Below are 57,671 nucleotides of genomic sequence, written 5' to 3' on the forward strand. Positions count from 1 at the left end.
CCGGGCTGTCAGGGTAAACTTACTCATGGCGTATCTCTCTTCTGTTGATTGCGATCTGGCGAGATCAATCAACAGGATACGCCACCCTCTCTATCTTTCTCCATACACCAGAAATCACCATATCTCTTAATTTAATGATGATAAGGTGATTCGTAATTGATTTCGAGTTATTGTGCTTTAGGTGTCTGAGTTGCTGGGTAGATTGTTTTTTGTGCATTGCTGTCTAACGCTCGGCTTAAAAAGTAAAAGCTAAAAGTACAGCGTCATCTTTTAGAAGCGGCAGAGAGTATCTGGTATTTTATTTGATGCCAGTAGTTATAATTCTTTCAGCCGCTTTTTTGTTTTCTATACAAGCATGGGTCGGTTTGACGGTTATATTAGGTCATTTATTTCTAGTTTGCAGTTTGAGAGGAATTTCGAAACTTCTGCTTTGTTATATTCTTTATTCGAATTATCTATAACTCCTTGTTGGCTATCCTTGGACATGATTTCTTTTATTGCAGCTAGATCTTCTGGCTTTGAAGAAATAAGAGTGGGATCTTTTATTAGTTTGTCGTAGTTAATTATTTGTAAGTTTTTGATTGAATTTTTTAATTTTTTCAGGCAGTTGTATCCTGTAGTGTAAGTGTAGGTTAATTCGCCTTCCTTCCAATTAAACTTACCGCTATAGCTTTTTGCCCAGTCTGATTTATTTCTGTACAGGAATATATAATTGGCATCTTTAAAGTTTGATATATAATCATCAATAAACTTATTTGTCTGACTTCTGAATTTGAATGATATCTTGCTATTTTTCGTAGGGTTGAAATTCTGGAATATATAAATTGATGTTTTGATGATATCTTTGTCGCCAGTTTGTGTAAAAACATCACATTCTGAAATCTCGAAAAATCCAGTTGAAGATAATAATTTTGAAACTAAGGTTGATCCACATCGTCCTATTGAAAATATAAAAGTAATCTTCTCTTGGTTGATTTCTCCTGATACGTGATGAGAAGGAATATCGCAAAGAATTATTGCATTATCTCTTTGCTCTGAATACAAAAAAGGAGCTTTGTACGCGGACTCATCGGTGTTTACCAGGTAAAGCCTACTATCTTCATAGCTGAAAGGTTTAAAAAGATTAAAGTTGATATCTTGCAGTTTTGCAAGGCTTCTTACTCCAAGATTAAAGTCTCTATAAGATGCTGATTTTGTTGATTTTTGTTTAATTTTTTTTGAGAGTATTGGTGTTAAGCCTACGGAGCTAGTCTGGCCGAGCTTGGCTCTAAGTTCATCAGATCTCCGAATAAGCATTTGACCTCCAGGCCGGAAGTTTTTTGCTAATTCAAAGGCAGCTAATGAAAAATCTAAGCTTTCCATCATGTTGGTGTTTGCTAAGTCTCTTAGTTTGTCTATCTTGTTTCCGTCGAATAGTTTTCCTACTATTTTCTCATATAGGCTCTCATTAAAGTTATTTCTCTGTAATATTTTGTAAGAGACCTCCGCAAAACTTCCATTGGATACAGCAGCCGTCAATTTTAAAGACTCTTTTTCAAATATACTGTTATAGTCGCTGAAGACTGGATGATATATTCCACCTCTTTTTATATGTGAAATATGCTTTCTTGTGAGATTGAAATCACCGTTTTTTGTTATTTTTATATCACTGCATTTGTAGCCATTATTTGCAAGGAATGAGCAAACAAAGGACTCATCGTTAGGCATGTTTCTACTGTCTATATTTCCATTGGCTATTAATTCTGATCGCTCTCTATATAAGTCTTTTATGGCGCTTCCTGTCAATCGGACGAGAGGAAATAATCCACCATAAATTTTATGTTTTGGATAGTGTTCTTTATAAATGCTGTGCCAATCCCACTTTTCAGCCCTAGGCCCGAAATTATGTATCATTAGGTCTGAATTGTTGTCGTCGGATTCGGTTATTAATTTACTTAGGGACTCATCGTCTATATAAACATCAGACTCTATAAGCCAGTAATAGTCGTAATCTGGGTGCTCATCATAAACGCGGTAGAAACAATAGTCCCCGCATTTCCATCCTAGTCTTCTGTCATCTGTTTGGAGTTTTCTTTCTCTTCTGAATTTAGGAAGAGATAGGCGGTTCTGAAAATCGTCTTGATCCTGGTCTATTAAATAGAAGATGTTTTTTTCTGGTATTTTTGTTTTTAATGTGTTGAATATGTTGACTTCGGCTTCCCCGATATCAATACATCTTATTATAAAGCAGTAATTCTTCATATAATGCTCTGTTGGGAATTTTGGGTTTTATGGGGATGGATTCTATAAGTGAGAGAAAACTTGGGCTATATGTATAACATGGCGTATTTTCGTGCTGCGTAATTGCATATGTGATTCCAATAATTTTAACAATTGTTAGTCTATGCTTTTCTGTTGTCTTTAGTGATGTACATATAGCTTGGAATCCATTCTTGATATAATTGTAGCGACTGTCAATATCTCTAAGAGAAAGCCCGTTTTGTCTGCGGATGCAGATGTTGTGAGCTGTTGTAACGTAGCTGCTCTGAGACATGTAAGTTAGCTTGATTATATTGTATGATCTTGGCCTGTAAATTTTGTTATGGATAGCAGATCGATGAAGCTGAATACCGCCCGAATAGTTAACTCTGCAGTTGTCTTGCTTTTAGTGACTTTTTTATCTGCATGTACCCCCCAGGCAATGCAGAAGCCCGATTCAGGGTATTCTTTTCAGACCTCTGTCGACAATAATGTTCTACCACAGGAGGTAGGTCAGGTCCTCACGGATAATTCTCAGGATCTATCCCTTGCCATTCCATCGGGGATGTTCCAGGGGAAAAACCTTATGGCGAATGCCACCTATTTTGCAGCCAGTGGGCGTTCCTGCCGGAAGGTGGTGATCAGTGACAATCTGTCGCAGCGGCACTACCTTGCCTGTACTGTTAAGGACAGCCGGTGGGAACTGATCCCGGTAACACTCTGATAACAGACTTCATGACCTCTCAGGTAATCCTTAGTGACAATGTTAAATGGAATTCATCTATGAATTTGTACAGCATCAATAAGAGTAGAAACATTATTTGTAAAAGTTTGATAGCCGGGGTTGCGCTGTTGTTATCTGGTTTTGCCAACGCGGCTATCGAAAGTGCCGGTGATCTTGATCCTGCGGTGCAGCAGTTGATGAGTGGCGGAGGGGGCATTGACGCTCAACAGGTGCAACAAAATATCGATTGGAAATCCGGAACCTATGGTCAGTTGGGCTCAAAAGATTCTGCTGATGCAGAGGTTATCCGCCCCTTTGGCAGTCAGTTGTTTGATGGCGGCTTCAGTGGTTTAAGGTCAGATGGACTTAATTCAGACTACAAAGTCACGCCGGGTGATCAGGTTGTTCTGCGTATCTGGGGTGCGATCGAGATGGAACGGGTGTTGCCGGTGGACGCCCGGGGAAATGTCTTTATTCCGACCATTGGCCCGGTCAGGGTTCAGGGACTGAGCCATAAAGATCTTGATACCCGCATTCGTGGAGCTGTCCGGGCGATCTATCCTGAAAATGTTAATGTGTATACCCAGGTTCAGGGCGTCCAGCCGGTGGGTGTATTTGTCACTGGTTTTGTCTCCCGTCCGGGCCGTTATGCAGGCACCCCAAATGATTCAGCTATCTACTTTCTAAACCAGGCGGGTGGCATTGATGATCTGATGGGGACATACCGTGCGATTAAGGTGATCCGTAACGGTAAAACAATTGAAACTATTGATCTGTATGATTTCTTATTAAATGGCCAGATGGTACGACCTCAGTTTCGCGACGGTGACACTCTGGTGGTAGGCGAGCGCCAGGCCTCGGTGGTGGTTACCGGTGATGTCGAGCGGTCATATCGCTATGAGCTGACAAAGAACGAGATGACAGGAGCGGCACTCACTAAACTCACGCATATGAAAGCAGGGGTCTCCCATGCGCTGCTGCGGGGTGATCGCAGCGGCGGGCCGCTAACCGGTTACCTGTCACTGGCTGACTTCAGACAGCAGCCACTGCAAAATGGCGACGAAGTCATTTTAAGTATCGATAAGCGTTATGACACCATTGTGGTTGAGCTTGAGGGCAGTTTTTATGGCCCGTCCCGTTACTCCCTGCCCCGGGATATAATGTTGCAGGACTTTCTTGATTCGATAGCGGTGCCAAAGGGTATTACTGACACGACCAGCATCTCTATGCGCCGGGAAAGTGTTGCTCAGCGGCAGAAAGAGTCTTTAGATGAAAGCCTGAGACGTCTAGAAGCCACCTATCTTGGGGCATCTTCCGCCACCTCACAGGAGGCCAGCATCCGTGTGCAGGAAGCCGAACTGATCACCAGGTTTATTGCCCGGGCTTCGAAAGCTGAACCCAGCGGTCGCCTGGTTGTGGCTTCTAATGACCATATAGCCAATATCCGCTTACAGGATGGCGATGTCATTACTATTCCGGAAAAGTCTGACTCGCTGCTAATCAGTGGTGAGGTGCTGGTGCCCCAGTCGGTGGTTTTTGAGTCTGGAAAAACGGTTGCTGATTATATCGATGGTGCGGGAGGCTTTAGCTCCCATGCCGATAAGTCAAAGATCCTGATCGTACGACAGAATGGAGAAGTACGTGATGCTGGAGATGTATCTTTGAAAGCCGGTGATGAGATTCTGGTATTGCCTGAAGTGCCAACCAAAAATCTGCAGCTGGCGACCAGTATTTCGCAGATCGTCTATCAGATTGCGGTGGCCACCAAAGTGGTGACGGGGCTGTAAGATGCAGATGTTGAAACTATCTGTCGGCCTGAGGCGAGGCTGTTGACCCCATGGAAAAAGGCTTTTTAGATGCTTAGCCCACGAACATCCTGGCAGGTAACCAAAGCGGTTTGGTACGCTTTGTTTATGCGGGAAGCCCTGTCCCGCACTACCGGTGACCGCTTTGCCTGGTTCTGGATGCTGGTTGAACCGGTCGCTATGGTCGTGGTGATGGTTTATTTACGGGGTGTCATAGCTGGTGGGCGGCATATAGCTGGGGCCGAGTTTATCCCCTGGATGTTGATTGGCCTGATGGGCTTTTACCTGTTCCGGGAGAATCTGCAGCGTTCTTTAGGAGCGATGCAGGGCTATAAGGGGTTGTTTGCTTACCGTCAGGTAAAATCCATTGATCCGGTTTTTGTGCGCTGCTTTATGGAGGGGATGCTGAAAACCTTTATCCTGGTTCTGTTTATTTTTGCCGGGGTTTTGCTGGATATTGATCTGATTGCAGATGATCCACTGTTTGCGCTGTTCTGCTGGTTTTCGTTGTGGTGTTTAGGGGTAGGAGCCGCGTTAACGTTTTCTGCTGTTTCGGAGTTGGTTCCGGAAGCTGGTAAAATTGTACGAATTACCTCGATGCCGCTTTTGATTATTTCAGGTGTGATCTTTCCCCTTAACTACCTGCCATACTGGATTCAGGAGTATCTGCTTCTTAACCCCATTGTTCACGGATTAGAGCTGCTGCGTATGGCTTTTTTCGAAAACTATCGTCATGTTGCGGGGATTGATATGGGATATCTTTGGTTCTGGAACCTTGGCCTTATCGCCTTTGGACTGATGTTGCATATCCGTTTTGAACCGAGACTAAAAGCACAATGATCAGCATCAGAGGGCTCTACAAGCGGTACCATAAACATCATGGAGGTGACTGGGTTCTTAAAGATGTCAATCTGGATATTCCTGAGGGCGTGAGTGTTGGCCTGATCGGGAGGAATGGTGCGGGTAAATCAACACTGCTCCGGTTGATTGGCGGGATGGATACTGCAGACAAAGGTGAAATTATTCGCGATTGCAGTGTTTCCTGGCCCATCGGTTTAACCGGAGGCTTTCAGGGGTCGATGACCGGCCGGCAAAATGTCAAGTTTGTCGCCCGTATTCATGGTGGTGAAACCCATTTGGCCGAAATTCTGCATAAAGTGGAAAGCTTTGCGGAGATCGGCAAGGCGTTTGACGAGCCGGTTAAAACCTATTCATCAGGAATGAGAGCGCGTTTGGCATTCGGGCTGTCATTGGCGTTTGACTTCGATGTTTACCTTTCTGATGAAGCGACCTCTGTGGGTGATCAGGTTTTCCGCCAGAAGGCAACTAAGGCGTTTAAAGACAAAGTGGGTAAAGCCAGTCTGATAATCGTTTCTCATGGCGAAGGGATCCTGAAACAGCTGTGTCAGGCGGGCATACTGATCGATAAAGGTAATGTTACCTGGTTTGATGATATTAATGATGCACTGGACGAGTATCACGCCAAAAATAGTCCGCCGAAGCCTCCGCCCGACAAGGGCAAATAATTTTATTGTTATAGCAAACGCAACGTTTATGTTTGGGATGAAAGGTTAATGAAACAACTTTTAATGAAAAACCCGGTCTGGGTGGTGTGTGGGGTTTTCATTGCACTGTCTGCTTTTTATTGGGGGGTGCTGGCCAGTGACCGGTATGTTTCTGAAGCCAATGTGGTGCTTGAGAGTCCACAGATTACCATTCCCACAATGGATGTGTCTTCATTATTGGGAGGCCCGACGGGAGAGAGTGGTGACATGCTGCTGCTCAGGGATTATCTGTTGTCCGTCGATATGTTGCGCGATATTGATCGCTTAGTGGGGTTTCGTGAACACTATTCCGCTGCTGGAATCGATTTTATTTCAGGGCTTAGCAGCGCCGATGTCCCTATTGAAGATCTGCATGAATACTACCTCAAGCGGGTTTCTGTTGAATTGGACGATTATGCTAATGTCCTGCGAATTAAAGTAGAAGCGTTCAGCCCTGAGATGGCCAATAAAATTGCCAGCTTGTTGCTTGAAGAGGGTGAAAAACATATGAACCTGTTAGGCAAGCGTCTTGCTGAAGAGCAGGTGCGGTTTTTGGAAGACCAGGTGGCGATGCTCAACGACAACTTTAATATTGCCCGTAACGAACTGCTGGATTACCAGAATAAAAATGGGCTGATCTCACCAACCGGTACGGTTGAAAGCATTAGCGCCGTAGTGGCAACCCTGGAGGGGAAGCTTTCTAACCTGCAGGCGGAAAAAACCATGCTGAAAAGTTATCAGAGCAGCAGCTCTCCCGCCATGGTTAAAATAGACAATGAGATAAAGGCGGTGCGGCACCAAATTGAGCAGGAAAAAAACAGAATGGCGCAGCAGTCGGGTAACGCACTGAATACCGTTACGGCTGAATACCAGACGCTTGAACTGAAGGTGAAGTTTGCACTGGATAGTTATTCCGGGGCGTTGGCCGCACTGCAAAGCACCCGTATCGAAGCTGCCCGCAAACTCAAGCAGGTGTCTGTGCTGCAAAGCCCGACATACCCGGAATACCCGCTGGAACCGCAAAGGCTGCACAATATTGCGATGTATGCCATTGTTGCACTGTTTCTGGGGTTAATTATGCAGATGTTGTTGCTGATTATTAAAGATCATCGGGATTAACCAGCTGTTTATAGAATCTTCGTTAAGATAAATACTACGAAGCGGTATGTGAGAATTAAAGGTATAGCTATGAGTAAGACGTTTTTAGTGACCGGAGGGGCGGGATTTATTGGCTCAGCTGTCGTCAGGGAGTTAATTCTCAACACAGAACACAGGGTCGTCAATGTCGATAAACTGACCTATGCAGGGAATACTCAGTCTCTTGCAACGGTATCGGACAGTGAGCGTTATTTTTTTGTGCATCAGGATATCTGTAACCGTGAAGCGATGGAAAAGGTGTTTGACGATTTTCAGCCAGATATAGTGATGCATCTGGCTGCAGAAAGCCATGTAGACCGCTCAATTGATGGTCCCGGTGAATTTATACAGACCAATGTTGTCGGCACCTACACACTGCTGGAAGCTGCTCGCAAGTATTTTCAGCAACAGAAAGCGCAGAATGCCGAAAAAGCGTTGGAGTTTCGTTTTCATCATATATCAACGGATGAAGTCTATGGTGATCTGCACGGTGCAGATGATCTGTTCACGGAAACGACGCCCTATGCGCCAAGTTCACCCTATTCCGCCAGCAAAGCCAGTTCTGACCATCTGGTCAGGGCGTGGCAGCGGACTTATGGATTGCCGACTCTGGTAACTAACTGTTCCAATAACTACGGACCTTATCACTTTCCTGAAAAACTGATCCCTCTGATGATTCTGAATGCCCTGGCTGGAAAAGCGTTACCGGTGTATGGCGATGGTAAGCAGGTGCGTGACTGGTTGTATGTTGAGGACCACGCCCGGGCCCTGATTCAGGTTGCTCAGCAGGGGCTTATCGGTGAAACCTACAATATCGGTGGGCATAACGAGAAGCAGAATATCGATGTTGTCTATACTTTGTGTGATCTGCTCGATGAACTAAGGCCGTCACAGAGCAATACAGAGGTTACAGTTAACAGCTATCGGGAACTGATCACCTTTGTATCAGATCGCCCGGGGCATGATCTGCGTTATGCCATTGATGCCAGCAAAATTGAACAGGATTTAGGCTGGGTGCCTCAGGAAACCTTTGAAACAGGGATGAGGAAAACGGTGGAGTGGTATCTCAGTAACCAGGACTGGTGGCAATCGGTACTGGATGGCAGTTATCAGGGCGAACGTCTGGGGTCACTATGAACATACTGGTTACGGGTGGTAGCGGTCAGGTTGGCTTTGAACTGCAGCGTAGCCTGGCTATCTTTGGTTGTGTCGATGCACCGGACCGGCAGCACCTGAACCTTGAAGATCTGGATCAGGTGGCCGCCTACCTTGAGGCGACAAAACCGGGGCTAATCGTCAATGCTGCAGCCTGGACCGCAGTAGACAGAGCGGAATCGGAGCAGGATAGCGCCCGTATCGTCAATGCAGACCTGCCAGCGGTGCTGGCGAGTTATGCGGCCAGGAACAATATCTGGTTGTTTCACTACTCATCCGACTATGTTTATCCCGGCAACGGAACAACACCCTGGACTGAAACTGATCAGACCGCCCCGTTATCTGTCTATGGTAAAACCAAATTGCTGGGCGATGACAATATCGCTGCATCTGGCTGTCACTATATGATTTTCAGAACCAGCTGGGTTTACAGCGCCCGGGGTAACAACTTTATGAAAACGATGCTCAGGCTTGGCGCAGAACGGGAGCAACTGAGTATCGTCAATGACCAGTGGGGCGTGCCTACCCCTGCGCGACTGATAGCAGAGATCACCGCGCTGGCTGTGAGTCGCTCACCGCAGCTGGCTTCACAAGATTCCGGTATTTATCATCTGGCGCCATCCGGCGAAACCAATTGGTGCAGGTTTGCTGAATCTATCTTCGCATTAGCACGGGAGGAGGGCGTTAAACTCAAAGTGGCGCAAGTGACAGGGATTCCCACATCAGACTATCCAACGCCTGCCCGCAGGCCATTGAACTCACGTTTGTCACTGAAAAAAATTGAACACGAGCTCGGAATCATCATGCCGGACTGGTATAGCCAGTTGCAGATGACATTAGAAGAATATCTGAGCCTGAAAAATAGAGAGGAATAAGTTATGGCGCGTAAAGGAATTATCCTGGCGGGGGGCTCAGGCACCCGTCTGCACCCCATTACCCTGGGCGTATCGAAACAGCTGCTGCCGATTTACGATAAGCCGATGATCTATTATCCGATCTCTGTGCTTATGCTATCAGGCATCCGCGAGATACTGATTATCTCAACACCTGAAGACCTGCCTCAGTATAAGAAGTTGCTGGGTTGCGGCAAACAGTTTGGTGTTCACTTTCAATATAAGGAGCAACCATCACCAGACGGTCTGGCGCAGGCATTTATTATCGGTGAGGAGTTTATTGGGCAGGATCCGGTGTGTCTCGTCCTGGGCGATAATATTTTTCATGGCCAGCACTTCTCTGATCAGTTACAACGGGCTGGCCTGCAGCAGCAGGGAGCCACTATTTTTGGTTATCTGGTCAGTGATCCTGAAAGGTTTGGTGTTGTCGAGTTTGATGCAGAGGGAAAGGCGATCTCTATTGAAGAGAAGCCTCTGAAGCCCAAGTCTGATTATGCTGTAACGGGGCTATATTTCTACGACAACGATGTGGTTGAGATCGCTAAACAGGTTAAACCCTCCTCAAGGGGTGAGCTGGAAATCACCAGTGTGAATAATGCGTACCTTGAGCGGGGCGATCTTAAGGTCGAAAAGCTGGGGCGCGGCTTTGCATGGCTGGACACCGGTACCCATGACAGTTTGCTTGAAGCTGGGCACTATGTGCAGACAGTCGAACATCGGCAGGGTCTCAAAATTGCCTGCCTTGAGGAGATTGCCTGGCGCAATGGCTGGCTGAGCCGTGAAGAGCTGTGTATGTATGGGGAAAATCTCTCAAAAACGAATTATGGTCGATACATAATCAGTTTGTTGGATGAGAAATAAAGCGCCCATTGTTATTTACTGAATACTGGGCAGATATCTATCTGCATGAAGTCCGGTATTGAACAGATTTTTTATCGAGATATGTTTGCTGACTAACCTTGATGTTTAAAGTGATAGCGACAACTGAACAGGGAGCTGCCAGTGTTAAAGATTTTTGAGAAAAGTAACAAACTAACTGAAGAGAAGATCAGAAGCATTATTGCTAAAGATTTTGATGCAGGCTTTTATCGTCAGGAGTATGAGCTGGTTCTCAATGGTCAGGACCCGCTGGAACATTTCCTCAAGGTTGGCTCAAATGAGGGGTTTGATCCCTGCGGCTGGTTCTCCATAGACGACTATCTCCTTGATTTCCCTGATGTCAGTGAAACCGGGGTCAACCCTTTCTTTCACTATCTCTATTATGGAAGAAAAGAGGGGCGGGATATCAAACCCAGCAAGAGGAACAAAGCGACGCTGTCCGATAACCCTCTGGTGGATCTCGCTAGCCATACAATCGACGATGATGCCGACACTTTTTATCATAGTCTCTATTACAAAGAGGCCAGAAACTTACTGGATAACGAGAGCTTTACTGTCGAACGATGGAAAAAATGGATAAAAAAAGTTAAACAGGAATCCGCACCGCATCCAAATGTAAAAGCCTATATAGAATCAGCCGTTGTCTCTGAACGGGGTTCATCCGGACTGTTAGTTGGGTGGGTTGTCAGTAGTCCCGATTCAATCGTCTGGATTGAAGATGAAGAGGGCACGCCAACATTTTTAACTCAGGCCCATCGAATTTTCAGGGAGGATGTGTATAAGGCTTTCCTGACAAGCTTTGATAAGGCTGAGATCAACAGCGGCTGTTTAGTGCCAGTCAAAAATATCAGTCCTAAAGAGACTCTCACAATATACGCTTTGTCATCTAAAGGTGTGCATAGATTATCATCGGCCGAGGCAGGCTATCTTGATTCTCAACCGGCTGAGATGGCTAAGTGGCTGTTCACGATCGAATCGAAACCTTCCGATCAGGTGGATATTTTCAGACATATTTTCTGGCCTATGCTCAGCGAGCAGATCGCCCGGAACAACCGTGTGATCGCCAGAATGCCTGTCTCTGTGGAACAGTATGGCGAGGTTCAGGACCCTTTGATCAGTATCATCATACCGCTTTACGGCCGTATCGATTTTATTGAAGGGCAGATGGTCTCTTTTGTTTCAGATGAGTTTATTAAAAGCCAGACAGAGATTATCTACGTCGTTGATGACCCAACATTGGTTGAGAAGTTAAGAACACTGGCGAAGGAGATCTATGATCTTTATAAAGTCTCTTTCAAGGTTGTGTTTGGTGGGGTCAACAGAGGGTTCTCCGGAGCCAACAACCTTGGTGCAGAACACGCCAGCGGCGCCTACCTTCTGTTCATGAACAGTGATGTCTTTCCTAAGTCTGCGGGATGGTTGGAGCCGATGTTAGAGGCATTAAAAACAAATCCTGAACTGGGGGTTATTGCGCCGCGGCTGTTATTCGCAGATGGCTCAATTCAACATGCGGGAATGGTATTTCAGTATCGGTCAGATATCGGTATCTGGATCAATCACCACCCCCATATGGGGCTTGATCCGATTCTGGATCCTCATCAGGCGTTGACAAAAATGCCTGCGGTTACAGGCGCCTGTATGCTGATCTCCAGAGAAGACTTTGACGCCGTTGAAGGATGGGATACAGGCTATCTGATAGGTGATTTTGAGGATTCTGACCTCTGCTTAAAACTGCTGGAAAAAGGAAAGGGCTGTGGTTATCTGCCGTCTGTTGAACTGACACATCTGGAGCGACAGTCATTTGGCTTAACAGGCACTCCGGATTTTCGAACCAAGGTTGTGATTCTTAACGCTTCCCGGCATATGACCCGTTGGTCTGATTTGATTGAAAAGTTAGCGGCGAAACCTGAGGCGGCGTATTAAATTATGAAAAATCGAATTCTTGTAATCTCCCATGGGCATCCCGATTTTAGTTTAGGTGGCGCCGAGATCGCGGCTTATAACCTGTTTAATGCCTATCAACAGCACCCCGATGTTGAAGATAGCTGGTTTCTGGCACGTGCGGACCGTGGACGCGGCGCAACGGGGCAGATTCGGAAACGTCGTGAAAATGAATATCTGTGGGAACAGGGCATCGGTGATTGGCATCTGCTAAAAGCAGAACAGCAACAGTCGCTGACTACATGGTTTACCGATCTGATTCAGGCGTTGAAACCCACCATTGTTCATATGCATCATTATGCACATATGGGGATTGAGTTCATCAGGGTTATTAAACAGATAAACCCTGAGATCCGTATCTTCTTCACCATCCATGAGTATATGGCTATCTGTAAGCATAACGGCCAGATGGTGAAAACAGGGGAAGGTCATAAGCTGTGTAGTAGCGAGTCCTATGATGAGTGCCATCAGTGTTATCCGCAACATACGGCGGAAGACTTTTGGTTAAGAAAACACTACATAAAAAGTCATTTTGATCTGATCGAAGGTTTTATCTCGCCGTCTGAGTTTCTGCGACAGCGGTATATCCAGTGGGGGATAGATGAAAGTAAGATCATTGTAATCGAAAATGGTCAGCAGGATATTGAGACGCTCCCTCCCAGAGAGCTCGCGGATGGAGAAACACGTAACCGGTTTGCGTATTTCGGCCAGGTGAACCCCTATAAAGGGATCGATGTATTATTGCAGGCATTGTTAAGTCTCAAGAAAAAACAACGGAAAAAACTGGTAGTTGAGATACACGGAGCCAATCTGGAGCAGCAAACCGGTGAGTTTCAGGAGAAAGTGAAGGAGATGGCCTCTAAGCTTATCGAGGAAGGCTGTCTTCGCTGGGTAGGGCCCTACCGTCCTGATGAGCAGATGAAGCGGATGCAGAGTATTGACTGGGTGATTGTCCCCTCCATCTGGTGGGAAAACTCCCCCATGGTGATACAGGAAGCGTTTGTCGCTGGCCGTCCTCTGATTGTTTCCGATATAGGCGGGATGGCAGAGAAGGTCAGAGATGGCGTGGATGGTGTCCACTTTAGTGCTGGAAACCCGGTTGACCTGGGGATCAAGCTGTTGAATCTTTCTGGCAACAGTGAAGTTTGGGATAACTTGAGAAGCGGTATTGAGAAGCCTATTAATTACCAAGAGTGTGCACTAAAACACTTGTTTTTTTGGGGTTTGAAGCGGTATGAATGTTGAAAATGAAATTACTCTTTATGTACACATTGGGTATGGTAAAACAGGTAGCTCATCTATTCAGAAAACGTTGAAAAGAAATGGTGATTTTCTAAAGAATAATGCTGCCTTTTATATTGGGTTAATGGGAGAATTGCTTCCTGGAGAAAAATATTCTTGGCAGATTCCTTTTGGTTGGGGGCGTCTGCTTAAGTTAGGTGAGACTGGGATTAAAGAGCTAAAGGCTATGCTCTTAGATAATATGCGAATTTTGAAAGATGAGGGGGTAGAGAAAGTAATATGGTCTAATGAGTCATTTTTGAAGAGCCCGCTAATTGTTATTGATATTCTCAAATTTCTTAAAGAGAATGGTGTTAATATACAGGTTATTGCGTATGTTAGAAGGCATGATGCATGGGCTAGATCTGCATATTTGCAATGGGGGTTGAAACATAAAACATATCGAGGAAAAGTAAAATCATTTAAAGAGTGGGTGAAGTCAAATACGCCTGATTTTTATGGCTATCTATCCCAGTGGGTTGAATTGGACTGGGGTAATACGGTTGTAAGAAACTTTGATTGTGTTGAGAATGTTACAGATGACTTTATTCAGCTGCTTGATTTGAAAGGGGACTATTTGAACTGTCGTGATAATGATACGCCTAGTTCGACTGCTTTATATTTATGGGCTTTATATAATAATCAATATGAACGGCAGGTGTTACCAGGCGAACTATATGGCTTTCTTGTTTCTCATGGAATTATTGGAACCCATATAAATGAGTTAGATTATTGTTCTCTATTTCCAAGTGCTAATGATCTTGAAGAGGTGGTGAAAAATTCTGAAAGAGATAGAGTGCAGGTAAATAGTGTTTTACGAGAACAGGGGCAAGAAGCCTTATCTGATATACCACTTGAAGAAAAAAATTATAACGTGACTCAGTCTCAAATTAACGCAGTGTTTCTTAATGTTATTAAAAAGCAGCAAGAAGAAATTGCTAGTATAAAAGAAATATTGTTGCGAAATAATATTTCTATCTAATATATGGTTATAGTTTATATAGGTGGAGTGCTTTATTTTTTATTGTTTCTTATATTGATGCCTTTGTATTCAATGATCTTCTTTTTAATGAAGCCTCCGCTAGGTCGTATTCCTTCCGCTAGTTCCATAAATAATAACGCTTTTTTGATGTCATTTTTCTCGTAAAGTAATGCTGTATCTCGAAAGAGATCGGCGTAATGATCAGGTAGATTATTAGAGTTGTATAGTTGGTGGATTATTTCATAAATAGAATCAAAGTCTACTTTTGATGTCTTTTGTATGGGCTCTTTGTATTTGAATAAACAACTTGTATTGTTTAAGTATTTTTCGTTCACTTCTCTGTTTGATTCCTTGAATTCATTGTATATTCTTTTGTAATTTTCTTTGCTTAATGTGATTCCTTTTCCTTTGAAGTTTTTGCTTATAGTGCTTAAGAGTTTTGCTTTGTCTTCTTTTGTTTTTTCGGTTTTTATTGAATTGTTAATAGTTTTGTTTATTGATAATCCTAGTGCTTGACCTATATCATTTAATGATTCATTTTGTGCTGATTTTTCTCTGGTTAAGCCGGATGTCGGGTTTATATTTAAAATGTAAAGAAAGTCTGTTATTAAATCATTATTTATAAGTTGTGACTTATCGAAAACTCTAACTATGATGTTTTCTTTTCCGAATACTTCCGACCAGTTTTCTAACATTTTTTTGTAGTTGTAATATGTATTATTAATATTGCACTGTTCAGTGAGATATGAGAAGTCATTGGGTGAGCCAGACTTTATTGAGGTAGAAAAGAGTGAGGTGCAAGTTTCAGATTGCTCTCTTAAATAGCATATTATTTTAATATTGCTGTAAAAGGGGGTTAAGAGGGATTTTAACTTTGTGATCTCTTTTTTTGAGTCTATCCGAGAATGAAAGTGCTCACTTGAAATAATAATTGAATTAATGGAGTCAGAAAGATTTGAGATTTCTTTTTGGAATTTTTGAGCTGTTTCTTTGTTGTGCTCCTCTTTTTTTTCAATAGTAATAAGGTTTAAGTCTCTAAAATAGTCATCAAACTTATGGTCAGCCATAGTGTAAGAGGCTAATGCTCGATTATTTTTATTTCCAGGAGACTGAATAAAGTGATAGCCTTTATCTGAAAGCCTGTCGCGGTTTTCATAAAGAAACTCCTGAATCGAAGTGGTTCCAGTCTTTTCTATGCCGATATGTAGGAATATGTTACGTTTTTTCATAACCGTTAAAAATGTAATGTTTAGGTTAAAAAATATTAGAGGGTATTATATGCCTTTTTGGGATGTAAAAAAACAGCTAAGACGATCTGGCCGTCTTTGATTCCAAAACTGACATGTTTTAATGTCGTACCGCTAGATTTTATAGCTTTGGGGCCGGGAGAGGAAGTGCGCTTAGTTAACTAGAAGGTAATAGGTTGCAGTGTTATATAAAGTTCAATTAGGTGTAAATAGATGCAAATGGGTGAAAATGGGTGTAAATAAGTGCAAAGTTACATCAAGGATAGGTTGTTATGAGTACATGCGCAGTCAGAATTTAGATCGGTCTTGCTGGATTTCTTGTAGGGGCGATGCTGCAATTATATAGACTATTTTTTCGAATTTTGTGAGGGCTTTACATGGAATTGGAAGATAATCCACATCTGCTTGTCAAAAATGGAGTTGTGCAAATGACAGATGGGACCTTGTTTTTAAGACAGAAGTTAGGTGCGCAGCGGCAGTTTGACTATTTACAAAAAAAACTTGAAGTGACACAGGATTTTATGACCAGCTTTAATCGAAATGTAGAGATGAGTCAGGCATATTGTTCTAATAAAAATATCTCATATCTGCACGTGATCTTTCCTGCAAAACCTGTTGCTTTTAGAAAAAGGTTTGAGTCAATTGGCGTGCATATAAGTCCGATAGTGAATGAGTTTTATCTGTCAAATTTGAATGTGTATTACCCAAGATTAGAAGAAATTAGAGAGGATTGGTTTATAAAAGATAATACGCATTGTTCATATTTAGGTTATTTTTCAGTTATAAAAGATGTTGTGGCTAGAGTTGGTGTTAATATTTCAGGTTATAGTTATACTTTGCATGAAAAAGAAGTTTTGGGTGATTTGGGAAGGATGATAGGATCTTCGCCTTTAAGTAGTAAATATATTAAGTGATTTGATTTTTATTCTAAGATATCTACTTTTTCTATAAGATCGGCTTTGCCGGGTAATACTGGAGATATGCAAATAAAATATAATTCAAGAGCCCCGGTTAAAAAGCGGATTCTTGCTTTTGGAGATGGTTTTATTTTAGGGGCTTTTGAGGTTTTATCGTATTTTTTTGAAGAGATTATTTATGTTAGAAGTCCTTATGTTTTGCCTGATGTAGCTGATTGTTTATCTCCTGATATTATACTAACAAGTAATGCGGAAAGGTATCTTCCTGTTTTTTCAAATTTTGAATCGGATAAGCCTTTTTTTATAAATTATTTTAATCGGATGGTTGATTTCGGTAGAGTGCCGAGAGGTCTATTAAGGCCTTTCAAGCGTTTTTTAGTGGGAGATATTCTACGGAGTATTGTAAGTGGAAAGATGGCTTAAATGTAGAGGATGTTATTAAGGGGAGTAGTGTTCCTGAATTAGAGAAACGGGCGATAGGGAATAGTGTTTTGATTGATGGTATGCGTGATTATGCTATAAAAATTCATGATTCTGATCCGGAGCTGGCTTTTAGGTTGATAAGTATTGCTCATAAATTAAGGCCCAACGGTGTTGTAATAAAAAGAATATATGAAGAGTACAAGGCTAAAGGGTTTTGAATAATGGATGAAAATATTTACATAATCATCAGTTGGCTCGTGACATTGAAAAATCTTTTATCCGGCCGCTGATGGCACCTCAGTAGCGGAGGTCGTATCAGGCTTGTCGATACCGTTGATCTACAGTTTGTTAAGATGGACTATCAACTGCCAAACTGCAATCAACAATGTTAGTATTGGTTGCTGTGTTTTACGGGTGTCTGAGAGTTGAAGCTCAGCGCTCGAACCCGGCATCGGGTCGGAGCTTTAGCTATATAGATCACGATCAGAAAGTCACTGGTCATGCGATCATTTAAGGAACAAAACTGAGTATGAAGTACGAAAAATTGGCGATTCCGGATGTCGTATTACTAACCCCACAGGTGTTTGGAGATGAACGGGGGTTTTTTCTTGAAACCTACCGGCAGAGTGAGTTTGAGGCTAACTGTGGCGGGTTTACCTTTGTTCAGGACAATCATAGCAAGTCGTCAAAAGGGATCCTGAGAGGTCTTCACTATCAGTTACGTAACCCCCAGGGTAAGTTAGTCCGTGTTACCCGTGGAGAGGTTTATGATGTTGCCGTTGATATGCGTAAGGGTTCACCCACATTCGGCAAGTGGGTTGCCGCGACGCTGAGTGAAACGAATAAACAGTTGCTGTGGATACCGCCCGGATTCGCTCACGGCTTCTATGTCACCAGTGAGGAGGCAGAGTTTCAATATAAGTGTACTGACTACTACGCGCCAGGGGATGAGTACTCGCTTTTATGGAATGATCCGGTTTTAGGCATCGACTGGCCTGTTACCGGTAGCGGGCCGGTTCTTTCTGAAAAAGATTCAGTCGGCGACTTATTTAAGGATGCCCGCTATTTTGAATAGCGGCTGCAGATTCGTAGGCCTATAGATGAATAGAGTATGCTTGCTAGGATCTACCGGCTTTATAGGCAGAAGCTTAGCCTCTCATTTCGATCAGACCGGTGTTGACTGGGTAGGTGTTTCACGAAGTGCGGATGATGCTAAGTCTTATTCTCTCGAGTTAAACGGTGTTGAGAGAGTCATCGAACTGATCTCTGATTGCCCTGTCGTTGTCAACGCTTCCGGGTCACTGAAACCTGCCGACTTTGCTACTGATTTTCCAAATGCGATGGGGCGTTTTTGGGAAGATCAGCGTCAGTTGAATAACATGCTGGTGTCAGCAAATGTCCGGCGACTTATACATATATCATCCGCAGGCACTGTTTATGGTGAAGCCAGAGGTAATGGCAGCCGGGAGGATGATATGCTGAATCCTAAATCATGGTATGGACGATCGAAGCAGATTGAGGAAGCTCTCCTGAGTGAGACGATGAGAAAAACCGGAGGGGAATTCGTTTGTGCCAGAGTATCAAACCCTTTTGGCAATGAGGATGCGTCGCATCATGGTTTTCTCGATGTGCTGATTAACTGCATTAGAAATAGAAATGAGTTTATTGCGGGCTTTCCAAGGCATGCGTTAAGAGATTTTATTTATGCCCCCGCGATGGCCGAGATGGTTGCCAATATCGCTCTGTCAGACGTATCTGGTGTATATAATGTAGCCTGTGGCAAGTCGATTGAACTGGAGCAGCTTTTAAGCTTTGTGGAGAGCAATTTCGACGGCGTTAAAATTAAAAGGGAAGCGTGTATCTGTTCAACGGATGTTGTTAGCAGTGTTATCTCGATAGATAAATATCTGCGTCACTTTGGTGAAGTTGAAAAGAATAATATTTCTGTATATCAGTATGTTAAAAGTGAGTTGATAGATATCGCGATATGAAAGAAAAGAAGAATGAAATCAATAAAGCTGAAGATGTCACTGGTAGTGATATGACAGGTGGTGTGTCTGTTAAAAGTGAAGGTGAGTCAGGGAAAGAATTATCAAAAGATTTGATGGCCCATTACTACCATATAATTAACTCGAAAGGGCTGGACTGGTCACACTATATCGAAATGTATAACCTCGATGAAGATGATGACCCTATAGCACACTACATTCTGAATTGGCAGCGCTGCCCCCTGATAATTCCGGCAGTATTTGATTCTGCTTTCTATGTGGAACGCTATCAGGATATTCGTGAATCGGGTGAAAACCCTCTTGTTCATTTTATTGAACATGGCGAAAATGAAGCACGTATTCCCTATTCTTCGGATGATATATCTGAGCCAGTGCTGGAACCGGAGGATGAAGATCCGGACTTCGTGCTTCTGACCTCATGCAACCAGATTGATTGGGGTGAATATAAAGCTAACTATTGTCCTGATACTGTGAAGCATCCGGCGAACCACTACCTGCAGAACTGGGATAATCTGACTCCGGTTTTTAGCGGCTTTTTTGATACATCGCTTTATTATGCTTTATATCCTGATATCAGAAATAATCTGATCAACCCTCTACTCCACTATATCAAACATGGGATTTCTGAAGGGCGAATTGGTTGGATAGAAAAGCAGGACTACCTTGAGGCTGGTGGCCGGGAGTTTGACCCCTCGCTCAAGACTCTGATCGTTTGTGCACATGAAACCTCTTATACCGGGGCCCCTATCGTTGCACTCGAAATTGCCCGGCGCTTTAACGCAAACCACAACATTGTCACCGTCGGCCTGAGAAAAGGTGAAATGCATAACGCGTTCTTAAGCACTGGTTTTTTGCATATAAATTTCCCCCATGGCCCCCACGTTATATTTGCCAAGCAGATTCTGGGTGAATTACTTAAAGACTATAAAGTTGATGCGGCCGTATTAAACTCTGTTGAGTCATTAAATTTTCTGGATGCTGCCGCTTATTTTGAAATTCCGACGGTGAGCCTGATTCATGAGTATGCGGACTATACTCTACCGCGTGGAAAAATAAGTCGTGCGATATATACCTCAGACGTGGTGATCTACCCTGCTGAGTCGATTAAATTGTCCGGCCTGGACGAGTTAAAAGAGACGACCGCATTACGAACCGAACCAAATCATATCATTGTTAAACCCCAGGGAAGCATAAAGTTTGATGCCGCGGTCGATACCGGGGAATCAGAAGCATCATTAAGGCAAAAGTTGAAGATACCCCAGGATGGGATCGTGATTGCCGGTGCCGGGTATGTTCAGCAGCGTAAAGGCGTGGATTGGTTTTTTGAAACCTGCTACTACTTACTAAAACGGATGCGCTCAGAATCGGATCCTCGTGCCGAGCAGTTATATTTTGTATGGATCGGGGATGGCTTTAGCTCTGAAGATATGGCTGTATCTGTCTGGTTAAGCGCTTTTTTAAAGCGGGCAGGCATCGAGAACCGCTGTTACTTTTCCGGCCATGTAGATTCTGTCAGTAAAGCTCTGAAGGAGGTCGACCTGTATCTGCTGACCTCCCGCCTGGATCCGTTTCCGAATGTTGCTATCGATGCGCTCGATGCAGACTGTAGCATCGGCTGTTTTGAGTCTGCCAGTGGTATTGCTGATTTCCTGAACGAGTATCCTTCCAGAAGCGTGATTGCTCCCTACGGTGATTGTTACGCATTGGCTGATCGGGTCTTCGAAAATTTCGAGACACTAACAGATCGAAACGGTGTTAACAGCTCTCTATGTGAAGAGAAACTCTGTTTCAGTGATTATACTCAGGTGCTTGAGTCAGCAATCGAGAGTGCAATCACGAAAAAGTCAGCAATTCAGAACGTTATTGCTGAAAACGCAGCCTTTAAGTCACGCTTCGACGGCACTTTTTATGGGATGGATTTTTGTGATGGGGATCGGCAACACCACTTCCTGTCCTTATTGCAGAAAGGTATTGTTTTTTCCAAGCCTTATCCCGGATCTGCGATTCAGAGCAGGTTCAGGGTGTATAACTATAGTGATGATCAATCGTTTTCTGATTATGTGACCTCGGTTTTTGCTGATTCTGAAAACACCCGGGAGCCGGTTTTAAGGTTGCCTAGTGAGTCGGACGAGTTGTTTTCGGGGAAAATAGCGATACAGTTTCATGTGTATTACAAAGAGCTGATTGCGGAGTATGCCCACTACTTTAGTCATCTGATCGATCATGATGTAGATCTATTCGTTAGTCATGTTGAACCTTTAACCGATGCGGAAGTGGAGCTGTTAAGAGGCTCCGTTTCAGGAAAACTGTATCTGGATTTAGTGGATAACTGCGGTCGTGATATCCTGCCATTTCATCGATCATACTGTCAGCAACTTACAGATCAGTATGAGGTGGTTGGTCATTTTCACACCAAGAAATCGGTCGACTGTGTGGGCGGAATCGGTGACCGCTGGAGAACCTATTTACTGCAAAATCTGTTGGGTGGTGACGGGGTTGCAAAGCAGGTGCTCTCTATTTTTAACGACTCAAAGGTTGGACTTGTCTATGCTGAAGACCGGCATTGTGTCGATGAAGGCACTAACATGCCGTATATAGTTGAGTTAACGAAGAAAATGGGGTTGCAACCCCAGGTTGAGTATTACAGTTATCCTCTCGGGACTATGTTTTGGGCGAGAACTCAGGCCCTTGCTCCCCTGTTGAAAGTTGATAAAAGCACTTTCAAACTTGAAGAGCCGATCGCTTATGACGGCTCTGTTTTGCACGCTTTTGAACGGATCATTCCTCAGATTGTTGAAAGTACGGGGGCAAGTATTCAGAAGGTCTATTTAGCCGGTACTGATTGGTAATATTTATGAAACGAAAATTGATTATCCATGTGGGGATGGGCAAGGCCGGAAGCTCCTCAATTCAGCATACCCTGAGAGCTTCCGGACCACTTCTGCAGGCAAGAGGGGTAAAGTACCTTGGTTTAATGCTGGAAAGGCAGCCCCTCGAGAAAAGCCCGGTATGGCATAAATCTGATGGCTGGACTCAGTTTACCAGTCTGCCTGAACCTCAGGCAACGGCTCAGCTTGTTGCGGCCCTGCAGGAGATAGATCAAGCGCTACCTGATAGTGTGCATACGCTGATCTGGTCGAATGAAGCACTTTTTAATGAAGTTGAACAGGTTGCAGCGGCTATAGAACAACTGAATCTGCTATTCGATATCACCGTTGTTGGCTATATACGCAGCCCTGATAGCTGGATACATTCTGCTTATCTCCAATGGGGTATCAAGCATAAAAGCTATAAAGGTAGTCTTAAAAGCTTTCCCGAGTGGGTTAAAAATAAGAAGTTTGTTGTAACTCCTTTTATTAACCGCTGGAAGCAGTTGGTCGAATCAGTAGTCTTCTTTAACTTCGAACCAATAAAGGATGTTTGTGAACACTTCATAACAGAGTATTTACCCGCAATTGCATCCGACGTTAAAGTGGTGGTGTCAAATGAAACCCCTTCGTCTGCTGCAATAGCGCTATTTGCTTATTATAATTCACTGTTTGAAGAGGAAGTTTTACCTAACAGGCTGATGCCTTTGTTATCGGAAAGTGGAGTGGCAAAATCTCGCCAGGTTATGCCTGAGTTTAATGGCCTGCTTCCCGGCAAAGAGGATATCAGCCACTTTATTGCTGATAACCGGCCTGAAATTGATCAGATTAACCATTTTTTTGAAATGGAAAAACAGCCCCCTTTCGATATGAATCAGCTGAAATTTAAAGATAATAATGTGTCGCAGCAGGATATCAACAGAGCACTCCTTCAGCTTGTTGTTCATTTGTCGGATGAGGTTGAACGCTTGAAGCAGGTAATTAAGTCACAATAAATATTCAGGATGTCTGTTGTATTTGTCGTTTTTGTTAACATTTATAGTTCTTTTATTAGCCAGGTAATGTTGCTCTTTTGATATTTGTCTTTCGGTATTTTTATTGCTCTGTCTCCGTGACTGCAAGTAAGGTGTAAATAGGTTGGGTGGGTATCATTAAAAGTTTAAGTATATTTCGTTTTGATTTGCGACTTAGTCCAGCGTCAGCTATCAAACATTTAAGTTCAGATAGTGGCGAATATGAATGGGAATCAACTGATATTGATCCCCAGTTTTTTGTTAAGTTACGCTTCCCCATGCGGGGATGGTTTATGTTCGAGGTTGCTCTGCAGCATAATCAGCCCAGTGCAGTAACGAAACTCTATTTTGATTGTGGTAAAGGCTTCTCAGAAGAGCATGTATATTCGCTTCCGATTAAGAATGGAAGGGTCTCTAAAAGGTTAGTTTTTCTGCCTTTCGGCGTAAAAAAAATACGTTTAGATCCGCTTGAATCTGAAGGCGAGTTTAATGTTCGACACGCCAGGCTGATCTGGCTTACCTCTTCCTTTGCTGAAGAGCGTTTGTTGCACCGTCTTATTAATATGCACTACCGATTTCGTGAGCAGGATCTGAAGTGCGTACGCCGGGCGATAAAAGCCAGCGCTAAAGAAAACGGGTGTGACGTAAGAGATCATGCGCTCCAGCTGTATAATCAGACGTTTATAAAACGACCTACTCGCCGGGGTTACCAGGATTGGATAGAGTGTGAAGAGCAGAACCATCATCAGCAGTTTGCTCTGCTCAGCCAACAGTCGCAATCTGGTCCGCTGATCTCTATTCTGCTTCCGGTTTATAACACGCCTGAAATTTTTTTAAGGCAGTGCCTTGATTCTGTTATTGCCCAGCGATACCCGAACTGGCAGCTATGCATTGCGGATGATGGCTCCAATAAGAGCCATGTACGGCAGGTTCTGGATAGCTATGCGGCAAAGGATAATCGCATAACGGTATGTTATAGAAAGGAAAATGGCCATATATCTGCTGCAAGCAATAGCGCGCTCGAGCTGGTGACTGGCCGTTATGTTGCGTTGTTAGATCATGATGACTGTTTATCAGAGTTCGCGCTGAGCCGGATCGTGGATGCTCTCAATAAAAACTCTGCAGCGCGATTATTGTATAGTGATGAAGATAAAATCGATGCAGATGGCTTCAGGTTTGATCCCCACTTTAAGCCCGAATGGAATTACGACCTCCTGCTGGCGCAGAATTATATTGCTCACCTGTCCGTGTTGGATACCGAATTGGTGAGACGTGTCGGTGGCTTCAGGACAGGGGTTGAAGGTAGTCAGGATCATGATCTGCTGCTGCGCTGTTCGGCCCACCTCTCGCCTGAAGAGATCGTCCATATTCCCCACATTCTGTATCACTGGAGGTCTATTGAGGGGTCGACTGCTTCTGCTGCTAATGAAAAAGACTATACCAGTGAGGCAGGTTTGAAAGCGGTTTCTGAGTATTGCAGACAACATCACCCGGGGACCTCTGCTGAACCGGGCATCGTGCCTAATACCTATAAGGTTTGCTGGCCAGTTCCAGAACCCGCTCCTCTTGTCAGTTTATTGATACCGACCCGGGATAATGTTGAGGTATTGCGCTGCTGTGTAGACGCTATTCTGCAGCTAACAGATTATAAAAGCTTCGAAATCATTATTCTTAATAATCAAAGTAGCTGTGAAAAGACGCTTGAATATTTACAGCGGATCACGACGGATCCCCGGGTTACAGTGGTTAACTGGGACTATCCATTTAACTATTCATCCATCAACAACTTTGGCGTAACTAAAGCACGTGGGTCTGTTATCGGGCTTCTGAATAATGATATTGAGCCGATCAATCCAGGCTGGTTAACCGAGATGGTTAGCCTTGTTTGCCGGCCAGATGTTGGCTGTGTTGGTGCAAAACTGTATTACCCGAATGAAACTATTCAGCATGCAGGCGTTATTCTGGGGATTGGCGGTGTTGCCGGTCACTCCCATAAATACTATGAACGTCATGAACATGGGTATTTTTCCCGATTGCGACTGGTGCAGGAGTTATCAGCAGTTACCGGTGCTTGTTTACTAATACGCCGGTCTGTATATGAAGAGGTGGGTGGCTTGAACGAAGCTAATCTGGCTGTTGCTTTTAATGATGTCGATCTGTGTCTGAAAGTGAGAGCCGCTGGCTATAGAAACATCTGGACCCCTTATGCGGAACTCTACCATCATGAATCTGTGTCCCGCGGCGCTGATGACTCTGCAAAAAAACGCAAAAGAGCAAAGCGTGAAGCGGAATATATGCGAAAGCAGTGGGGAGAGCAGTTATATCAGGACCCGGCTTACAATCCAAACCTGACCCTGGTACATGAGGACTTTTCGTTGCGATGAAGCCTGATCAGAAAGTCGCTTTTGTAGTTGAAGAGTCGATAAACCCCTCATCAGATTTTTTTGTGATACCTGAGCTGAAAAGACGGGGGTATGAGATCAGACGATTTGGTTTTGATAGCTGTCCCGCAGCTGGGGACGCAGGCAAAAGTATTGTCGTCTTTGTTCGCTATGTGCCCCGGCGCTGGAAGTTATTCATTGATCGTTATCGAGAGCATTTTGATCAGGTCATCTACTTTATGGACGATGATCTTCTGAATCCTGCCGCTCTTTCAGGGTTGCCTTTACGCTACCGGTTTAAGCTGATCCGCTATGCTTTTCTGGCCCGGAGCTGGTTGCAGAAACACAATGCCTGTTTCTGGGTGAGTACACCTTACCTGCAATCGGTTTATAGCGCGTTTGATTCTGTTCTTGTTGCACCGGTTCCTCTTCCTGAGAAGCCCCGGCCGTTGACGATCTTTTATCATGGCTCATCCTCCCATAATGCAGAGATTCGTTGGCTGGTGCCGGTCCTCGAGGAGGTATTAAGGCGCCGTGAAAATACCGTTTTTGAAGCGATCGGCAATGCTGAGGTGCGTAAATGGCTGAAGGGATTAAGCCGGGTAAATGTGTTGCAGCCAATGAGCTGGCCCTCTTATCAGGCGTTAATCCTTCGGGGTGGACGGGATATCGGCCTGGCTCCACTGCTGGATTCCCCGTTTAATCGGGCAAGGTCTCATACAAAATATTTTGATATCACCGCTGCTGGGGCCGCTGGGGTGTTTGCAGATGACCCGGTATATACCTCATATATCGAGCACGAATCGAATGGAATGACCATCGCAATGGATCAGTCCGAGTGGGTCAGCGCGATAGTGGATCTGATCGATAACAAAGCCAAACGCTTAGCGCTACACTCTGCAGCCAGATCTCACTGTTTCAGGTTAGGGCAGACATGAGCTGTGTGGGCGTTTTTTCCGGCAGGATATTTAAAACTCCCTATCTGTCTGAGATATTGGATGCTGACGTTGTTCACTTGGGAGCATTAAATAAACCTGCCTGTGATTATATTGCCGGATGGGGACTAAAACCAACCTCTGTCCAGGCCCGCAGGTATGCCTGCAGGGAGAATATACCCTATATCAGCCTGGAAGATGGTTTTATCCGCTCGCTTGAACTGGGTGTGGATCGCGCGCCTGCCCACAGCGTAATCGCTGATTATAGTGGAATATATTATGACTCCAGCCGCCCCAGTGATCTGGAAACGCTGATTCTCTCAACCGTGTTTGATGAGGGGCTTTTGCAGCGCGCGGCACGGTGTATCGATCTCCTCAGATATCACCGGTTATCAAAGTATAATCATGTCCCGGATATTCCCCCCGCGTGCACTGGTCAACAATCAAGAGTCTTAGTTGTCGATCAGACTTTTGGCGATGCATCTGTCGTTTATGGAGGCGCCGGTTCGGATACCTTTATCCGCATGCTGGACTCTGCGATTGCTGAACATCCTGAAGCCGAGATCTGTGTAAAGGTTCACCCGGATGTGATTGCAGGCAAGAAAAAGGGTTACCTGCTGGGTGCCGCCCTGACACGAAATTGTGTGGTTCTATCTGAGGATATCTCTCCCTGGGCGTTGTTCGATACCGTGGAGCATGTTTATGTTGTTACCAGTCAGTTGGGGTTTGAGGCTCTGTTAGCGGGCAAGCAGGTGAGCTGTTTTGGTTTACCCTTTTATTCTGGCTGGGGGCTGACCAACGATTTTCTCCACTGCGAACGGCGTGGCGTGAGCCGAAGCCTGGAACAGGTTTTTGCCGCGGCTTATCTGCTCTATCCACGTTATATCAACCCTTATACTGGGCAAAGATGTGAATTGGAAGATACGATCTATTTACTCAGTGATCAGAAGCGTCAGCGGGATCGCTATCGGGGCAGATGGCTTGCTGTTGGCTTTTCTCAGTGGAAGAAAGGGTTTGTCGGGCGTTTTCTCGGGAGGTATGCCCGCATGGATTTTATTCGCAGGGCGGGTTCGGTCAGGCAACATTTAACGCCATCTACGCGGGTGCTTGCGTGGGCCAGCTCATTGAGCACCGAGTTGTCAGGGATCTGTGCTTCAGCGGGTATAGAGTTATGGCGGATGGAAGATGGCTTTGTAAGGTCAACAGGGCTTGGGGTCGACAGAGTGAAGCCCCTGTCGCTCGTTTTAGATTCGAAGGGCATCTATTATGATCCATCTGCCCCCAGTGATCTTGAGAATATGCTGAACAGTATGGATGTCTGCCGTTCGTTAACAGAGCGTGCACGACGAGTACGTCAGGCGGTAGTTGAGTTAAAACTGTCAAAATATAATGTGGGCGACACGTTAACGCTGTCTCTTCCAGAAACCCGGAAAATTATTTTAGTGCCGGGTCAGGTTGAAACCGATGCTTCAATCCTGAGAGGTTCCTCCTCTGTCAAAACCAATCTTGAGCTTCTACAGAGGGTGCGTAACCGCAATCCTGATGCATATATTATCTATAAGCCCCACCCTGATGTGATTAGCGGTGGTCGCTATGGCGAATTAAAGGCTAGTGCGGCTGCATCCCTGTATGATCTGGAGCTTAAAAATGTATCTATAGCAGACGTGCTGGACAGTGTTGATGAAGTTCACACAATAACCTCGCTGGCCGGGTTTGAAGCGTTGTTACGAGGTGTGAGAGTGTTTACATACGGCTTGCCGTTTTATGCGGGCTGGGGGCTGACCGGGGACGCTGAGGCTTCGGAGCGGCGACAACGCCATCTCACTCTGGACGAGCTGGTGGCGATAACACTCATTGTTTATCCGGTGTATATCGATCCTGTTTCGGGTGATCAGGTGAATATCGAGACGGTTATTCAGATACTTAACCAGAGCAGGAACAGTTGTTCAGGTACAGATATAAAAGCCAGACTTTATCGGGTGTTCAGAAATACCTTTCTGAAGTGCTAGTTTGTGTTAGCCGTGCATTGTGTTAATAGGAGGGGTGGGTGAAAACGTGTTATGTACATATAGGAATGCCTAAAACCGGCAGCTCTTCGATCCAGGATTCCATGAAAAACCGGCTGGATGACCCTGACTTCCTGTATGCCCCATTTGAGCAAGCAAATCATGGCTTTGTGGTGTATAGCTTATTTGACCCTAAGGCTGAGAAGCACAGAATCAACCTGTCGGCAGGCAGAAGTGGTGATGATTTAAAAGCTTTTAATGATGATAATAGAGCACTGCTTGCGGCGGCTATTGAACAATCGGCTGCAAACAATCTTATCATTTCTGGAGAGTCTATCACTCAGCTCTCTGTTGAGGGGTTGACCCGGTTCAGGTTATTTCTACAGGAATATTTCAACAATATTGTTGTTGTCGCCTATGTCAGACCGCCCGGGTCTCTGATCGGCTCGTCCTTTCAGCAGCTGATAAAACGACCTCCTGTTGGTGAGTTAAATATTCAGAGATCGTACATAAATTATCACAAAGTATTCAGTAAATTTGATGCTGTTTTTGGCCGGTCTAATGTCCATCTTTGGTTGTATGAAAGGGCTGAGCTGGCAGGCGGAGATGTTGTTGCAGACTTTGCCGGGCGTCTCGGAATTAAACAAGGCACTTTTGATATTATCAGATCTAACGAATCTATCTCTAAAAACGCGCTGTCACTGCTTTATATATATCGTAAATTTGGTGTGGAATATGGCAGCGAGCAGATCAGTCTTCGGGAAAATAATCTGCTGGTGAGAAGGCTTAGCAAAATACCGGGTGAGAAACTATGTCTTTCAGGTCGTATTCTTGATCCGGTTTTAGACGCGCATAAAGATGATATTGCATGGATTGAGAAACGGTTAGGACGGCGTTTTAATGGTAACAGGGCGGGACTCAACAGTAACATCGAATCAGAGGCTGATCTTTTACATCCGGATCGCCCTACTGTTGAAACGCTCATCAGGATGATCAGGCCAGACTATTTAATACAGGATGTCACAGGGGAAAATCCTGAGGAGATCGCGCTTCTGGTACATTCGTTAAAAAACCAGATCTCGGATATGCTCAGAGATCGCGAAAAGCAGCAGGGATAGTCAGCTTTTAATGCAGGCCACTACCTGTCACCAGTTACATTATAAAGACCCATTTATCATGAAAACAACGCCTGAGGAGTATGATGCCCGTGCGTAACACTGTTAAAGCGCCGCAGGTTATCCTCATTACCGGTGCCACTGGCGCAATCGGAGGAGCACTGGCGAACTATTATGCTGAACCGGGTGTGATGCTGCATCTTCATGGACGTAATCCGGCAGGACTGGAGCGCGTAGCGCAACAATGCAGGGCAGCGGGTGCTGAAGTGATGACCTATCGCAATGACCTTTCAGAGACTCGTTCTTTACAGGCATGGCTGGAACAACTTGATAACACAAGCCCGCTGGATCTTTTTATTGCCTGTGCGGGTATGAATATCAATATAGGTGACGACCTGTCGGGAGAGAAGCCCGCCGAAATGGAAGCGCTACTCGATCTCAATGTAAAAGTGACTCTGCTGATGGCGGGTCAGGTTGCCACGTTGATGCGTCAGCGTGGAGCGGGACAAATCGCGTTGATGAGCTCACTTGCGGCTTACCATGGGCTACCTGTGACTCCCAGTTATTGCGCAAGTAAAGCTGCAGTTAAAGCCTATGGTGAGGCTTTGCGTGGCGGACTCGCCCCCTTTGGGGTTGGGGTAACGGTTATTATGCCTGGGTATGTTGCCTCTGAAATGTGTTATGAGATGCCGGGGCCTAAGCCATTTCTTTTGCAGCCTGAACAAGCGGCTGAAATAATCGCCAGAGGGTTAATCCGTAACAAAGCCCGGATAACATTTCCCTTTCCATTGAACATCGGCTGCTGGTTTCTTTCGGTGCTGCCATATGCTGTGTCGGGGCGGATCCTGGCGTTGCTTGATTACCACGGAAAATAGCGGTGTCGAATCTGTTTACTCTTATGTCCTTTAGTGGTCAACTGACCTCTGCCATCGCTGTGGGGCTAAGTGCATCTTTGCTGTTTGAGTTTCTTCTGCTGGTGCCTCGAAGGTCAGTCTGTTTTAAAAGAGGCTTTACGGGCTATTTGGTCCACAGTGCAAGTTGGTTGAGTTTTTTCTTTGTGTGTCTGTTGCTGTTTCAGCGCCCATGGTTTGCCGTTTTATTGACGACTTCATTTCAGTTACTCTTGCTGGCGGTTAACTTTGTTAAATATCGCTCACTCAGAGAGCCCTTTATTCTTCAGGACTTTGAGTATTTTTACGATATGATCAGACACCCACGTCTCTATCTGCCTTTCTTTGGTATCTGGAATGCGATTCTGGGGGCCACAGTGTTTATTGCCCTTGTATATGGCGCATTAATGCTGGAGCCGTCGCTTCTGAGCGTGGTGTCCTGGAGCACCTTTGTTGCCGTAACGATTGTGTTTTTGACACTGTCTCTCTGGGCCCTCTATATGGCCGCTAAGGTGTTGCCGGTACCCACACTGAGACCGGAAGATGACCTGCGTATATCCGGTTTATATACCAGTTTCTGGGTGTATTTTCTGGCATTCAAACGGACGCCAAAGCTCTTGCCACACGCCGTTTATGGAGCAGAAGTCGGTGTCAAAACCACTGAGGGCCTGCCCGATCTGGTGGTGGTTCAAAGTGAATCTTTTTTTGACCCACGGGTGAGCTATCCCTCTGTACAGAGCAGTGTTCTGCAGCACTATGACCGGGTGGTGAAACAGTCACTCTCTTTTGGGCAATTGAGGGTGCCTGCATGGGGGGCAAATACGGTACGTACGGAGAGTTCATTTTTAACCGGCCTGCAGCCAGAGCAGATGGGGATTCATCAGTTTAATCCTTACTGGTATCTGTCACGAAACCACTTACCCAACCTGGTTTCCAGGCTGAAATCTCTGGGGTACAAAACTATCTGTATCCATCCCTATCCGGTTGAATTTTATCGCCGGGATCTGGTGTTTCCTAAGCTCGGATTTGATCAGTTTATCGATATTGGCGGGTTCAGTGCCGGATCAAAAGATGGACAGTATATTAGTGACAGGGCGGTGTCCGAAAAGTTGAAACAGGTGCTGGATGAGGAGAGAGGCCCCTGTTTTGTATTCACTATTACAATGGAAAACCACGGGCCTCTGCATCTGGAATCGGATGAGGGGATCGATATTGCTGCGCTCTATCGGGAGATACCATCTGCTAAGTCCAGCGACCTGACGGTTTACCTGAGGCATCTCAAAAATGCCGATCAGATGATTGATCAGCTAACACAGTACCTGTCGTCCAGAGCCCGGAAGAGTTATCTGTGCTGGTATGGTGATCATGTGCCGGTTATGACTGAGGTTTATAAACAGATGGGGGAACCGGTTGCTGAAACCCCCTATTTTATCTGGTGTAACCAGACTGCAGAACAGCAGGGCGGCAAGCAGGATATAGGGGTCGATCAGTTGTCGGTTGAGCTTTTTGAGCGTGCAGTGTTATGCAGCGCTATAAAAACCGCGATCTCCTAACATTGTTAAGCGGTATTTAGTTGCAGCCAGCACCTTCCTGAGGCTCTTGCGCAGGGATCAGTAACTGCTGTGATCCCAGTGGATTGCTTCCAAAGAGTGTTTGCAGCGGCGATCTGTTCATCAGTAAGCGTTCGATAGATGAGTCCACCCCGATCTCCACGCCTTCGCGGGAATAAAAACCACCATTTATCTGGGTTGTATGGCGAACCACTTTGCGGAAACAGTGGAACAGGTGCATATCTGGTTGCTCTGTATCGCACCAGAACTGGTCAAGGCTGCAACGGGACGTTAGCCCGGGGATATTATAAACAGGGTCTGCGAGGGTAATTGTTCTGCGCTTGTGAATCAGAGAAGATGTGCCTACTGTACTGTTGACGACGATTGTGCCCTGGCAATGATCCAGAAGGGTTGGTAAGTGGCCACTTTCAAGGTATACCGTTCTATTGCGAATGTTCAGCTCTTTCTCTAATTGTCTGATCAGCTTTCTGTAGTTGGAAAAACCGGTATCCAGCGGGTGGTTCTTAATTACCAGTAAGCTGTTTTCCGGGGCGTGACGGGCGAAAGAGGACAGAGTGTATCTGATGACGTCGGCCATGGAGTCAAATTGAGAATGTGTCTGAATCTGGCTGTCACTGTCTAGTTGTAATGGCAGTAAGAAAAACGCTGATTGCTTATCGATCAGTGTCTGAATCATTTTTTCATCGCGCTTTTCATACCAGGGCATAATACCGAGCCGGACTGCCCAACCTAATAGCTCAATCCCGGAAATATAGGGGCGGTGGGTTTTATAACCAGGGTAGAAGAGGCAATTCAGCAGGCCTGGCAGATGATAACCTATCTCATGCAGGGCCAGCAGAGCTACGGGGGTTCTGACCGGCTTCGTCTCCTCCAAAGGGGGCAGTTCTGCTGCTACCGATCTGTACCAGTCTGAATCCTTTGGTAACGGGGAAAAGCCGTTGATACCATCCTCCTCCAGCGTCAGAAAGTTTGGCCGCAGGTAGCCCTCCTCAAATACGTGCAGTCTGATATCGTGTTTCTTCGCCAGCGCGACAGCGGGGGCGTTTACGGGCCGGGTATCGCCCACCATAATGATATCGGTGATCTGGAGTTCAATCAGTTTGGCCTCAAGCCAGGCGGGGAGTTGAGAAACATCTTTACGGAACTGCATTGATGGCTTGGCGCGCCAGTAAACGTAATCCCCCATGTTAAAGTTGACACGGTAGACCCTGGCCCCCCTGGCCAGTAATCTATCTCCCAGTCGGGAAAAGAAGGGACTGGTGGGGCCCTGAAGAAAGATAAAATTGCGATTATCCATCTACATCAATACCGGCTAATTACAGTAACGAGGCTAAAGTATTCAGGGTTGTATCGATCTGCTCCTGCGTGTGCTCACAGGAGAGAAAAAAGCGAAGTCGGGCACTTTTTTCTGGCACTGCAGGGTATAGAATCGGTTGTACATTGATCCCCCGATCAAATAATGCTGAGGATATTCTGGCAGCGTTAACCGAGCTTCCCAGAATAACGGGGATAATCGCAATGCCTCTGCTATCCCCCGTATTGAGTTTCAGCGCTCTGGTCTGGGTAATAAAGTATTCTGAAATTGAGCGTAACCGACGTACGCGATCAGGTTCCCGGGCCATTATTTCGAGGGATTTTATCGCGGCCGCTGCAATAGGGGCCGGGATGCCGACACTGTAGAGAAAGCCGGGTGACAGATGGCGCAGGTTTTCCACCAGCGCGGATTCCCCCGCTATAAATCCACCACAGCCAGAGAGAGTCTTGCTCAGGGTGCCCATCCAGATATCGACATCGGTCGCATCTACATCCGCGAGCTCCCGCAGTCCTTTACCGGAGTTGCCGAGGACGCCAAAGGAGTGGGCTTCATCTACCATCAGGAACACCCGGTGCTGTTGCTTCAGTTGAACTAAGCGTTTCAAATCCGGAAAATCGCCATCCATGCTATAGAGGCCTTCGACAATAATCACCACCCGTTCAAACTGGTGCCGCTTCTCCTTTAGTAAATGCTCCAGAGCATCCAGATCATTGTGGGGAAAAGACAGCCGCCTGGCGCCGGAAAGCTGAGCTCCAACAATTGAGCTGTTATGAATATACTCATCGTGAATGATCAGATCCTTTGCACCGAACAGATAGCCCAGAGTGGATACATTGGTTGCGTGGCCGCTGACAAAGACCACCGCATCATCAACACCGTAAGTTCTGGCAAGGGCATGTTCCAGCTCACGATGAATAGGGCGTTCTCCTGAGACGATACGACTGGCGGATACCGAAGTGCCATAACGCTCCATGGCTTGTGTTGCCGCCTGATTGACTTCAGGGTGGCCAGATAGGCTGAGATAGTTGTAGCTGGCAAAGTTGATCAGCTCACGACCGGCAATAACTGTGGTTGCTCCCGCCAGACCTTCATGGACTCTGAAGAACGGACTCTCAACACCGAGCTGTTCTGCTCCCCGGTTGATTATCTGCATCTGGATATATCCCGGGTGCTGATCAAAGCGGTAAAACTTATCGGGAATCGTGGTTTCTTTTAGTGAAACAGCGGGTCTGGCTGCATCCGTTTCAGCCTGTTTAAGTTTTCGTTGCAGCGATTGCTGAATCAGTTTCTGTTTCAGGTCACGGGATAGTTTTTTGGCGACCATATTCAGTGCTTCATCCGGTTATTATTGCTTTGCTCGATAGAGGTGACAATTTTATCCGTCATCTGACTATCCGTGGCGCCATGCTGGGCGGCTATTTTTTCCACCTCTGCCTGAGCTGTGTTTTCAGTCGCAGAGTCTTTGCCTTTCACCAGACCGATAATTTTGTCTGCCAACTGAGAAAGTTTGGGGGTTTCCGTTAGTGCCATAACCGGTACCTGAATACCGATGCGGGACTCCAGTGCGGACATCAGTTCCACACCCATCAGAGAGTCCATACCCATATCATAGATCGATTTATCAGGACTGATTTTGCTCTCAGGGATCATCAGTATCTCACTGAGCTCATGCACCAGAATTTCAACCACGGCTGCATGAAACTCGGTTTCACTCATCTCACGCATCATCGCTTCCAGATCAAGCGTATCATCATCATGTTGTTCAGCTTCACTGGCCGTCAGGGCCAGCTCACGGAACTTATTTTGTTGCGCGGTAGGCAGAAAGCGGCTGAGAGCATGCCAGTCCAGCTCCATGACACCCAGGGACTGCGCATCTGTCAGAATGATCTGTTCCAGTATTGCCAGCCCTGTGTCGGAGTTGAGAGAGTTGCCGCCAAGCCGGTTTTGTAATGCATCTTTTACGGTTTCGTTTCTGGCCAGGAAGCCTACATCATCGATCGCACCCCAACGGACACAGGTGGCTGGCAGCTGTAGTGACCGACGCGTTGCCGCCAGAGCTTCAAGCCAGTGATTGGCTGCAACATATGCTGCCTGTCCTGGGTTCCCCAGCAATGTCGTGGCAGAGGAGTAGAGTATGAACAGCTCCAGGTCCTGCTCCCGTGTTAATTCATCGAGGTATTGTGCGCCCCGAAGCTTAGCCGCCATGCTGGTTCTTATCTGCTCTGCATCAAGGTTGCGGATAAGGTTGTCATTAATTACAGTTGCCGCATGTACCACGCCTTTAAGTGGCGGCATCTGCTCTCCACATAACCCGATAGCCTGTTGTAATGCCTGTTTATCTGTGACATCACAAGCCTCAGCCCGGACATTAATATCAGCGTCCTGACACTGAGCGATAAACTCAGCCGCCTCTTGTGATGTAGCCCCCCGCCGGCTGAGCAGTAGCAGGTGTTTTGCCCCTTTGGCGACTAACCACTGAGCCGTTTTCAGACCAAAGCCTCCCAGGCCTCCGGTCACCAGATAGGTCCCTTGAGCATTTAACTTTAGTGAGCTGTTGTGATGCCCGTCTGCAGTTATCAGAGCATCGGCGTTGAGGCCCTCCTCATAGGAGACAATGATTTTGCCGATCTGCTTGGCCTGTTGCATATAGCGGAAGGCATCGACCACTTGATGGGCATTGAATTTTGTGTAGGGCAGGGGAAACAGCGTTTCCTGATTGAACAGCTCCAGCATCTCTGTAAATAAACGACTGGTCAGCTCAGGTAGCTCCCGTTGTAACTGATCGGCATCAATACCGAAGTAGCTGATATTATTTCTGAACGGTCGTAGCCCGATTTTGGTATTTTCGTAGAAATCACGCTTGCCCAGTTCCAGAAAGCGGCCAAAGGGCTTCAGAACTCTGAAATTTTGTCGGATCGCTTCGCCTGCCAGCGAATTAAGGACCACATCGACGCCTTTACCATCCTCGGTATCTCGCAGAATCTGTTCAGCAAAAGTCAGTGCTCGTGAGTTGTATATCCGTTCAGGCGGGATACCCAGCAATTTGAGGAAATCCTGTTTTTCCCGTGAACCTGCGGTAACGTAGATTTCAGCTCCAAGCCATTGGGCCACCTGAATCGATGCTATGCCAACACCGCCAGCAGCCCCGTGAATCAGTACTTTTTCGCCGGGTTGCAAGCGGGCCAGGTGGTGAAGCGCATAGTAAACAGTGAGGAACGTTGTCGGAATGGTAGCTGCGCTTTCATAGCTTAGCCCTGCCGGAATCGGGGCGATTGAGTAGCAGGTGGCAATAATCCGGTTACTGAAACACGAGGAGCCAAAGCCAACAACTTTGTCGCCTGCGCTGAAATTATCTACGTCGCTACCGGTGCGGATAACACGGCCAGAAAACTCCAGTCCCAGCGTTGCTCCGGCAAAACCATTTTCAATCGCCTCATCGGATAAGAGGCCGAGCGCGTACATGATATCCCTGAAGTTCAGTCCGGTCGCCATCACCTCAATCTCGACCTCATCATCAGCCAGTTCCCTGGCTGGGCGGGCCTGCCACTGCAGATTGCGCAGCTGACCTGGAAGTTCAAAGCCTAATGAGATCAGGTCAGTGTCATGGTTATGAGTAGCTTCAGAGGGTTGCTGTTCCCGGCGCAACCGAGGGGCAAAGTAGCTCCCCTGTTCGCTAATGAAGAGTTCATGTTCAGCTGAAGGTGTCTGTAACTCTGCCAAAAGTGCGTCACTGGCTGCGGTGCTAATTACCAATGGCAGGTCGATCAGGCGAACCGGATTAGCTAAAGACTCATTCATCAGCGTGCGGCCAAAGCCCCATAGAGCGGCATCTGCAGGTGGGCCGGGTTGAGGGGCGGTCGGGTACACCTGGTCACAGGGATAGATTGCCCCGGCTCCCTGAGTGAGAAGCCAGATTTCCGCCTCGCTCTGCAGTTCCTCCAGCACTTGCAACACTTCGGTTGCCTGGGCGCAGCGTAACGTCTGACTGGTCAGAGGATCGGTATTATCTCCTATCTGTTCCAGAAGAATAATTCTGGTGATGGGAGTGTTCATCTGCCTGGCTTCCAGCAGCTGCTCCTTCAGGGTGGACTGAGAGCTATGATGCATTATCGATGCTGGATGCACACTGTTGATAGCGGTAGTCAGCTGTTGCTCTTTCTCGTTGTCGCCGCCAATAATCAGCCACTGACCAGATATGTCTTCAGCTTCGTTTTGGTGTGTGTTTGCCTCAGTAAGGCTCCCGCTGATCAGAAAGAAACTGCTGTCTCCCGCGGTATCAGACAGTGGTTGAAGCTCGCCAATGCCTTGCTGCTCCAGAGTTGTTAACCACTGCTCATCGGACACCTGAACAGAGTGCTGGTTTAACCACCAGTCCTGATTATAACCAAAGGCAAAATCAAACCAGAATGATGGCTGTATACCACACACCAGTACCGTTGCTCCTTTCTCCAGTAGCGGTTGTACCTGTTGTAGCAGCTGTAAGCAGTTTGAGGGCAGGTAATCGTCAAAGGTGAGCACTGCTAACTGGTATGGCGCAACAGCATCGGCTTGATCCAGTGCTGATATATTGGCGAGCGGATAGCGTTCACGCAGATGATCAGCACTTTCCAGGGCTGTCTCGTTGTCACTGGCAAAAGTATAATCTGAGACGTTAAAGTTCAGCTCTGAACAGATGCTGTAACCAAAGTGGCATTGTGATGAGGCCGCCTCCAAAACTCGTAAACGCTCGCCTGGCTTCAGGTCGCCTTGCCGCTCTGTAATCACCTCTTTTAATGCTGATGCGACGACCGGGTAGACGGTTTGGCTTAGCAGGTCTTTAAGCAGGCGCTGATAGCTCTCTCTATTGGGTCTTTCATCTGTATCGTCACTGGCGCTGGCTTGGCTCTGGTCACCGGAAAGTCTGAAAATATCCCGCAATAAGAGCGATGTTCTTCCTGCTAACTGGATAGCAGAAAAGAAGTCGGGGTATTCGCGAAGTAGGGTATTCCAGATCAGAGTGCTGCTGATTTCCGGCTCGATAAACTCAGCAGTCAGCGAATATTCAGTGCCGGTATACTCCAGTACCCCATATTCGCATGCGGATTTCAGTAGTTGACTGCGAATATTACTCAGGTCCGGGCTTTGCAAATTGAGCGCTTCTACTGCATCAGCATGCAACTCAGAGATATCTGCCATCGGCGAACGGACGGCTTCTGCCATGGCATGGGCAATCATGCTTTCCAGAAGAGGGGCAACTTCATCACTATAGCGGCGGATCTGATGTTGCTGGAGCTGATAAGCCTTGCCAAGTGCCGTGTTCAGTGGCGATAGCAGTGACTTCTTCTCTGTTGATCTGTTGGCAACAGCGGTCAGATGATAGTTGAGATATGCAATCTCCCTGGCACCGGATTTATAGAGCCGGACGGCTTTAAAACGAACCCCTTCCAGCAGTGCAATTGTGCGCCCCTGGGAGTCGAACAGTTCGATTCTGGTTAACAGAGAGTGAGGGGCTTTGCGTAACAGTTTTAAATGCGCCAGGGTTGGAGAGACGCCTGAATGTCTGCTAATCAGAATGCGATCTGCCCGGGATGGGATAAAGGCTGTGCCGTTATGCGTTGCCAGCTCTTTGGTGAGGAAGTGGATGACTAGCTGAATCGCACTATCCAGCACCCCAGGATGGAGCAGGTATTGACCGGCAGCTGCACTGATTGATTCGGGTAGCGATAATTCTGCCATCACTTCTGAGTCATTTATCCAGCCCCGCGTCACGGCACTGAATGCCGGGCCGTACTGAAGCCCGGCCTGTAGCGCTAACCGTTGGTGCTCGTTGGCATCAAAGTCAGGTTCCCGTTGAGGGCGCTCAGGAGATTCAGTCAGAAGCGCCGCCCCGGTGGTCTGATGCACCGTACGGGCTTTACAGTTCAGGGTCCATTGATCGGTAACGGTGTAGCTGCGACTGTTAATGCTGATATCGCCTGATTCCGGGTTGACCCGGGTTTGAACGACCTTGCTTTGACCCTCTTCTAAAATCAATGGCCCGAGAATTTCAAACTCTTCTATCTCGATATGATCGTGCTGGCGGAAGTGGCTTGCTGCATTCAGAGCCAGTTCAATAAATCCGGCGCCGGGATAGACAACACTATCTCCGACCTTATGATCAGCCAGCCAGGGGTGGCGCGCGGTATCAAGCTGGCTTTCCCAGAACAGAGGGGCGTGAGGGATAGCTGCGCCCAACAGAGGGTGGACTGAATAACGGTTGAGCAGCTGTAATGATTCGACGGTATTGGTATACCAGTAATCTTCATGCTGCCAGGTGTACAAAGGCAGTTCCAGCCGTTGGCCGCAATGGGGAAACCAGCGGGCCAGACTGATAGCACCGGCCATGAAAACGTCTGCAATGCATTGTTGCAGCTCTTGCAGGGAGCCATTGTTCCGGCTGATCGTCGGAATAACTCTGGCGGTTATATTGTGCTGCCGAATCTGGTCCTGCTGATAGCTGCGCAGCACAGGATGAGCGCCAACCTCAACAAAACAGTTGTGTCCCTGACCGATAAGCGAATCAATTGCCTGCTGAAACAGGACGGGCTGACGGATATTCTGCCACCAATATTCAGCATCAAGCTGAAGACCATCGAGAAGTGAGCCGGTGACAGTGGAAAAATACGGGATACTGTTTTTTCCTGGCTTTATGTCTGACAGTGACTGCAGCAACTGCTGTTCAATCGGGTCCATAGATGGGCTATGGAAGGCGTAATCCAGGGGTAGCCGGATGTTGAATGTATTATCGCCGCTTAGCTGTTGTTCCAGACGTGCCAGTTGATCAGGGTCTCCTGCCAGGGTAACCCCTTTGCTACTGTTAATGCCTGCGAGGTGAATGTCTGAGAATTCTGCCTGTTGCAGGAGCGTTAAGGCTTCCTCTGCACTCAGGGCCGCGGCAGTCATGGCTCCCTGTCCCCGGGTTGTTCCCTGACACTGGCTGCGGAAGTAGATTACTTTTACGGCGTCTGCCAGGGTGAGTGCGCCACAGGCCCAGGCTGCTGCCACTTCACCGACGCTATGGCCGGTAACTGCAACCGGTGTAATCCCCTGATCGTACAGGTGTCTGGTGATACCTGCCTGGATTGCAAACAGGGCGGGCTGAGCAATCTCAGTATATTGGAAACGATTCTCACCGTTCAGACCATTAATTTCATCAGCCAGGGAGAAGTCTGCATAGTGTGAAAATAGTCGATCAATTTCGGCGATGGTTTCAGCAAATACCCGGGAGGATGCCAGTAAAGATTTACCCATAGTTTGCCACTGGCAGCCGTTACCGGAGTAGACAAACACTGCGCCAGGTGAAGAGATAAGCCCATTACCTGTGTATATGCCTTCGCTATTCAGGGTTTCGGGTTGCTCTGCAAAACGGTGTAGTTTGCTTGCAGCGTCTTTTGAATCACGGGCGTATAGCAGCAGCGCTTCATCGTAACGCTCTTTCCGCAGATTGTAGTTCCAGGCTACATCGTATAGCGAAATGGATTCGTTGCGTTCAAGATAGGCCGCCAGACGTTTAGCATTGTCTTGTAGTGCCTGGTCTGTTTTACCACTGACGATTAACGGTAGAAATTCAGTTTCAGTTGTATTTGTCTGGTCGCTCATAGCTGCAGCTTCATCGCTTTGCAGAATGACGTGGGCGTTCGCCCCCCCGAAACCAAATGAGTTAATCCCGACAGTAATCGTGCCATCGTGTCTGAGAGGTAATAACTGATCTACGACCTGAATATTCCATTCATCGAACTTTATTTCAGGGTTGGGCGTTTTCATACTGATCGTAGCCGGTACCGCCCGGTGTTTCAGAATCAGTAGCGCTTTAACCAGACTGGCTACCGCTGAGGCTGTTTCGAGGTGCCCCAGATTACTTTTTACTGAACCGATGGGTAGCGGCAGTTGGCGCTTTTTGCCGATGGCATTACCGATAGCCCGGGTCTCTATAGGGTCACCAACCGGTGTGCCTGTCCCGTGTGCCTCCAGATAGTCAACCTGGTCAGCAGTGATGCCTGCCTTCTGATAGGTCTGTTCCATCAGAGCGGTTTGAGCGTGACAGGAGGGGATGGTTATACCGGATTTGTTACCGTCGGTATTCACTGATGAGGCGGCGACGACCGCGTAAATAGTATCGCCATCTGCTTTCGCCTGGTCATAATCTTTTAGCAGAAATACCCCACCGCCTTCGGAGCGAACATAGCCGTTGGCTGACTCATCAAAAACTTTACAGCGGCCATCCGGGGACAGCATGGTCGCTTTAGAAAAAATGATAAATCCAAATGGATGAAGGTGGAGGCTGATTCCTCCCGTCAGGGCGGATGTTACTTCGCCACTGAGGATCGACTGACATGCCTGATGGAAGGCCACCAGAGTCGATGAACATGCCGTATCCATCGAAATACTTGGCCCTTTCAGATCAAAGCTGTAGGAGATCCGGTTTGAGGCGATGCTGGAAGTGTTGCCTGTTGCGGTTGATGAGTTGATAACACTCAGGTCATCACTCATGCGGTATGAATAGTCAAGACTGGAGATGCCAAAGAAAACGCCGGTGTCTGATTTTCTCAGTTCAGATGCTTTGATACCCGCATGCTCAATCGCTTCGCTGGTCATCTCCATTAGAAACCGCTGTTGCGGGTCCATGACGGCCGCCTCACGGGGCGAAATGCCAAAAAAGTCTGCATCGAAGCCGGCAATATTGCCTAATGACCCGGCTTTGAACGTGTAACTGCTGCCGGGATGGTTTTTGTCTGGATGAAGAAGGGTGTCAAAAGCCCAGCGATCCGCTTCAACCTCAGTAATAAAGTCTTTTTTATCAACCAGATCCTGCCAGAAAGTATCTGTGGTGGTTTGTGGCAGGCGGAATGAATAGCCAATCAGAGCAACACGTTTATCCATGCTTAATAATAACGTCCAGTAGAGCATATCGATGGGGTACCTATTCTAAAGTAAATGTACCCCTGATATAAGAGATAATGAGTTATGTAGCAGTCTTTTATGGCGTTGCTAACGAGAGCGTATAGAATTCTGTTACAGTTCCTTCGGGGAATGCGTCTGTAGTCTGCGACTCTTCCGGTTGGCGTATGTTTACACATTTACTTCACTGCTTTTGTGGAGTAGTTATCACCAGTCATCATCATATTGTGGGTAGAAAAACAGCTATGAATACACCTGAGAACCAGGCTCTGTTTGTACCGGTCATGGCGCCGAGACCTAACTCATTCAGTTTGTCGCTGTGGAATTTGCCGGCCTTTCGCAGAAACATGCTATCAATCTGGTCAGATAAAGCGTATCGGGCCAGAAAAATGTCGTTCCGGTTGCTGAATCAGGAATACATCCTGTGTAATTCCCCGGATACGGTCAGGCGGGTTTTTCTCGATAGACATGATATTTATGATAAGAAAAGCCCACAAATGCGGCATGCGCTGGAGCCGTTACTCGGTGATGGGTTGTTTGTGAGTGATGGAGCGCTGTGGCAGGAACGACGTAAGGCATGCTCGCCACCATTTGAAAGCGTTTACTTGCCGGGTTTTGCCAAAATCATGTCAGGTTCTGCAGTTGAGATGGCGGACCGCTGGGCTGCATTGCCGGATGGTTCTACCGTCGATGTCCTTAATGAGATGGCGCGTCTGACCGCGCAGATTATTGGGCGTACCGTGTTTGGTGATGATGTCTCTGACCAGGATGCCGCTAAAGTGGTGAGTGGTTTTACCGAGTATCAGCAAACGATCAACCAGATCGATTATGCAGATACCTTCGGGTTGCCATTTTTGCGCCAGTTTGGGAGTCCGTTGCGGCGAAAAAAAGCCGCCAGAGCGACCGCTGAAGTGCATCAGGTGATTGACCAGATCATTGATCGCTTTAAGCGCGGTAGGAAACCGGAGAGGTTAACTCTGTTATCTGCATTGTTGGAGGGAGATACTGCCTCCGGTGGTCAGGGGGGCTGCCCTATGAGTGCGGAAGCCGCCAGGAATGAAGCGATTGTTATGTTTATGGCGGGCCACGAAACCACTGCTAATGCGCTGGCATGGACCTGGTATCTGCTGGATGGCTGCGAACGATCGCGCGGCAAAATGTATGCTGAAATTGATCAGGTATTACAGGGGCGAACCCCCACCTTTGAAGATGTGGCGAATCTGCCTTTTACCCGCGCAGTGTTTGAAGAATCCCTCCGGCTTTATCCGCCTGTTCCTCTGTTGAGCCGTCAGGCGCGTAGTGAGGACGAGATTCGTGGCAGTAAAGTCAAGGCCGGAACTATTATGCTGGCGCTTCCCTGGTTGCTGCATCGGCATGAGAAAGAGTGGGATAACCCCAATGCTTTCTACCCTGAGCGTTTTATGCCGGGCAACCCTAAACCCGACAAATTTACCTATATCCCCTTCAGCGTGGGGCACCGGGTCTGCCTGGGGTTACGTTTCGGCCTTACGGAGGGAATTTTGTGTCTGGCTACCCTGGCACAACGTTATCGTCTCAGTCTGCCCGATAAGCATAAAGTAGATATTGAGTGTCGCCTAACGTTACGCCCTAAGGGAGGCTTGCCAATGATTCTTAGCAAAAGGCGTTGATATGGCTGATAAAGGGTTTTCTTTACAGCAAAAGGCGGAGCTGTTTCTGGCCAGGTTGCTGCGGTTTATGCCCATTGATGTCGCTTCAGCGATTGGTGCCTGGCTGGGACGCCGGAGTGCCCGTAAAGCGATTCGGTTGAAGCGTAAATGGGTGGCACGTTTACACCAGAATTTTGAACGCTTAGAGGGGATCACCGATCCACAGGCTCGGGAGGCGAGGATAATCGAACATATCGAGCATATTGGTCGGGTCTATGCCGAATACCCTGTTTTGCATAAGATCGCAGCGGAGCGTTTAACCGTTCGGGGAAGTGAACATCTGAGTAATATCAATGGCCCTATTATCTGTGTCAGCGCTCATACCGGGCATTGGGAGCTAATGGCTGAGGTGATGCGCCGTCATGACATCATGGGAGCCGTTTTATATGATCCTATTCCCGATAAGGCGCGCTTGCAGCAGGCATTGAAAATTCGCAGGTATTTCTGCCCTGAAGATACCGGTAACCGTCATATTCCTGCATCACCGACCGCCGCACGAGAACTGCTTAACTGGCTGAAATCCGGGCGAGGTTTACTGCTCTACATTGATGAAGAAAAAGATGGGCTGGTATGGTCTCCCGCACTGGGCAGGCAGCTTCCATTTTCTGGTAATCGGGTCATGGCGGCTAAGTTGGCGGTAAAACACGATGTGCCACTGATTCCTATTCATATTCAGCGAAAAACCGGAGCTCATTATGAGGCGGTTATCGAGGCGCCGATTGTGGTGGGTGATACTTCAAGCCGACTGCGCGCGACAGAGGATGTGGCTGCCCAGCTGAATGATGTATTGGAGCGCTGGGTTCAGGAGGATTTAGGTCATTGGTACTGGTTAGCGCAGTTAAATCTGGACAAACCTTTCCCTGGGTAGTGTTTTGAACTAAGTAGGAAAAGATATCACTATCGTCGAAGGTTTTTTGGGTGAAGCGGCTTTGACGAAACTCAGTTACAGGATGGTCGAATGGCTCACAGGCAGCTGGTTAAAACCCTGGCGCAGCTGGCGCTGGATAAACAGATTCGTATAGCAACCGCAGAGTCCTGTACCGGAGGCTGGGTGGCGCAGGAAATGACCGCGCTGGCAGGCAGTTCAGACTGGTTTGAGTGTGGCTTCGTTACCTATAGTAATGAGGCCAAAACTCATATGCTGGGTGTTCCTGAGGCATTGTTTATCAGTGATGGCGCGGTCAGTGAAGCCGTGGTGAAAGCGATGGCTAAAGGGGCTGTGGATAATAGCCGGGCAACTCTGAGTGTGTCGATTAGTGGTGTGGCCGGTCCCGGAGGTGGAACCCCGCAAAAGCCCGTAGGCATGGTATGGATGGCCTGGTATCTTGAAGGGAGTGAGGTGCAAAGCCGCTGCTTTCAATTGTCTGGTGATCGTCACGTTGTGCGTCGGTCGGCCGTGAAAGAGGCGTTAAAAGGGCTTATAAAACAACTAGCTAAAAACACTGTATAAAAAAACATATTTTTTACTTGCAAACGAAACGCGCTATGTTAATAATGCTGGTCAAACATACAGTATTTTAACTGCGCTGCAGAGATAGGTCATTACAATGGATGCGAACAGACAGAAAGCACTTGATGCTGCCCTGAGTCAGATTGAACGTCAGTTTGGTAAAGGCGCCGTAATGAAGATGGGGGATCATCCCCGGGAAGCGATTCCGGCAATTTCTACCGGCTCATTAGGGCTTGATATTGCACTAGGAATTGGCGGCCTGCCGACTGGCCGGATTGTTGAGATCTATGGTCCTGAATCCTCTGGTAAAACCACACTGACGCTACAGGTTATCGCTGAAGCCCAGAAGATGGGCAAGACCTGTGCCTTTGTTGATGCTGAGCATGCACTTGATCCGGGGTATGCGGAAAAGCTGGGTGTGAATGTCGATGAGATGCTGGTTTCTCAGCCAGATACCGGAGAGCAGGCGCTGGAGATTACCGATATGCTGGTGCGCTCTAATGCGGTTGATGTGCTGGTGGTGGACTCGGTTGCTGCGCTGACGCCTAAAGCTGAAATTGAGGGCGAGATGGGGGATTCCCATATGGGCCTCCAGGCACGGCTGATGTCTCAGGCACTGCGTAAGCTGACCGGTAATGTTAAGAATGCCAATACCCTGGTTATTTTCATTAACCAGATCCGTATGAAAATTGGTGTTATGTTCGGTAGCCCTGAAACCACAACCGGTGGTAATGCCCTGAAGTTCTATGCTTCTGTTCGACTGGATATCCGTCGCATAGGATCGGTGAAGCAGGGGGATGAGATCGTTGGTAACGAAACCCGGGTTAAAGTGGTGAAAAACAAAGTGTCGCCGCCATTCCGCGAAGCGGAGTTCCAGATCATGTATGGCGCAGGTATCTACCATATGGGTGAGGTGATCGATCTGGGTGTTAAGCATGGTTTCGTCGATAAGTCGGGTGCCTGGTATGCCTATCAGGGCACCAAAATCGGTCAGGGTAAGGCGAATGCGGCTAAATACCTTGAAGAGCATCCCGAGGTGGCTACCGAGGTTGAGACAGCGATCCGTGAAAAGTTGCTGGCAGTTGTAAAACCGAAGGTAAAAGAGGAAGAAGCCGAAGCTGAACCGCAGTTGGATCTGTAACGGCTGTATCAGTTTTAAATAAAGGAGCCGAATGGCTCCTTTTTTGTCCTCGCAAAGTTGCTGTGGCGGTTAACCGCACGCCAAGGTAGTGGAGAGGTTCTTTTCATCTGCAACAGTGTAGGCAGGAGGGTTTATGTACCAGACCCAGTCTGAAGCAAAAAGTGCGGCTATCGGCTTGCTGGCACGGCGCGAACACTCACGCAAAGAGCTACGGGATAAGCTTGCGAGTCGTTGTGAGGCGGTCGATCTTGAGGCTGTTCTTGATGACCTGGCAGGCAATGGCTATCAGTCTGATCAGCGCTTTACCGAGAGCTTTATCCGCATGCGGGCAGGGCAGGGGCAGGGCTGGGTAAAAATTCGTTTTGAGCTGCAACGTAAAGGTATCGACAATGAGCTGGTTGCTGCTGTGTCCGAGGCGACAGAGATTGACTGGTTTGCTCTGGCGCAGGAGATGTACCAGCGTAAGTACCGAACAGAGCTGGACCGGTCTGACTATAAGGAGCGGGCAAAACGAATGCGCTTTATGGCGCAGCGGGGCTTCACATCAGAGCAGATAAACTATGCTATTGAGTCAGCATCGCAGCGGGAGTGAATATCCGGCTTAATCATTTGGCTGATCATCAGCCTTGCTTATTGACAGCGTCCCCCTCTGAAATAAAAAAATTCGTAGATTTAATCGTCTCGTTATATACTACTTCGCCATTTTTATAATGAATTCCATGCCTGTTTCTAAGTTTCTGTTTTGTATCAGTAACAGGTCTGGTGACGGTTAGGTATTAGAGCGACTAAAGCTATGAAAAATATGACAAGTGCTGAGCTGCGTCAGGCCTTCCTGGGATATTTTCAGTCCCAGGGGCATGAAATTGTGGAGAGTAGTTCACTGATTCCCGGGAATGACCCCACCCTGATGTTTACCAATGCGGGGATGGTGCAGTTTAAGGATGTCTTCCTCGGTAGCGAGAAGCGCTCATATAGTCGTGCGACGACCAGCCAGCGCTGTGTGCGTGCTGGTGGTAAACATAATGATCTGGATAACGTCGGCTATACAGCCCGCCATCATACCTTTTTCGAAATGCTGGGTAACTTCAGTTTTGGCGATTATTTTAAACGCGACGCAATCCGTTTTGCCTGGTATTTCCTGACTGAAATTCTGGAATTGCCGAAGGAAAAGCTATGGGTAACCGTACATATTTCCGATGATGAGGCTGAGAAGATCTGGAAAGATGAGATGGGGATCGACCCAGAGCGGTTCTCCAGACTGGATGAAGATAATTTCTGGTCGATGGGTGATACTGGTCCCTGTGGTCCTTCAAGTGAGATCTTTTATGATCATGGTGCCGATGTCTGGGGCGGGCCTCCCGGAAGTCCTGAAGAGGATGGTGACCGCTATATCGAGATCTGGAATCTGGTATTTATGCAGTTCAACCGGTCTGCTGACGGGTCTATGGTACCACTACCCAATCCCTCTATTGATACGGGTATGGGGCTGGAGCGGATTGCTGCAGTGCTGCAGGGCGTTCACTCTAACTATGAGATCGATCTGTTTCAGAATCTGTTGAAAGCGGCGTCTGCTGCTGTTGGCTGCAAAGAAACCGATACTCAGTCGTTGCGGGTTATCGCAGACCATATCCGCTCCTGTGCTTTCCTGATTTGCGATGGAGTCATTCCGTCCAATGAGGGTGCTGGCTATGTGTTGCGCCGTATTATCCGTCGTGCGGTGCGTCATGGTAACAAACTGGGCGCTACCGGGCCGTTCTTTAATTCGCTGGTGGCTGCGTTGGTGACCGAGATGGGTGATGCCTATCCTGAGCTGAAAGCGAAACAGGCTCAGATTGAGCGGGTGTTGCTGAAAGAGGAAGAGCAGTTTGCCAAGACGCTGGATCATGGCCTGCGCCTGCTGGAAGAGGTTATCGAGGATCTGAGCGGCACAGAGATTCCCGGTGAAACGGTGTTTAAGTTATACGATACTTACGGCTTTCCTGTCGACCTGACCGCGGATGTCGCTCGTGAGCATAAATTAACCGTCGATATGGATGGTTTTGATCAGGCGATGGAGGATCAGCGTAATCGTGCTCGGGCAGCGGGTAAGTTCAACGTTGATTACAATGATTCGCTCCGGCTTGATGGTCAGACTGAATTTGTTGGTTATACCCAGTTGAATGGTTCCGCCAACGTCGTGGCGCTGTTCCGTGACGGTGATGCTGTTGATCAGTTGACCGCCGGAGATAAAGGCATGGTGGTGCTAGATCAGACACCGTTCTATGGTGAATCCGGTGGACAGGTGGGTGATCGGGGCGTGTTAACCGCGAATGGAACTGAGTTCCGGGTTGATGACTGTACTAAAGAATCAAAAAATCACCTGCACCATGGTGTGCTCGTCAGTGGCAGTCTTAAAGTGGGTGATGTTATTGAGCCTCAGGTTGATAGCGTTAAACGCCGTGCCACCGCAGTTAACCATTCGGCAACCCATATTCTGCATGAAGCGCTGCGCCGGGTACTCGGCGAACATGTGCAGCAGAAAGGCTCGCTCTGTGATGCTGACCGGTTACGTTTCGACTTTTCGCATTTTGAGGCGGTTAAACCTGAAGAGATTCAGCAGATTGAGCAGATCTGTAATGAGCAGATTCGTCTCAACTCTGAAGTGCAGACGCAGATTATGGATCTTGAGGCCGCCAGGCAGACCGGTGCTGCTGCGTTATTCGGTGAAAAGTATGAAGATACTGTCCGGGTTCTGACCATGGGCGAAGGCTTTTCAGTCGAACTGTGCGGTGGAACACACGCTCAGCGGACGGGTGATATCGCGCTGCTGAAAATTGTTTCCGAGGGGGGCATTGCGGCGGGGGTACGCCGTATTGAAGCAGTGACAGGGGCGAAAGCGCTGGAGTATATCGATCAGTCGACAGTGCAGCTGGAAGCGAAGTTGCAGGAGCAGATCAGCAAGAGCCGGCAACTGGAAAAAGAGCTTGAGCAGATGAAAACCAGCCTGGCTGCTGCCAAAGGCGCAGATCTGCTGAGTAACGCCGTCGATGTTAATGGTGTGAAGGTATTGGCTGAGCAGCTGGACGGTGTTGATCCAAAAGCACTGCGTGACACTATTGATCAGTTGAAGAATAAGCTCGGTAGTGGCGTTGTGGTTCTGGCGGCAATAGCCGATGGTAAGGTAAGTCTGGCTGCCGGTGTTACTAAGGATCTGACTGGTCAGGTTAAAGCAGGTGATCTGGTACGTACGCTGACCGCCCGTCTGGGGGGCAAAGGGGGCGGTCGTCCCGATTTTGCTCAGGGCGGAGGTAGCGATGTCAGCGCTCTGCCAGCGGCACTGGCTGAAGTACGACAACTGGTTGAACAGAGCTTTTAATGGCGGCTTTTAAGAACGGCTTGTAATAAACGCATGTAATAACTGAAGCTGAAAGGCTGATGAAGGGAACAGATAAGTATGGCCCTATATGTACAGAAATATGGTGGAACCTCTGTCGGTAGCGTTGATCGAATTCAGGGTGTAGCCGATAAGGTTAAGGGGTTCCGTGACGCTGGGCATGATATCGTGGTGGTTGTGTCCGCCATGAGCGGCGAAACAAACCGTCTGATTGCTCTGGCGAAAGAGATGCAGGAGCAACCAAGTCCCCGTGAAATGGATGTGCTGGTCTCAACAGGGGAGCAGGTTACCATTGCGCTGCTGTGTATGGCGCTTGAGGCGCGTGGCGTCAGTGCGCGCTCCTATACTGGCGGGCAGGTGAAAATTCTGACTGATGATGTGCATATGAAAGCACGGATTCAGGATATCGAAGTTGAGCGCATGCGTGCCGACCTTAAGCAGGGGCGGGTTGTGGTTGTGGCGGGTTTTCAGGGTGTGGATCCTGATGGCAATATCACTACACTGGGTCGTGGAGGCTCTGACACCACGGGTGTTGCGCTTGCCGCTGCTCTGAAGGCGGATGAGTGTCAGATCTATACGGATGTCGATGGCGTATACACCACAGACCCTCGGGTTGTGGAAGGCGCGCAACGTATGGATAAGATTACTTTTGAGGAGATGCTGGAAATGGCCAGTCTCGGTTCAAAAGTACTGCAGATTCGCTCGGTCGAGTTTGCGGGTAAATATAATGTGCCGCTGAGGGTTCTGCATAGTTTTAAGGACGGCCCTGGTACACTTATTACAACAGAGGAAGACGATACAGTGGAAAAACCGGTCATCTCAGGTATTGCATTTAACCGCGATGAAGCAAAACTGACAGTTCTGGGCGTGCCAGATATTCCCGGTGTCGCTTCTCGTATTTTGGGGCCGATCAGTCGCGCTAATATTGAAGTTGATATGATTCTTCAGAACATCGCTGCTGATAACTCTACTGACTTTACGTTCACCGTGCACCGGAATGACTTTGCTGCTGCGCAGGAAATCCTGCAAAAGATCAAAGAAGAACTGGGGGCTCGGGAGATCGTAGGTAATAATAAAATTGCCAAGGTATCCATTGTTGGTGTGGGTATGCGATCTCATGCTGGTGTTGCAAGCAAGATGTTTGATACATTGGCGGGCGACAACATTAATATTCAGATGATATCGACATCTGAGATTAAGGTTTCTGTTGTGATTGCAGAGAAGTACCTTGAGTTGGCTGTGCGCGGTTTGCACTCAGCTTTCGATCTGGACGCGGCTGATACAGTTAGCGAATAAACTTATCATCAGTGGTCTATAGTTAGACCATTGATGGACAATTATAATGTTTAACGCAAGGTCACCCTGCGGCAGCCCGTTGTTACGCTATAATGCAAACAGGAGAGGTCAGGTCTGTAGTACTTGTCTGTTAAATAAGGAGATTTTTCTATGCTTATTCTTACTCGCCGAGTTGGTGAAACCTTGATGGTTGGAGATGACGTTACCGTTACGGTATTGGGCGTCAAAGGAAATCAGGTACGTATCGGTGTTAACGCGCCTAAAGATGTATCTGTCCATCGTGAAGAGATCTATCAGCGTATTCAGAAAGAAAAAGAGCAGGATAGCGAATAATTTTTCTTTTCTGGTTTTTATGCTTTTCTTTTGAAAATCAGTATTGTACTATACGCGCCGTTGTTTAGGTGAGCTGGCCGAGTGGCTGAAGGCGCGCCCCTGCTAAGGGCGTATAGGGGAAACTCTATCGAGGGTTCGAATCCCTCGCTCACCGCCATTTAGCGCCCGTAGCTCAGCTGGATAGAGTACCTGGCTACGAACCAGGCGGTCGCACGTTCGAATCGTGCCGGGCGCGCCACTTTTTAGGGATTATTTAATAATCGCTTAAAAGTGTTTAAATAATGGCGGATGCAACATTTTTTGGGTTAAGCGCCCGTAGCTCAGCTGGATAGAGTACCTGGCTACGAACCAGGCGGTCGCACGTTCGAATCGTGCCGGGCGCGCCACCCCATCAAATATCCTGTTCTGTTTTTCCTGTTTTATATTTTCCTGTACGCGCCCGTAGCTCAGCTGGATAGAGTACCTGGCTACGAACCAGGCGGTCGCACGTTCGAATCGTGCCGGGCGCGCCACTTTTTCTACTCCCTCATGGCAGGGCTCTTCTTTGAAGTAATATTCCGGAGTTGCCATATCATATGGCAGAGACGCTGATGGCTTAAATCTGCTTGTCTGACCTTTGGCCTCCTGATAATTGTATGAATTTTGTCCCCTCTTCGAGGCAATGTATAATAGCCGGCCTTTTAACCCTGTGCAGAAGTCAAACATGAAATTTATCGTCAAACTGTTCCCTGAAATCACTATCAAGAGTAAGCCTGTGCGTAAGCGCTTTATTCAGCGCCTGCAATCTAATCTGCAGGTGACGCTCAAGCGCATTGATAATGATATTAAGGTGCGGGGCTTGTGGGACCGGGTTGAGGTGGAGCTCCCCTCTGCAGACCGCGCGCTGAGGGCTCGGGCGGTGGAGTTAATGTGCTGTACGCCGGGTATTCAGCATATCCTTGAGGTGGATCAGTATCCGCTGGGCACTTTTGAAGAGGTTTTTCAGATCACCAGGGAGGTGTATGCCGGGCAGGTCAAAGGGAAAACCTTTGTGGTGCGTATCAAACGGGGTGGCAGGCATGAGTTTAAATCCACCGATCTTGAGCGATATATCGGTGGCGGCTTATTAGAGCATTGCGAAACCCGGGGGGTTGACCTGCATAACCCTGAGGTGACCGTCAAGCTTGAGATCCGTGATCAGCAGCTGTTTCTGATATCGCATCAGCATAAAGGGCTGGGAGGCTACCCGCTGGGCACGCAAGAGGATGTTATATCGCTTATCTCCGGAGGCTTTGATTCGGTTGTGGCCAGCTATATGACGATGCGCCGGGGGAGTAAAACCCATTTTCTGTTTTTTAATCTCGGCGGGCGGGCGCATGAGATCGGCGTGAAGCAGATTGCACTTTATCTATGGCATCGATATGGCAGTGCGGCCCGGGTTAAATTTATCTCAGTGCCTTTCGATGAGGTGGTGGGAGAGATTTTGCAGAATGTGCATCACACCCATATGGGGGTGATTCTGAAGCGGATGATGATGAGGGCAGCAGAGAAAGTTGCCGACCGTATGAAGCTGCCGGCGTTTGTGACCGGCGAAAGCATCGCTCAGGTGTCCAGTCAGACACTGATTAATCTGCAGGTGATCGACTCTGTCACTTCTAAGTTAATTGTGCGTCCGCTGGTGACTATGGATAAGCAGGATATTATCGATATTACAAAAGAGATCGGCGCCTACGACTTTGCCAAGAATATTCCCGAGTACTGCGGTGTGATCTCTGATCGTCCGACGACTAATGCAAAACTGGAGCGAATCGAGGAGGAGGAAGCTAACTTCGATTTTGATGTTCTGGCTCAGGCGCTGGAAAATACTCAGGTGATCTCCATCGATAAGATTGTTGAGGATATTAATATCCATGCAACTATTGAGGCATTGACCCGGGTGGGCGAGAATCAGATGATTATTGATATCCGTCACAGCCGGGAACAGGAGCGTAAACCCCTTAATATGCCTAAGGCTGAAGTGTTGACGATCCCGTTTTTTGATCTTGAAACAAAATTTCAGGAGCTGGATCAGACCAAGGAATACCTGTTGTATTGTGATAAAGGGGTTATGAGTCAGATGCATGCTCAGAACCTGCAGGATAAGGGGTTTTGCAACGTAAAGGTGTATCGGCCTGAGGTGTGAACCGGCTGGTAAAAACCTTGTTAGTTAAGATCGTAAGTTGACGTATTTTCGCTGTTTTTTGTAGTTTATTTACAGAAGTTTGCGGCACTTTTTATGCATTAATTATATTGTAACCAGTTGCCTGAAAGGTTTATTTCAGGTTTAATTGTTCACCATTTATTAACTGTTCATCTGTTCTGTTGCAGCCGGAATCGACCTTTCGGGGGAGAAACTGCGGCCACAAGCCGGCAACAGACTTATGGGTTTCGTACAAAGAAGGAGCACCCGTTAGATGGATAATCTAATGTCAGAAGGCCTCAGTTTAATGGTCTTTGGTATGGGATTCGTTTTCGTATTCCTGACCCTGCTGGTTTTTGCTACCGGCATTATGTCGAAGCTGATTGCGAAGGTGGCCCCCGAGGCCCCGGTGCCAGCCAAGTCAGCGCCAGTCGTTGCTGTTGCAGCGCCTGCTGGCGATGATGAGCTGGTTGCAGTGATGACTGCCGCAGTACATCAGTTCCGAAAAGACTGATCCGGTAGCTGAATTCAAGAATAAACATTAAAGAGCATTAATCGACAAAAGGCCTATACCCATGTCTGATAAAAAACCTCTTGGCATTACCGATGTTGTATTGCGGGACGCGCATCAGTCGCTGTTTGCTACCCGTATGCGCATCGACGATATGCTGCCAATCGCTGAGAAACTGGATAAAGTCGGTTTCTGGTCCCTGGAAAGCTGGGGCGGAGCGACGTTTGACTCATGTATCCGCTATATTGGCGAAGATCCATGGGACCGTATCCGTGAACTGAAAAAAGCGATGCCTAACACCAGGCAGCAGATGTTGCTGCGAGGCCAGAACCTGCTGGGCTACCGCCATTATGCTGATGATGTGGTTAGCAAGTTTGTGGAGCGTGCCGCGACCAACGGTGTTGATGTTTTCCGTATTTTTGATGCGATGAATGATCCCCGTAACCTGGAAACTGCGATCAAAGCGGTTAAGGCGACCGGTAAGCATGCACAGGGTACCATCTCGTTTACCAAGAGTGTGGTACACACCAACGATATGTGGGTTGAGTATGCCAAGACGCTGGAAGATATGGGGGCGGAGTCCATCGCGATTAAGGATATGTCCGGTATCCTGACACCTTACGATGCCTTTGATCTGGTTTCCCGTCTGAAAGCTCAGACGGATCTGGAGGTGCAACTGCACGCTCACGCAACGTCAGGGCTGTCTGATATGACCATCCTGAAAGCGGTTGAAGCGGGTATTGACCGTGTTGATACTGCGATCTCCTCTATGTCCATGACTTACGGTCACACGGCGACAGAATCTGTTGTTGCTGCGCTGGCAGGTACTGATCGTGATACCGGTCTGGATCTGTTGCAACTGGAGGAGATTGCTGCTTACTTCCGTGAAGTGCGGAAGAAGTATGCCCGTTTTGAAGGTTCACTGCGGGGAACTGATTCCCGTATTCTGGTAGCCCAGGTTCCAGGCGGTATGCTGACTAACATGGAAAGCCAGCTGCGTGAGCAGGGAGCCGCCGATAAGTTTGATGAAGTGTTGGCTGAGATTCCACGGGTACGTGAAGACCTGGGTCTGATACCGCTGGTGACTCCGACCTCACAGATTGTTGGTACGCAGGCCGTTATCAACGTCCTGATGGGCGAACGCTACAAGACAATCTCTAAAGAGGTTCAGGGAGTTTTGAAAGGTGAGTATGGCGCAGCGCCAGCACCTTACAATGCTGAACTACAGGCGCGTGTTCTGGATGGCGGTGAAGCAATTACCTGTCGTCCGGCTGATCTGCTTGAACCTGAGATGGAAAAGCTGATTGGTGAACTTAAAGCTCTGGCTGCAGAAAAAGGCGTAAGCCTGGCGGCTGGTGAGAACGAGATTGATGATGTTCTGACTTACGCACTGTTCCCTCAGATCGGTCTGAAATTCCTTGAAAATCGCGGTAACCCTGACGCATTTGAACCCGCACCTACATTAGAGGACGCCCAAGCAATGGCTGCACCTAAGAATACTGGTCCACAGACTTACACTATCAATGTTAACGGTCATAACTACGTTGTTCAGGTTTCAGAGGGTGGTGAAATCACTGCGGCTGCTCCCGCAGCAGCGCCAGCGGCTGCACCTGCTGCATCCGGTCCTGCTGAGTCTGTTCCGGCTCCGCTGGCAGGCAACATCTGGAAAGTTGTTGTATCGGCAGGCCAGACGGTTCAGGAAGGTGACGTTCTGGTTATTCTGGAAGCGATGAAGATGGAAACAGAGATCCGTGCGGCTCGTGCCGGTACTGTTTCCAGCATCGATGTTAAAGAAGGTGATACAGTTCAGGTTGGTGACAGCCTGCTGACTCTGGCGTAAGGGCAGATCTAAATGGATAAGCTAATGGATCTCTGGCACGCGTCAGGGTTATACAATATAACAGGTGGGCAGGCCTTCATGATCCTGATTGGCCTCCTGCTTCTGTTTCTTGCTATTCGTAAGAACTTTGAGCCCCTGCTGCTGGTGCCGATCGGTTTTGGTGGTATTCTCGCCAACATCCCTGAAGCGGGGCTGGCGATGTCAGCCGTTGAAAACGCCATCCATCTGGGTGGCCCTGAGATGCTCAGCAATCTGGCTGCAGCGCTGCATATCAGCAGCACTGAGCCTGAAGCCCTGAAGCATGCTTATCATCTTGCTGACAGCGCGTCCCATACGGCAGCTGTTTATGCTGCCAATGATCACGGCTTTAACAACGGTATGTTGTATAACTTCTACACCGTTGCGATCGCCTCAGGTGCTGCGCCGCTGATCATCTTCATGGGTGTTGGCGCGATGACTGACTTTGGTCCGCTGCTGGCAAACCCTAAAACTCTGTTCCTGGGGGCTGCAGCTCAGTTTGGTATCTTTGCTACCATTATGGGTGCGGTGAGTCTGACGACTCTGGGGCTGATGGACTTTACCATTCAGGATGCAGCGGCTATCGGTATCATTGGGGGGGCTGATGGTCCCACGGCGATCTATGTCGCCTCACTACTGGCTCCGGATCTGTTGGGGGCGATTGCGGTGGCTGCATACTCCTACATGGCGCTGGTACCTCTGATTCAGCCGCCAATTATGCGGGCACTGACGACCGAAGCTGAACGTAAGATCTCTATGGTTCAGTTGCGTCATGTACCGAAGACTGAAAAGATCATGTTCCCGATCGTGTTGCTGATTCTGGTAGCCTTGCTGCTACCTGATGCGGCACCACTGCTGGGTATGTTCTGTTTCGGTAACCTGATGCGTGAATGTGGTGTGGTTGACCGTCTGAGTGATACTTCTCAAAATGCGCTGATCAACATCGTCACTATCTTCCTGGGTTTGTCTGTTGGATCTAAACTGTCCGCAGATAAGTTCCTGGATATTCAGACGCTGGGTATTCTGGTGCTGGGCGTAATCGCATTTGGTATCGGTACTGCCTGTGGTGTACTGATGGCTAAGGTTATGAATAAGATGGCGGGTGGTAACGCAATCAACCCACTGATCGGTTCAGCCGGTGTATCCGCTGTACCAATGGCCGCCCGGGTATCCAATAAGCTGGGTCTGGAGTCAAACTCACAGAACTTCCTGCTGATGCATGCCATGGGGCCCAACGTAGCCGGTGTAATCGGCTCTGCGGTTGCTGCCGGTGTGATGATCAAGTTCGTTGGTTAAACCTGCGATCTTAAAAAAAAACCGCCTTCGGGCGGTTTTTTTGTTTTTGCTTTTTCTGGCAAGTCACGAAGTGACGTCTAGATACTAGCCAGTCGCGCAGCGACGTTCTGCTCTTAATACCCAGCCATCACTTCCAGGTGTGCCTGAACGCTGAACGCCAGGGATACCGGATTATAGCCCCCTTCAAGAACGGAAACGATGCGACCGCCGCAGGTGGTGCGGGCTGCGTCCATCAGTAGCTGGGTTGCCCAGCGGTAATCCTCCTCCGTGAGATTCAGATCGGCCATAGGGTCTTCGTGGTGTGCGTCAAAACCTGCCGAGATAAAGATAATATCGGGTTTATGATTCTGGATGGCAGGTAACCAGCGTTTTTCTAACTGCTC

The 57,671-nt window shown here is 47.6% G+C and carries 41 protein-coding genes and 4 tRNA genes (1 of these 45 running past the window's edge); 39 read left to right on the plus strand and 6 right to left on the minus strand.

The window, feature by feature from the left end:
* Positions 1-372: 372 nt before the first annotated feature.
* Entirely contained in the window at positions 373-2,241 is a 1,869-nt protein-coding gene (locus JW499_RS16725; protein WP_205211660.1) for a hypothetical protein, read from the minus strand.
* A gap of 439 nt (positions 2,242-2,680) precedes the next feature.
* Here JW499_RS16725 and JW499_RS16730 point away from each other — a divergent pair, with 439 nt between their 5' ends.
* The 11 genes from JW499_RS16730 (at position 2,681) to JW499_RS16780 (ending at position 14,579) form a co-directional block, all read left to right on the plus strand.
* Entirely contained in the window at positions 2,681-2,962 is a 282-nt protein-coding gene (locus tag JW499_RS16730; protein WP_205211661.1) for a DVU3141 family protein, read from the plus strand.
* Between the two features lie 59 nt (positions 2,963-3,021).
* On the plus strand, positions 3,022-4,749 hold the full coding sequence (locus JW499_RS16735) for a polysaccharide biosynthesis/export family protein (protein ID WP_205211662.1): 1,728 nt from the start codon (positions 3,022-3,024) through the stop codon (positions 4,747-4,749).
* A gap of 69 nt (positions 4,750-4,818) precedes the next feature.
* The gene (locus JW499_RS16740; protein ID WP_205211663.1) at positions 4,819-5,607 is read left to right on the plus strand and encodes an ABC transporter permease; all 789 of its coding nucleotides are present in this window, start codon (positions 4,819-4,821) and stop codon (positions 5,605-5,607) included.
* Entirely contained in the window at positions 5,604-6,293 is a 690-nt protein-coding gene (locus tag JW499_RS16745; RefSeq protein ID WP_205211664.1) for an ABC transporter ATP-binding protein, read from the plus strand. The genes JW499_RS16740 and JW499_RS16745 overlap by 4 nt, the downstream gene beginning before the upstream one ends.
* 48 nt (positions 6,294-6,341) lie before the next feature.
* Positions 6,342-7,430: a KpsE/RkpR family capsule polysaccharide export protein gene (locus tag JW499_RS16750; protein WP_205211665.1), complete on the plus strand. Its 1,089-nt coding sequence runs from the start codon at positions 6,342-6,344 to the stop codon at positions 7,428-7,430.
* Between the two features lie 69 nt (positions 7,431-7,499).
* The gene (rfbB, locus tag JW499_RS16755) at positions 7,500-8,585 is read left to right on the plus strand and encodes a dTDP-glucose 4,6-dehydratase (protein ID WP_205211666.1); all 1,086 of its coding nucleotides are present in this window, start codon (positions 7,500-7,502) and stop codon (positions 8,583-8,585) included.
* Positions 8,582-9,478: a dTDP-4-dehydrorhamnose reductase gene (gene rfbD / locus JW499_RS16760; RefSeq protein ID WP_205211667.1), complete on the plus strand. Its 897-nt coding sequence runs from the start codon at positions 8,582-8,584 to the stop codon at positions 9,476-9,478. The genes rfbB and rfbD overlap by 4 nt, the downstream gene beginning before the upstream one ends.
* Positions 9,479-9,481: 3 nt before the next feature.
* Positions 9,482-10,357 (plus strand): glucose-1-phosphate thymidylyltransferase RfbA, encoded by an 876-nt coding sequence (gene rfbA, locus JW499_RS16765; protein ID WP_205211668.1) that lies wholly within the window; start codon positions 9,482-9,484, stop codon positions 10,355-10,357.
* Between the two features lie 141 nt (positions 10,358-10,498).
* A complete protein-coding gene (locus tag JW499_RS22865) occupies positions 10,499-12,298 on the plus strand; it encodes a glycosyltransferase family 2 protein (protein WP_205211669.1) in 1,800 nt (599 codons plus the stop codon).
* 3 nt (positions 12,299-12,301) lie between these two features.
* The gene (locus JW499_RS16775; protein WP_205211670.1) at positions 12,302-13,561 is read left to right on the plus strand and encodes a glycosyltransferase family 4 protein; all 1,260 of its coding nucleotides are present in this window, start codon (positions 12,302-12,304) and stop codon (positions 13,559-13,561) included.
* A complete protein-coding gene (locus JW499_RS16780; RefSeq protein ID WP_205211671.1) occupies positions 13,551-14,579 on the plus strand; it encodes a hypothetical protein in 1,029 nt (342 codons plus the stop codon). The genes JW499_RS16775 and JW499_RS16780 overlap by 11 nt, the downstream gene beginning before the upstream one ends.
* 32 nt (positions 14,580-14,611) lie before the next feature.
* Here the strand turns inward: JW499_RS16780 and JW499_RS16785 are convergent, their stop codons facing one another.
* Positions 14,612-15,808 carry a sulfotransferase domain-containing protein gene (locus tag JW499_RS16785; protein WP_205211672.1) on the minus strand — a complete coding sequence of 399 codons (1,197 nt, stop codon included), beginning with the start codon at positions 15,806-15,808 and terminating at the stop codon, positions 14,612-14,614.
* A gap of 395 nt (positions 15,809-16,203) precedes the next feature.
* Between JW499_RS16785 and JW499_RS16790 the strand changes: the two genes are divergently transcribed.
* The 12 genes from JW499_RS16790 to JW499_RS16845 all read left to right on the plus strand — a co-directional run bounded on the left by JW499_RS16790 (position 16,204) and on the right by JW499_RS16845 (position 31,935).
* Positions 16,204-16,740, plus strand: a complete 537-nt coding sequence (locus tag JW499_RS16790) for a hypothetical protein (protein WP_205211673.1) — start codon at positions 16,204-16,206, stop codon at positions 16,738-16,740.
* 66 nt (positions 16,741-16,806) lie between these two features.
* Positions 16,807-17,166, plus strand: coding sequence for a hypothetical protein (locus JW499_RS16795; protein ID WP_205211674.1), 360 nt, complete (start codon positions 16,807-16,809; stop codon positions 17,164-17,166).
* A 529-nt stretch (positions 17,167-17,695) separates the two neighbouring features.
* Positions 17,696-18,241: a dTDP-4-dehydrorhamnose 3,5-epimerase gene (gene rfbC, locus JW499_RS16800; RefSeq protein ID WP_205211675.1), complete on the plus strand. Its 546-nt coding sequence runs from the start codon at positions 17,696-17,698 to the stop codon at positions 18,239-18,241.
* 25 nt (positions 18,242-18,266) lie between these two features.
* Positions 18,267-19,157 (plus strand): NAD-dependent epimerase/dehydratase family protein, encoded by an 891-nt coding sequence (locus JW499_RS16805; protein WP_205211676.1) that lies wholly within the window; start codon positions 18,267-18,269, stop codon positions 19,155-19,157.
* On the plus strand, positions 19,154-22,024 hold the full coding sequence (locus tag JW499_RS16810; protein ID WP_205211677.1) for a rhamnan synthesis F family protein: 2,871 nt from the start codon (positions 19,154-19,156) through the stop codon (positions 22,022-22,024). The genes JW499_RS16805 and JW499_RS16810 overlap by 4 nt, the downstream gene beginning before the upstream one ends.
* A 5-nt stretch (positions 22,025-22,029) precedes the next feature.
* Positions 22,030-23,037 (plus strand): hypothetical protein, encoded by a 1,008-nt coding sequence (locus tag JW499_RS16815; RefSeq protein ID WP_205211678.1) that lies wholly within the window; start codon positions 22,030-22,032, stop codon positions 23,035-23,037.
* A gap of 311 nt (positions 23,038-23,348) precedes the next feature.
* A complete protein-coding gene (locus tag JW499_RS16820; protein ID WP_205211679.1) occupies positions 23,349-25,439 on the plus strand; it encodes a glycosyltransferase family 2 protein in 2,091 nt (696 codons plus the stop codon).
* Positions 25,436-26,374: a glycosyltransferase gene (locus JW499_RS16825; RefSeq protein WP_205211680.1), complete on the plus strand. Its 939-nt coding sequence runs from the start codon at positions 25,436-25,438 to the stop codon at positions 26,372-26,374. The genes JW499_RS16820 and JW499_RS16825 overlap by 4 nt, the downstream gene beginning before the upstream one ends.
* Positions 26,371-28,380: a capsular polysaccharide biosynthesis protein gene (locus tag JW499_RS16830; RefSeq protein WP_205211681.1), complete on the plus strand. Its 2,010-nt coding sequence runs from the start codon at positions 26,371-26,373 to the stop codon at positions 28,378-28,380. The genes JW499_RS16825 and JW499_RS16830 overlap by 4 nt, the downstream gene beginning before the upstream one ends.
* A gap of 101 nt (positions 28,381-28,481) precedes the next feature.
* Positions 28,482-29,495 carry a hypothetical protein gene (locus JW499_RS16835; RefSeq protein WP_205211682.1) on the plus strand — a complete coding sequence of 338 codons (1,014 nt, stop codon included), beginning with the start codon at positions 28,482-28,484 and terminating at the stop codon, positions 29,493-29,495.
* Positions 29,496-29,578: 83 nt separating this feature from the next.
* The gene (locus JW499_RS16840; protein ID WP_205211702.1) at positions 29,579-30,367 is read left to right on the plus strand and encodes an SDR family NAD(P)-dependent oxidoreductase; all 789 of its coding nucleotides are present in this window, start codon (positions 29,579-29,581) and stop codon (positions 30,365-30,367) included.
* Positions 30,368-30,591: 224 nt separating this feature from the next.
* On the plus strand, positions 30,592-31,935 hold the full coding sequence (locus tag JW499_RS16845) for an LTA synthase family protein (protein WP_205211683.1): 1,344 nt from the start codon (positions 30,592-30,594) through the stop codon (positions 31,933-31,935).
* 16 nt (positions 31,936-31,951) lie between these two features.
* Here the strand turns inward: JW499_RS16845 and JW499_RS16850 are convergent, their stop codons facing one another.
* Genes JW499_RS16850 through JW499_RS16860 form a run of 3 tightly spaced genes read right to left on the minus strand, consistent with a single transcriptional unit; the run spans position 31,952 to position 42,166 of the window.
* Complete coding sequence (locus JW499_RS16850; RefSeq protein WP_205211684.1) at positions 31,952-33,250, minus strand: capsule biosynthesis protein; 1,299 nt, start codon at positions 33,248-33,250, stop codon at positions 31,952-31,954.
* Positions 33,251-33,269: 19 nt separating this feature from the next.
* The gene (locus JW499_RS16855) at positions 33,270-34,592 is read right to left on the minus strand and encodes an aminotransferase class I/II-fold pyridoxal phosphate-dependent enzyme (protein WP_205211685.1); all 1,323 of its coding nucleotides are present in this window, start codon (positions 34,590-34,592) and stop codon (positions 33,270-33,272) included.
* A gap of 2 nt (positions 34,593-34,594) precedes the next feature.
* Complete coding sequence (locus JW499_RS16860; RefSeq protein WP_205211686.1) at positions 34,595-42,166, minus strand: type I polyketide synthase; 7,572 nt, start codon at positions 42,164-42,166, stop codon at positions 34,595-34,597.
* A gap of 263 nt (positions 42,167-42,429) precedes the next feature.
* Between JW499_RS16860 and JW499_RS16865 the strand changes: the two genes are divergently transcribed.
* The 16 genes from JW499_RS16865 to JW499_RS16940 all read left to right on the plus strand — a co-directional run bounded on the left by JW499_RS16865 (position 42,430) and on the right by JW499_RS16940 (position 57,288).
* Complete coding sequence (locus JW499_RS16865; protein WP_205211687.1) at positions 42,430-43,833, plus strand: cytochrome P450; 1,404 nt, start codon at positions 42,430-42,432, stop codon at positions 43,831-43,833.
* A gap of 1 nt (position 43,834) precedes the next feature.
* Positions 43,835-44,740 (plus strand): lysophospholipid acyltransferase family protein, encoded by a 906-nt coding sequence (locus JW499_RS16870; RefSeq protein ID WP_205211688.1) that lies wholly within the window; start codon positions 43,835-43,837, stop codon positions 44,738-44,740.
* Between the two features lie 90 nt (positions 44,741-44,830).
* Entirely contained in the window at positions 44,831-45,322 is a 492-nt protein-coding gene (locus tag JW499_RS16875) for a CinA family protein (RefSeq protein ID WP_205211689.1), read from the plus strand.
* 97 nt (positions 45,323-45,419) lie between these two features.
* Complete coding sequence (recA, locus tag JW499_RS16880; RefSeq protein ID WP_205211690.1) at positions 45,420-46,463, plus strand: recombinase RecA; 1,044 nt, start codon at positions 45,420-45,422, stop codon at positions 46,461-46,463.
* A gap of 133 nt (positions 46,464-46,596) precedes the next feature.
* Complete coding sequence (locus JW499_RS16885; RefSeq protein WP_205211691.1) at positions 46,597-47,055, plus strand: regulatory protein RecX; 459 nt, start codon at positions 46,597-46,599, stop codon at positions 47,053-47,055.
* Positions 47,056-47,265: 210 nt separating this feature from the next.
* Positions 47,266-49,818, plus strand: a complete 2,553-nt coding sequence (alaS, locus tag JW499_RS16890) for an alanine--tRNA ligase (RefSeq protein WP_205211703.1) — start codon at positions 47,266-47,268, stop codon at positions 49,816-49,818.
* A gap of 78 nt (positions 49,819-49,896) precedes the next feature.
* Complete coding sequence (locus JW499_RS16895) at positions 49,897-51,132, plus strand: aspartate kinase (RefSeq protein ID WP_205211692.1); 1,236 nt, start codon at positions 49,897-49,899, stop codon at positions 51,130-51,132.
* 150 nt (positions 51,133-51,282) lie between these two features.
* Positions 51,283-51,465, plus strand: coding sequence for a carbon storage regulator CsrA (csrA, locus tag JW499_RS16900; protein ID WP_019620695.1), 183 nt, complete (start codon positions 51,283-51,285; stop codon positions 51,463-51,465).
* A 67-nt stretch (positions 51,466-51,532) separates the two neighbouring features.
* Positions 51,533-51,622: transfer RNA gene (locus tag JW499_RS16905), tRNA-Ser, on the plus strand.
* A gap of 4 nt (positions 51,623-51,626) precedes the next feature.
* Positions 51,627-51,703 (plus strand) — tRNA-Arg (locus JW499_RS16910).
* A 71-nt stretch (positions 51,704-51,774) separates the two neighbouring features.
* Positions 51,775-51,851, plus strand: a tRNA-Arg gene (locus JW499_RS16915).
* A 49-nt stretch (positions 51,852-51,900) separates the two neighbouring features.
* Positions 51,901-51,977: transfer RNA gene (locus JW499_RS16920), tRNA-Arg, on the plus strand.
* Positions 51,978-52,168: 191 nt separating this feature from the next.
* Complete coding sequence (thiI, locus tag JW499_RS16925; protein ID WP_205211693.1) at positions 52,169-53,626, plus strand: tRNA uracil 4-sulfurtransferase ThiI; 1,458 nt, start codon at positions 52,169-52,171, stop codon at positions 53,624-53,626.
* Between the two features lie 271 nt (positions 53,627-53,897).
* Positions 53,898-54,137, plus strand: a complete 240-nt coding sequence (locus JW499_RS16930; RefSeq protein WP_091360506.1) for an OadG family protein — start codon at positions 53,898-53,900, stop codon at positions 54,135-54,137.
* 61 nt (positions 54,138-54,198) lie between these two features.
* Positions 54,199-55,974: a sodium-extruding oxaloacetate decarboxylase subunit alpha gene (oadA, locus tag JW499_RS16935; RefSeq protein WP_205211694.1), complete on the plus strand. Its 1,776-nt coding sequence runs from the start codon at positions 54,199-54,201 to the stop codon at positions 55,972-55,974.
* Between the two features lie 12 nt (positions 55,975-55,986).
* Complete coding sequence (locus JW499_RS16940; protein ID WP_205211695.1) at positions 55,987-57,288, plus strand: sodium ion-translocating decarboxylase subunit beta; 1,302 nt, start codon at positions 55,987-55,989, stop codon at positions 57,286-57,288.
* 113 nt (positions 57,289-57,401) lie between these two features.
* Here the strand turns inward: JW499_RS16940 and JW499_RS16945 are convergent, their stop codons facing one another.
* Positions 57,402-57,671, minus strand: the 3' portion of a protein-coding gene (locus JW499_RS16945) for a histone deacetylase family protein (RefSeq protein WP_205211696.1). It continues 654 nt past the right edge of the window; the window shows 270 of its 924 coding nt (coding positions 655-924); its start codon lies beyond the right edge, outside the window; its stop codon occupies positions 57,402-57,404.

This window comes from Amphritea pacifica, from assembly GCF_016924145.1.
In the GTDB taxonomy this organism is placed as follows: domain Bacteria; phylum Pseudomonadota; class Gammaproteobacteria; order Pseudomonadales; family Balneatricaceae; genus Amphritea; species Amphritea pacifica.

Excerpts from the sequence above, each read along its gene's own strand:
- JW499_RS16725 (WP_205211660.1), bottom strand. The coding sequence starts at position 2,241 with ATGAAGAATTACTGCTTTATAATAAGATGTATTGATATCGGGGAAGCC.
- JW499_RS16730 (WP_205211661.1), top strand. The coding sequence starts at position 2,681 with ATGCAGAAGCCCGATTCAGGGTATTCTTTTCAGACCTCTGTCGACAAT.
- JW499_RS16735 (WP_205211662.1), top strand. The coding sequence starts at position 3,022 with ATGAATTTGTACAGCATCAATAAGAGTAGAAACATTATTTGTAAAAGT.
- JW499_RS16740 (WP_205211663.1), top strand. The coding sequence starts at position 4,819 with ATGCTTAGCCCACGAACATCCTGGCAGGTAACCAAAGCGGTTTGGTAC.
- JW499_RS16745 (WP_205211664.1), top strand. The coding sequence starts at position 5,604 with ATGATCAGCATCAGAGGGCTCTACAAGCGGTACCATAAACATCATGGA.
- JW499_RS16750 (WP_205211665.1), top strand. The coding sequence starts at position 6,342 with ATGAAACAACTTTTAATGAAAAACCCGGTCTGGGTGGTGTGTGGGGTT.
- rfbB (WP_205211666.1), top strand. The coding sequence starts at position 7,500 with ATGAGTAAGACGTTTTTAGTGACCGGAGGGGCGGGATTTATTGGCTCA.
- rfbD (WP_205211667.1), top strand. The coding sequence starts at position 8,582 with ATGAACATACTGGTTACGGGTGGTAGCGGTCAGGTTGGCTTTGAACTG.
- rfbA (WP_205211668.1), top strand. The coding sequence starts at position 9,482 with ATGGCGCGTAAAGGAATTATCCTGGCGGGGGGCTCAGGCACCCGTCTG.
- JW499_RS16775 (WP_205211670.1), top strand. The coding sequence starts at position 12,302 with ATGAAAAATCGAATTCTTGTAATCTCCCATGGGCATCCCGATTTTAGT.
- JW499_RS16780 (WP_205211671.1), top strand. The coding sequence starts at position 13,551 with ATGAATGTTGAAAATGAAATTACTCTTTATGTACACATTGGGTATGGT.
- JW499_RS16785 (WP_205211672.1), bottom strand. The coding sequence starts at position 15,808 with ATGAAAAAACGTAACATATTCCTACATATCGGCATAGAAAAGACTGGA.
- JW499_RS16790 (WP_205211673.1), top strand. The coding sequence starts at position 16,204 with ATGGAATTGGAAGATAATCCACATCTGCTTGTCAAAAATGGAGTTGTG.
- JW499_RS16795 (WP_205211674.1), top strand. The coding sequence starts at position 16,807 with ATGCAAATAAAATATAATTCAAGAGCCCCGGTTAAAAAGCGGATTCTT.
- rfbC (WP_205211675.1), top strand. The coding sequence starts at position 17,696 with ATGAAGTACGAAAAATTGGCGATTCCGGATGTCGTATTACTAACCCCA.
- JW499_RS16805 (WP_205211676.1), top strand. The coding sequence starts at position 18,267 with ATGAATAGAGTATGCTTGCTAGGATCTACCGGCTTTATAGGCAGAAGC.
- JW499_RS16810 (WP_205211677.1), top strand. The coding sequence starts at position 19,154 with ATGAAAGAAAAGAAGAATGAAATCAATAAAGCTGAAGATGTCACTGGT.
- JW499_RS16815 (WP_205211678.1), top strand. The coding sequence starts at position 22,030 with ATGAAACGAAAATTGATTATCCATGTGGGGATGGGCAAGGCCGGAAGC.
- JW499_RS16820 (WP_205211679.1), top strand. The coding sequence starts at position 23,349 with ATGTTCGAGGTTGCTCTGCAGCATAATCAGCCCAGTGCAGTAACGAAA.
- JW499_RS16825 (WP_205211680.1), top strand. The coding sequence starts at position 25,436 with ATGAAGCCTGATCAGAAAGTCGCTTTTGTAGTTGAAGAGTCGATAAAC.
- JW499_RS16830 (WP_205211681.1), top strand. The coding sequence starts at position 26,371 with ATGAGCTGTGTGGGCGTTTTTTCCGGCAGGATATTTAAAACTCCCTAT.
- JW499_RS16835 (WP_205211682.1), top strand. The coding sequence starts at position 28,482 with ATGAAAAACCGGCTGGATGACCCTGACTTCCTGTATGCCCCATTTGAG.
- JW499_RS16840 (WP_205211702.1), top strand. The coding sequence starts at position 29,579 with ATGCCCGTGCGTAACACTGTTAAAGCGCCGCAGGTTATCCTCATTACC.
- JW499_RS16850 (WP_205211684.1), bottom strand. The coding sequence starts at position 33,250 with ATGGATAATCGCAATTTTATCTTTCTTCAGGGCCCCACCAGTCCCTTC.
- JW499_RS16855 (WP_205211685.1), bottom strand. The coding sequence starts at position 34,592 with ATGGTCGCCAAAAAACTATCCCGTGACCTGAAACAGAAACTGATTCAG.
- JW499_RS16860 (WP_205211686.1), bottom strand. The coding sequence starts at position 42,166 with ATGGATAAACGTGTTGCTCTGATTGGCTATTCATTCCGCCTGCCACAA.
- JW499_RS16865 (WP_205211687.1), top strand. The coding sequence starts at position 42,430 with ATGAATACACCTGAGAACCAGGCTCTGTTTGTACCGGTCATGGCGCCG.
- JW499_RS16870 (WP_205211688.1), top strand. The coding sequence starts at position 43,835 with ATGGCTGATAAAGGGTTTTCTTTACAGCAAAAGGCGGAGCTGTTTCTG.
- JW499_RS16875 (WP_205211689.1), top strand. The coding sequence starts at position 44,831 with ATGGCTCACAGGCAGCTGGTTAAAACCCTGGCGCAGCTGGCGCTGGAT.
- recA (WP_205211690.1), top strand. The coding sequence starts at position 45,420 with ATGGATGCGAACAGACAGAAAGCACTTGATGCTGCCCTGAGTCAGATT.
- JW499_RS16885 (WP_205211691.1), top strand. The coding sequence starts at position 46,597 with ATGTACCAGACCCAGTCTGAAGCAAAAAGTGCGGCTATCGGCTTGCTG.
- alaS (WP_205211703.1), top strand. The coding sequence starts at position 47,266 with ATGACAAGTGCTGAGCTGCGTCAGGCCTTCCTGGGATATTTTCAGTCC.
- JW499_RS16895 (WP_205211692.1), top strand. The coding sequence starts at position 49,897 with ATGGCCCTATATGTACAGAAATATGGTGGAACCTCTGTCGGTAGCGTT.
- csrA (WP_019620695.1), top strand. The coding sequence starts at position 51,283 with ATGCTTATTCTTACTCGCCGAGTTGGTGAAACCTTGATGGTTGGAGAT.
- thiI (WP_205211693.1), top strand. The coding sequence starts at position 52,169 with ATGAAATTTATCGTCAAACTGTTCCCTGAAATCACTATCAAGAGTAAG.
- JW499_RS16930 (WP_091360506.1), top strand. The coding sequence starts at position 53,898 with ATGGATAATCTAATGTCAGAAGGCCTCAGTTTAATGGTCTTTGGTATG.
- oadA (WP_205211694.1), top strand. The coding sequence starts at position 54,199 with ATGTCTGATAAAAAACCTCTTGGCATTACCGATGTTGTATTGCGGGAC.
- JW499_RS16940 (WP_205211695.1), top strand. The coding sequence starts at position 55,987 with ATGGATAAGCTAATGGATCTCTGGCACGCGTCAGGGTTATACAATATA.